41 protein-coding genes (1 of these 41 running past the window's edge) are annotated in these 57671 nt (G+C 63.3%); 15 read left to right on the top strand and 26 right to left on the bottom strand.

Features of this window, described 5'->3' with window-relative positions; genetic code table 11:
- Window positions 1-110, top strand: partial view of a hypothetical protein gene (locus JSS27_10715; GenBank protein MBS0209418.1) — the end only. Its footprint begins 544 nt before the window's first position; only the last 110 of its 654 coding nucleotides appear in the window; the start codon falls outside the window, past its left edge; its stop codon occupies window positions 108-110.
- Between the two features lie 104 nt (window positions 111-214).
- On the opposite strand, the gene JSS27_10710 is transcribed toward JSS27_10715, so the two are convergent.
- Window positions 215-808, bottom strand: coding sequence for a hypothetical protein (locus JSS27_10710; protein ID MBS0209417.1), 594 nt, complete (start codon window positions 806-808; stop codon window positions 215-217).
- A gap of 422 nt (window positions 809-1230) precedes the next feature.
- Here JSS27_10710 and JSS27_10705 point away from each other — a divergent pair, with 422 nt between their 5' ends.
- The gene (locus tag JSS27_10705; GenBank protein MBS0209416.1) at window positions 1231-1632 is read left to right on the top strand and encodes a VOC family protein; all 402 of its coding nucleotides are present in this window, start codon (window positions 1231-1233) and stop codon (window positions 1630-1632) included.
- Between the two features lie 153 nt (window positions 1633-1785).
- On the opposite strand, the gene JSS27_10700 is transcribed toward JSS27_10705, so the two are convergent.
- The 3 genes from JSS27_10700 to JSS27_10690 form a co-directional block, all read right to left on the bottom strand.
- Window positions 1786-4863, bottom strand: a complete 3078-nt coding sequence (locus JSS27_10700; GenBank protein MBS0209415.1) for a hypothetical protein — start codon at window positions 4861-4863, stop codon at window positions 1786-1788.
- Between the two features lie 49 nt (window positions 4864-4912).
- A complete protein-coding gene (locus JSS27_10695; GenBank protein ID MBS0209414.1) occupies window positions 4913-7819 on the bottom strand; it encodes a PPC domain-containing protein in 2907 nt (968 codons plus the stop codon).
- A gap of 73 nt (window positions 7820-7892) precedes the next feature.
- Window positions 7893-10385: a DUF1549 domain-containing protein gene (locus JSS27_10690; GenBank protein MBS0209413.1), complete on the bottom strand. Its 2493-nt coding sequence runs from the start codon at window positions 10383-10385 to the stop codon at window positions 7893-7895.
- A gap of 910 nt (window positions 10386-11295) precedes the next feature.
- On the opposite strand from JSS27_10690, the gene JSS27_10685 reads away from it, so the two are divergent.
- Complete coding sequence (locus JSS27_10685) at window positions 11296-11664, top strand: hypothetical protein (GenBank protein MBS0209412.1); 369 nt, start codon at window positions 11296-11298, stop codon at window positions 11662-11664.
- Between the two features lie 202 nt (window positions 11665-11866).
- Window positions 11867-14530, top strand: a complete 2664-nt coding sequence (glnD, locus tag JSS27_10680) for a [protein-PII] uridylyltransferase (protein ID MBS0209411.1) — start codon at window positions 11867-11869, stop codon at window positions 14528-14530.
- 228 nt (window positions 14531-14758) lie between these two features.
- Here glnD and JSS27_10675 read toward each other — a convergent pair whose 3' ends face one another.
- From JSS27_10675 to hpt, 4 genes are all read right to left on the bottom strand, one after another.
- Window positions 14759-16105: a Gfo/Idh/MocA family oxidoreductase gene (locus JSS27_10675; GenBank protein MBS0209410.1), complete on the bottom strand. Its 1347-nt coding sequence runs from the start codon at window positions 16103-16105 to the stop codon at window positions 14759-14761.
- Between the two features lie 156 nt (window positions 16106-16261).
- A complete protein-coding gene (gene glgC / locus JSS27_10670; GenBank protein ID MBS0209409.1) occupies window positions 16262-17518 on the bottom strand; it encodes a glucose-1-phosphate adenylyltransferase in 1257 nt (418 codons plus the stop codon).
- A gap of 168 nt (window positions 17519-17686) precedes the next feature.
- Entirely contained in the window at window positions 17687-18754 is a 1068-nt protein-coding gene (locus JSS27_10665; protein ID MBS0209408.1) for a glycosyltransferase family 4 protein, read from the bottom strand.
- Window positions 18755-18756: 2 nt separating this feature from the next.
- Entirely contained in the window at window positions 18757-19266 is a 510-nt protein-coding gene (hpt, locus tag JSS27_10660) for a hypoxanthine phosphoribosyltransferase (protein ID MBS0209407.1), read from the bottom strand.
- A 185-nt stretch (window positions 19267-19451) separates the two neighbouring features.
- Here hpt and JSS27_10655 point away from each other — a divergent pair, with 185 nt between their 5' ends.
- Window positions 19452-20105, top strand: a complete 654-nt coding sequence (locus JSS27_10655; protein MBS0209406.1) for an alpha/beta hydrolase — start codon at window positions 19452-19454, stop codon at window positions 20103-20105.
- A 304-nt stretch (window positions 20106-20409) separates the two neighbouring features.
- Complete coding sequence (locus JSS27_10650) at window positions 20410-22008, top strand: alkaline phosphatase D family protein (GenBank protein ID MBS0209405.1); 1599 nt, start codon at window positions 20410-20412, stop codon at window positions 22006-22008.
- A gap of 175 nt (window positions 22009-22183) precedes the next feature.
- On the opposite strand, the gene JSS27_10645 is transcribed toward JSS27_10650, so the two are convergent.
- From JSS27_10645 to JSS27_10635, 3 genes are read right to left on the bottom strand one after another with little or no spacing between them, the layout of a single operon-like run.
- Complete coding sequence (locus JSS27_10645) at window positions 22184-25279, bottom strand: hypothetical protein (GenBank protein ID MBS0209404.1); 3096 nt, start codon at window positions 25277-25279, stop codon at window positions 22184-22186.
- 53 nt (window positions 25280-25332) lie between these two features.
- Window positions 25333-25851, bottom strand: a complete 519-nt coding sequence (locus JSS27_10640) for an HAD hydrolase family protein (GenBank protein MBS0209403.1) — start codon at window positions 25849-25851, stop codon at window positions 25333-25335.
- A gap of 47 nt (window positions 25852-25898) precedes the next feature.
- On the bottom strand, window positions 25899-26918 hold the full coding sequence (locus tag JSS27_10635; GenBank protein ID MBS0209402.1) for a KpsF/GutQ family sugar-phosphate isomerase: 1020 nt from the start codon (window positions 26916-26918) through the stop codon (window positions 25899-25901).
- A gap of 303 nt (window positions 26919-27221) precedes the next feature.
- Between JSS27_10635 and JSS27_10630 the strand changes: the two genes are divergently transcribed.
- A complete protein-coding gene (locus JSS27_10630; protein MBS0209401.1) occupies window positions 27222-28217 on the top strand; it encodes a ketose-bisphosphate aldolase in 996 nt (331 codons plus the stop codon).
- A 97-nt stretch (window positions 28218-28314) separates the two neighbouring features.
- The gene (locus JSS27_10625) at window positions 28315-29097 is read left to right on the top strand and encodes an MOSC N-terminal beta barrel domain-containing protein (GenBank protein MBS0209400.1); all 783 of its coding nucleotides are present in this window, start codon (window positions 28315-28317) and stop codon (window positions 29095-29097) included.
- 138 nt (window positions 29098-29235) lie between these two features.
- Here the strand turns inward: JSS27_10625 and JSS27_10620 are convergent, their stop codons facing one another.
- Window positions 29236-30786 carry a HAMP domain-containing protein gene (locus tag JSS27_10620; GenBank protein MBS0209399.1) on the bottom strand — a complete coding sequence of 517 codons (1551 nt, stop codon included), beginning with the start codon at window positions 30784-30786 and terminating at the stop codon, window positions 29236-29238.
- On the bottom strand, window positions 30767-31438 hold the full coding sequence (locus JSS27_10615; protein ID MBS0209398.1) for a response regulator transcription factor: 672 nt from the start codon (window positions 31436-31438) through the stop codon (window positions 30767-30769). The genes JSS27_10620 and JSS27_10615 overlap by 20 nt, the downstream gene beginning before the upstream one ends.
- A gap of 855 nt (window positions 31439-32293) precedes the next feature.
- Between JSS27_10615 and JSS27_10610 the strand changes: the two genes are divergently transcribed.
- Window positions 32294-33649 carry a sodium-dependent bicarbonate transport family permease gene (locus JSS27_10610; GenBank protein MBS0209397.1) on the top strand — a complete coding sequence of 452 codons (1356 nt, stop codon included), beginning with the start codon at window positions 32294-32296 and terminating at the stop codon, window positions 33647-33649.
- A 69-nt stretch (window positions 33650-33718) separates the two neighbouring features.
- Window positions 33719-34018: a hypothetical protein gene (locus JSS27_10605; GenBank protein ID MBS0209396.1), complete on the top strand. Its 300-nt coding sequence runs from the start codon at window positions 33719-33721 to the stop codon at window positions 34016-34018.
- 175 nt (window positions 34019-34193) lie between these two features.
- Here the strand turns inward: JSS27_10605 and JSS27_10600 are convergent, their stop codons facing one another.
- Window positions 34194-34472: a hypothetical protein gene (locus JSS27_10600; GenBank protein ID MBS0209395.1), complete on the bottom strand. Its 279-nt coding sequence runs from the start codon at window positions 34470-34472 to the stop codon at window positions 34194-34196.
- Between the two features lie 429 nt (window positions 34473-34901).
- Between JSS27_10600 and JSS27_10595 the strand changes: the two genes are divergently transcribed.
- Complete coding sequence (locus tag JSS27_10595) at window positions 34902-36671, top strand: VWA domain-containing protein (protein MBS0209394.1); 1770 nt, start codon at window positions 34902-34904, stop codon at window positions 36669-36671.
- A 133-nt stretch (window positions 36672-36804) separates the two neighbouring features.
- Window positions 36805-37437, top strand: a complete 633-nt coding sequence (locus JSS27_10590) for a histidine phosphatase family protein (protein ID MBS0209393.1) — start codon at window positions 36805-36807, stop codon at window positions 37435-37437.
- A gap of 15 nt (window positions 37438-37452) precedes the next feature.
- On the opposite strand, the gene JSS27_10585 is transcribed toward JSS27_10590, so the two are convergent.
- From JSS27_10585 to ffh, 9 genes are all read right to left on the bottom strand, one after another.
- A complete protein-coding gene (locus JSS27_10585) occupies window positions 37453-39720 on the bottom strand; it encodes a hypothetical protein (GenBank protein MBS0209392.1) in 2268 nt (755 codons plus the stop codon).
- Window positions 39721-40566: 846 nt separating this feature from the next.
- The gene (locus tag JSS27_10580; protein MBS0209391.1) at window positions 40567-41250 is read right to left on the bottom strand and encodes a transposase; all 684 of its coding nucleotides are present in this window, start codon (window positions 41248-41250) and stop codon (window positions 40567-40569) included.
- A gap of 295 nt (window positions 41251-41545) precedes the next feature.
- Window positions 41546-41875: a thioredoxin gene (gene trxA / locus JSS27_10575; protein ID MBS0209390.1), complete on the bottom strand. Its 330-nt coding sequence runs from the start codon at window positions 41873-41875 to the stop codon at window positions 41546-41548.
- Window positions 41876-42113: 238 nt separating this feature from the next.
- The gene (locus JSS27_10570) at window positions 42114-44057 is read right to left on the bottom strand and encodes a hypothetical protein (protein MBS0209389.1); all 1944 of its coding nucleotides are present in this window, start codon (window positions 44055-44057) and stop codon (window positions 42114-42116) included.
- 163 nt (window positions 44058-44220) lie between these two features.
- Window positions 44221-45363 carry a 50S ribosome-binding GTPase gene (locus JSS27_10565; protein ID MBS0209388.1) on the bottom strand — a complete coding sequence of 381 codons (1143 nt, stop codon included), beginning with the start codon at window positions 45361-45363 and terminating at the stop codon, window positions 44221-44223.
- 184 nt (window positions 45364-45547) lie between these two features.
- Window positions 45548-45916, bottom strand: coding sequence for a 50S ribosomal protein L19 (gene rplS / locus JSS27_10560; protein MBS0209387.1), 369 nt, complete (start codon window positions 45914-45916; stop codon window positions 45548-45550).
- The gene (gene trmD / locus JSS27_10555; protein MBS0209386.1) at window positions 45913-46611 is read right to left on the bottom strand and encodes a tRNA (guanosine(37)-N1)-methyltransferase TrmD; all 699 of its coding nucleotides are present in this window, start codon (window positions 46609-46611) and stop codon (window positions 45913-45915) included. Before trmD ends, rplS begins: the two co-directional genes overlap by 4 nt.
- Window positions 46612-46641: 30 nt before the next feature.
- Window positions 46642-47064 (bottom strand): 30S ribosomal protein S16, encoded by a 423-nt coding sequence (rpsP, locus tag JSS27_10550; protein MBS0209385.1) that lies wholly within the window; start codon window positions 47062-47064, stop codon window positions 46642-46644.
- Window positions 47065-47162: 98 nt separating this feature from the next.
- Window positions 47163-48647 carry a signal recognition particle protein gene (gene ffh / locus JSS27_10545; GenBank protein ID MBS0209384.1) on the bottom strand — a complete coding sequence of 495 codons (1485 nt, stop codon included), beginning with the start codon at window positions 48645-48647 and terminating at the stop codon, window positions 47163-47165.
- Window positions 48648-49171: 524 nt separating this feature from the next.
- On the opposite strand from ffh, the gene JSS27_10540 reads away from it, so the two are divergent.
- Together JSS27_10540 and JSS27_10535 are read left to right on the top strand one after the other, a co-directional pair.
- Window positions 49172-50170, top strand: a complete 999-nt coding sequence (locus JSS27_10540) for a DUF1573 domain-containing protein (protein ID MBS0209383.1) — start codon at window positions 49172-49174, stop codon at window positions 50168-50170.
- Between the two features lie 322 nt (window positions 50171-50492).
- Complete coding sequence (locus tag JSS27_10535) at window positions 50493-51998, top strand: sulfatase (protein ID MBS0209382.1); 1506 nt, start codon at window positions 50493-50495, stop codon at window positions 51996-51998.
- A 43-nt stretch (window positions 51999-52041) separates the two neighbouring features.
- Here the strand turns inward: JSS27_10535 and JSS27_10530 are convergent, their stop codons facing one another.
- The 3 genes from JSS27_10530 to JSS27_10520 all read right to left on the bottom strand — a co-directional run bounded on the left by JSS27_10530 (window position 52042) and on the right by JSS27_10520 (window position 56215).
- Entirely contained in the window at window positions 52042-52404 is a 363-nt protein-coding gene (locus JSS27_10530; GenBank protein MBS0209381.1) for a response regulator, read from the bottom strand.
- 428 nt (window positions 52405-52832) lie between these two features.
- Window positions 52833-54653: a malto-oligosyltrehalose trehalohydrolase gene (gene treZ / locus JSS27_10525; GenBank protein MBS0209380.1), complete on the bottom strand. Its 1821-nt coding sequence runs from the start codon at window positions 54651-54653 to the stop codon at window positions 52833-52835.
- A gap of 20 nt (window positions 54654-54673) precedes the next feature.
- Window positions 54674-56215: a sulfatase-like hydrolase/transferase gene (locus JSS27_10520; GenBank protein ID MBS0209379.1), complete on the bottom strand. Its 1542-nt coding sequence runs from the start codon at window positions 56213-56215 to the stop codon at window positions 54674-54676.
- Between the two features lie 327 nt (window positions 56216-56542).
- On the opposite strand from JSS27_10520, the gene JSS27_10515 reads away from it, so the two are divergent.
- Complete coding sequence (locus tag JSS27_10515) at window positions 56543-57652, top strand: DUF1559 domain-containing protein (protein MBS0209378.1); 1110 nt, start codon at window positions 56543-56545, stop codon at window positions 57650-57652.
- The last annotated feature ends 19 nt before the right edge of the window (window positions 57653-57671 follow it).

The following is a 57671-nucleotide window of genomic DNA, read 5'->3' as shown; positions in this document are numbered from 1 at the left end:
CTCCCACAGCCGCTCCGGCCAAGGCCGGTGGCAAGTTCAATCGCGACGCGCTGCCCAAGGCCGTGCCCGACATCCTCGCCTGGTGCCGTGAGCACGACAGCAAGGGCTGATCGTTCGCGACGCAACGAAACATTGAACCTAGCGCAAAGAAAACAGCCCCCGGTTAAACGACCGGGGGCTGTTTGTTTTTCAATACGTCGAACAGTCCGTTGCGTTACGGCGCGTAGCGGCGCGGCGGCTGGCGAGAGTCGTCGTCATGGTCGGCATAGCGATCGTCGCGCGGGCGGAACTGGCGAGACTGATAACTCGCCGGCCGGTTCATGCTTGGGGCGCGATATCGCGTGTCGACGTCTTGCTCGTCGTCATACTCGCGACGCTGCGGCGCGGCGTGCGTTTGCTGATGGCCGCTCACTGGACGAGTCCGCATGTTGCGGCGAGTCTGAGTGCTGGTCGGCGTGGGCGGTTCGGCCGGAGTCGGCTGTTGCGGCTTGACATCTTCGGCCGCCCCGGGCGTCGACTCGATAACCTGGCCATCGCTCCATTGCTCGCCCCCTTGGACATAACCGCCGCGACCACCGTGGTAACCTGGGGCAAATCCGGGGGGCCGACCAGTCCAATTGCCGCCGCAGTCGCAGCAATCCTGACAATACGGGCGCCCTTCGGCCCAATCGCCGTAATAACGCTCACCACAGCCGCCACCGCATGGGTCGCAGCCAAAGAACCTGGCCCACGGACGTGGACCGCAACAGCAGCCCGAGTTGCCCAGCGACAAACCGGCCAGGGCCAGAAGAGTGAAGAGGTGTTTCATCGTGTCGCTTCCCTTGATCGAAGACGAGGGGAAAGATGTGTTCGGTAGTCGCGACGGGCGCCGCCTTTGGGGGCCGCTGGCCCGCGACAACGCCGATTCGCTGTCTGGTTTATCGGCGTGAATCTTTCCGCAGACGATAAAATCAGCATAATCGGCACAATTTGTCATAAACCTGCCGCTAGCTGCTGGCGTGTTGGCGCGTAGCTTCATGATTTGGTCGAGTTCGATTGGCGTTTTGACCGTGGGCTTAGAACAGTTCTCAGAAGCATGTATCGCTTGCTTACCCAAGCCGGCGGCTCTGCCGCCCCATATCGGTGGCAAAGCCACCGGCTTGGTAGACACGCTCGCTACAGTGCTTTGAGAAGCGCTCTAGGCCCCTGGCTCTGGCCCTTTGTTACTGCAATCGAGAAAGCAGAACCCTCATGCCGCCACTCAAGATCAAAGCGATTCATCACGTGGCGCTCGTCACGCGTGATTTGCCCAAGGCGATCGCGTTCTATCGCGATCTGCTGGGCTTCGCCGAGATACCGCGCGTGAAGTTCGACTTCGGCGGCGCCTGGCTATTCAATTACGGCCTGCAGATTCACCTGATCGAGAACAAAGATTGGGTCGCGCCCGAGGTGATCCGCTCGCGTCACAACCATTTCGCCTTTGAAGTGCCCGACATCGAAGCGACCGAGGCCCAGTTGCGCGCGGCCGGACTTACCTTGCGAATCAACATCCAACCGTCGAGCAACGTGAAACAGGTCTTCTGCCAGGATCCCGACGGCCACACGATCGAATTCGGCGCCTACGGGCCGACCAAGACCGCCGGCGAGTGGTGAGTAGCTGGCCGCCCATTGAAAAACAATATCGGGTGAAGCTCAAGTCAGCAGGCTTGAGCATGCGAAGCGTGTACCGATATGCTCAAGGCTTAAAGCCTTGAGCATGGCACCCGATGCGCATGGTGAGTCGATACCTGCGTCGGCGATCTGGCCCTACTTGCTTGCCTGGGCTTGGGCCGGGGCGGGCGGAGCGAGGGTGCGAATCGACTGGCCGTTGTCGGCGTTCCAGACGCGGATCGTGCTGTCCTGGCCGCCGGCGATGATTGTCTTGCCGTCGCCGGTCGCCAGCACCGCGTACATGAAATCGCTCGCGCCGGCGAAAGCCCGCACGTCACCGCCGTCGTTCACGCGCTTGATCTTGACCGAGGCGTCCCCCGAGCAAGCCAGCACCTGGTTCCCGTCGGGCAGGAACGTCACGCCGGTCACTTCCTTGGTAAAGCCGGCGATCGTCCGCTTCTGTTCGCCGCTGGCCACGTCCCACAGCTTGATCACGCTGTCGGCGCCGCTGCTGGCCAAGAGCTTGCTGTCCGGCGACCAACTGACTCCCAGCACGTGATGGGTGTGCCCTTCGTAGCTGCGAACGTGTTTGCCGTCGGCCACGTTATGCACCTTCAGGAACTTGTCGGCCGCGCCGCTGGCAATGCGCGAGCCGTCCGGCGAGAAGCGAATGCTCAGCACCGTGTCGCTGTGCGCGTCGTTCAGTGTGCGGACCAGCTTGCCATCGGCCGGATTCCAAAGCTTCAACTCCCCGCCGCGCGAAGGGACGCCGCTGCCGGTCGCCAGCAGCTTGCCGTCCGGCGCGAAATCGAGTGCCGTCACCCGATCGGCCAATTGACCCGCGCCAATCGTCCGGACGAACGACCATTGGGGCAACGTATTCCAGACAATCGCGGCCGGCCCGTCGGCAGCCGAGACCAATTGCCGCGCACCGGTGTACGCCAGTGCCACGCCGGCCGCTTTGTGGCCGGTGTAGGTCTCGAGCGGCACGCCGGTCTCGGCGCTCCAAGTGGTAATCAGCCCGTTGGCGTCAACCAGGGCCAACTCGGTCGAGTCGGGTGAAAACGCGGCGGCCTTCAACGGCTTTTCCGCCTCGGTCGCGGCCTTCTTGGCGGCCGCCAGTTCGCCGTCGCGCTTTTTGACCAGTTCCTCAGCCACGGCGATCGCCTTCTTGGCCGCTTCGACTTCTCTCTCGGCTTGCTTTTTGCCTTCTTGCGCCAAGGTCACGGCCCGATCGGCCGCCCGCTTGCTGGTCTCGGCGGCGGTCTTGGCGTCGGTGGCTTTCTTCGTCGCCTCAGTGGCTTTCTTTACTACGTCGGGCGCGGACTTGGCTTTCTGTTGAGCGGTGGCCAGCGTCTTGTCCGCCGCGGTCTTCGCTTCTTTCGACTTCTTCAAGGCCGCTTCAGCGTCGGTCAATTCGGCTTTGGCCTTGGTGGCCGCTTCAGCCAGTTCCTTGTTCTCGGCCTCTTTCTTAGCGGTCGCCGCGGCATCGTCCGACTTCTTCTTGGCGGCGGGAACCTTGGCCTCCCCTTGCTTGATCTGCTCGTTCACCTTGGCCAGTTCCGCCTCGGCGGCCTTCTGGGCCTTGTCGGCTTCGGCGGCGGCGGCTTCGGCAGCCTTCAAATCGTCGGCCGTTTTCTTGGCGGCGGCGGTTTTGTCGGCCAGTTCCTTCTCGGCCTTCTTCACATTCTCGGCAACCTTCTTGATCGCTTCGTTCTCGGCGGTCAGGCCCTTTTCGGCTTCGGCCAGGCCGTTCTTCTCGGTGGTCACCAGATTGCGGGCCACGTTCAGCGCACGCTCGCGCTGGGCCACGTCGACCAGCCGCCGCGGATCGCCGCGAACCTCGAACAACATCTTGCCATCGGCCGCGTTCCAGAGCTTGGCCGATTGGGCCGAAACGCTGGCCCAGCGCTGGCCGTCGCCGCGCACGGCGATGGCGACGATCGCCTGGCCGTGTTCCACCTGCCGGAGCGACTTGGCCGGCTTGACGTCCCAGAAGATCACCTGCCCTTTTTCGTTCCCCGACCAAAGTTTGCCGGCATGCGCGCCCGAGACAGCGAGCGCCGTGACCGGCGCGTTGTGCCCCTTGAGCTGCGCGACCTTTTGCTTGTCGGCCGGCGCGGTGGGGTTCCAGATTTGCACTTCGTTCGACCCGCCGGCGGAGGCAACCTCGCCGGTGGGCAACAGGGCGACGGCCACGACCGGCGCGTCGGCTTCGAGCTTCCAGGTCTCTTTGCCTTCGGCGATGTTCCATCTGCGGAGGGTTTTGTCGGCCGAACCGGTGACCAGCGTCGCGCCGTCGGCCGAGAATTGCAGCGCCGTGATCGGGCCGGCGTGACCCTTGAGCGTGGCCTTGGGAGCGGCGGCCCCGCGCTCGTAGACCAGTGCCGTCCCGTCGACGGTCCCCGCGGCCCAGCGTGCGCCGTCGGCCGTAGTGGCGAGCGCGCGGAGGTTGGCGCTGGCGGTGACCGTGGCGTCGCGCACGTTGGCCGGCCGCTTCCAGAGCTTCACGTTCTGAAAGCCACCCGTCGCCAGCAGCGTGCCATCGGGGCTGAAAGCCAGCGACTGGACCAGGTCCAAATCAGCGACCCCCGGTTGCTTGTAGATGCCTGATTTGACCAGGTCCGGATCGGTGAGTCGGCCGACTTCACGACCGGTCGCGAGTTGATAGACGAACACCTGGTTCGCGCGGTTACAGGCCACGAACTCGCCATCGGGCGAAAGGGCCAGCGCGTAAATCGGATTGACACTCGCCGGCAGTGGCTGCCATTGAATCTTCTCACCGGCGCTCGACACGGTCCCCTTGGCGCCCCCGTCGATCCAGAGCTTGAGCAGACCCAGCTCCTCGGGCGTGAGCGCTTTGGCGCCGGCTTTGTTCTCGGCCGGTGGCATGATCCCGTCGCCGCCGCCACGGGCGCGAACCAACAACAAGCTGGCGTCCCCCTTGCCGGCCACGGCCGACGGCCCGCCGTCGCCACCCTTCAAAATCGCTTGCGGCGTCTCGAGCGACAGCGAGTTCTCAGCCGTCGTGGCGTTGTGACAAGCCAGACAGTTCCGCTTCAGAATGGGCAGCACTTCGCGCTCGAAGTCCACCGGCCCGTCGTGCTTGACGGCGGCCACCGGCAGCAGCTTGGGCTCGTCAGCGGCGTGCGCCAGTTGGCTTGTCAAAGCCAGCGCGGTGACCGACAGGACCAACGCGCGAATCAGGCCCGATAGGACAAAGCGAGCGGACATCATCAGTTTCTCGGCGGGATGAAAATGGCGGGATGCACGGACAGGCGGACTATTCGACGCGCACGGTCAGCGCCGCGTCGACATTCACAGTTTGATTGCTCCACTTGGGCTTCGCACGCAAGATCACGCGGAATTCCCCCGGCTTGGCGTCGGCCGCGGCGGCAATCTTCACATTGGCTTTCGGGGCTTTTTCCAGGGCCGGGGCCGTCACGGTCAGCCCTTTATGATCGGCGGGCAAGACGACCTCGACCGGCAGCTTGTCGCCAAAGTTCGACAGCCGCGTGACAATCAGTGTCGCCTCGACGCTCTCGCCGCGCTTGACGGTCACCGTCGCCGCGGCCAGCGACAACTCGACCGGCGTGGGACGAACCTGCAGGACCAACGGGCTCGAGGGCATGATCGCGCTGACTTCTTTCGGCGCGCTGGCCTTCGTGGCATCGGCCACTTGCTTGGCCAGTGCATCGCGCGCCTCGGTCGCGCGCTTGGCGTGGGCCGCGGCATCAATGGCCGCTTTCTCGGCGGCGGCGCGAGCCTTTTCCAGATCGGCCGCTTTGGCCTTCAGCTCAGCCGCTTTCTCGGCCGGCGCTTTGTCAGCTTCGGCCTTGGCTTTCGCCGCTGCTTGCGTGGCGGCCTGCTTGGCTTGTTCCCCTTTTTTGGCCGCGTCGCTGGCGTCGGTCACGAGCTTGTCCGCCTGCTTGCGCGCGGTTTCGAGCTGCGCCGCTCCCAGGTCGCGCTTGTATTGGTACTTGGCCTGGCCGACGAGATAAATCGCCAACTCCTCGGTCGGCGCGGTCGGCAATAGCTCGATCGACAGCTTGCCATCGGTCGCCCCGGCCGCGATCGTCGCCGGTTGTGACTTGAACGAAGCCGTTGGCCCGATGCCCGCGACGGTGATCGCTTCTTTGTAGCCTTCGCGGCGGGTGACCTTGATCGGCAGTTCGACCTTCATGCCGCGCGCTTGCCGAGCGGCGGCCGACACATCCCCCCATTGCACGGTGAATGGAGATGTTTCTTCGATCACCGACAAGGGCAGATCGCTGGTCAGCCGCGCGGTCGAATTACGCCGGGCGCCGATCTTGTTGCGGATCGGCTCGTTGGGCCACGTGACGGTGCCATAGCGGGCCGTGTGAATGAACTTGGCGTCGTTCGCCGCCGTACCGATCACTTGGATGTTCGCCGTCGCGACTTCCGCCGAGTCGTCGGCCAACAGGACGACGGGTGCGATCGACTGGCTGGGACCGACGGTCACGCTGGGCGCGCGAACCCCTTTGGGCAAGCCGGTGAACGACAGGACGAGCGGCTTGTCGAAGCCGTCGGCCCGCAGCACCAGGACGTCAAGCCGCGCCGACCCGCCGCGTCGCAGCACCAGGCCCAGCGGCTCGGACGGATTGCCCAACTGATTGGGCACCTTGTTGCCAGCTTGGGCCGCAGGCAAGCGAGTGGAGACGGCGACCAGGCGAAAATCAGGCTTCGCTTCGCGAATCTGCAACTGGTAAATGCGCGGCACGTCGACCAGTCCTTCGACCAGGTCGCGCACCAGCACACGGTACGTCCCGTCATCGGGCGCGGTGAAGCGGTATTCGCAATCGCTCGACCCGGTGGTGAACTCGTTGGTCCCCACGCCGGCGTCGTCGTCAACCTCGGCCAGGTCGGAAACCTGTTCGACCCCCTTGGCGTCTTTGGTCACGCGTTGCACGACCAGTTGCGGATCGGTCGACTGCCCCAGTCGCTGTGAAAAGACGGCGACCGTCAGGGCTTGCCCTTTCTTGGCGGTGAACTGGTACCAGTCCCCTGTCCCGCGGGCGTCGAAGCGGCCGACGACTTCGCACGGCGCGGTGACGGTCTGGGCCTGGACGCTCGTCGAGTTCGGCTCGCTTTCGACGATCACCGGCGCGTTGCTGGCGCCAAGAAGTGGATGATTCAATGTCGTTAGTGGGGCGGCGGCGTGAAACGGAAACACGTCGATGGTCGCCTGGTTCGCGCCGAGCAGCGGGGCGACATTGGCCGAAATCGTTTCATTCAGCGTCGGGAACGCCACTTGGGTCGTCGTGCGATCAAGCGGTCGACGCGCCAATCGCCAGGCCTCGTCGGGCTTCGACCCAGGCAGGTTCCGACCCACCAGTGCCACTTCGCTGGTAGCGCCACTTTTGCCCACCGGCGGCCAGACCTGGACGACCACTGGTCCGGTACGAGCCGTGAGCCGGTAGAAAAACTCGGGCCCGCCCCGATAGGTCAGGTCATGTACGCCGACGGTGTAGCGTCCTTTGGCCGGCGCTTCAAAGTCGACCACGGCGTCGCTGCGTCCGGTGGCGCGAGGATTGTGGGCGATTTCGAGTCCGCTGGGGTCGAACACGGCGACGCTGGCGTCGATTTTCGAGTCGATTTGTGCGCCCGAAACTTCGACGATCGCACGCGCACCGGCGTCGAGATCGAAGCTGAAGAAATCAATCGCCGCCGCCTCGGCCGTGGCGTTGACCGTGGTGTTGACGGCAATGTTTAGGGCCGTGGTCAGGGTGCGATGCTCGCCCGACTCGGCAATCTCGAGCAAGCCGTCGACAACGAACGCGCGAGGATTGCTCGCCCCCAAGGGGCCGACCGTGCGGACCTCGTACACGCCCGGCGGCACCTTGGCGCCGACGGCGACGCGGAAGCGACCGGTGGGACGCGGCGCGAGGCCCTCGACTGCCGGCGGGTCCATGATTTGCGTGGCTTTGATGTCGGCGTGCGAGAACAACAGCCGATCGACGCGTTCCAGGTTTTCGCCCGCCGTCGTGCGCAGTTCGACCTCGGCCCCTTGTCGCGCGCCGACCGGTGTTACCGCATAGAGCTTCGATTGCGGCAGCGTGGCTTGCTGCGATTGCGCAGTTGTCGTGGTGGTCAGCATGGCCAACACCGCGAGCCATGACCAGCGCGACGGGTGCGCATGCCGACGAACGTAGCTGGGCTGTGGAGTCATAGCTCAAAGTGGGGTGCGTGAAGCGCCGGCGCGACGACGGCAAACCGCGTCGCGCAAGCGATCGAGGGCGGGATCAGTGGTTGAACAAGAACTCTTTGGTGTTCACCAACGCCCAGAGGATATCCTCGTAGGCTTGCTGCTGGTTCGAGTGCTTGCCCAGGTAGGCGGCGGCCACGTCCAACTCTTGTTGCGACGGAGCACGCGAGTAAACGGTCATGTAGATTTCGTTGACCTTCTGCGGCACGGGGCGACCGGTGTCCTTGGCCAGCAGGGCCGCGCGACCCGAGCCGGCGGTCAGCTTGCCCTGCACGTCGGCCGAGTTTAGCAGGTGCAAGCTCTGGGCCAGGTTGGCGTCGCCAGTCCGTTCGCACTCGCAGGCGCTGGTCATTTCGGGCCGGCCGAACACCGTGAGGAAGTACGAGTTCACGCCCGAGTCGGGCAACTGCACCGCGCGCGTCCCGGCGGGCAGGCCATTGAACCCGGTCGTCGCCGCGGCCGTGGTGTCGAGCGCGTCGAGCAACACTTCGGCCGCCAGGCGCTTCGGATAATAGCGAGAAAAGTTCTGCTTGTCGTCGGCGTTATACTGGTTGGGCTCGGCGCTCAACTGGTACGTCGTCGACGTGCAAATCGTGCGGATCAATTGCTTCAGATTGAAGCCGCTGTCGACAAAACCGCGGCTCAGCGCAGCCATCAACTCGGGGTTGGACGGCGGATTGGTGACTCGCATGTCATCTTCCGGCTCGACGAGGCCGCGCCCCAGGAAGTGCTTCCAGTAGCGGTTCACCAGCGCCGGCGCGAAGAACTCGTTGCTGGGGTCGGCCATCCAGTCGACCAGCGCCTGGCGCGGGTCGCGCTCGTTGGGCAGTTCCAGCGGCTTGGCGCCAAGGCCGGTCGGCTTCAGTTGCTCGCCGGTCTTGGGATTGGCCATCGACGGCGCGCCGCGACGATGGAAAATAATCTGATCGTCGAGTTCCACGCCTGGCTTCTTGCCCACGCGCGAGAAGAACGCGCCGTAGCTGTAGTAATCGCGCTGGCTCCATTTCTCGAACGGGTGATGGTGGCAGCGGGCGCACTGAATGCGCAGGCCCAAGAACAACTGGGCGCTGTCTTCGATCTGTTGCTCGACTTCGTTGACTTCGCGGAACCAGGCGACCGGCGGGTTGGCCCCCATTTCGCCCGACGCGGCCAGCACGCCGCGCACGAATTGATCGTACGGCACGTTGTCGGCCAGCGCGTCGCGGATCCATTCATGGAAGCCATAGGTGCCGCGGATATAGCCGGGCTGCCGACGGCGATTGCGGAGGATGGCGTTCCATTTGTTGGCGAAATAGTCCGCGTAGTCGCTGCTGGCTAACAACCGATCGACCAGTTGATCGCGTTTGTTCGCGTCTTTGCTGGCAATGAACTGCTCGGTTTCTTGCACCGAGGGCAAGCGGCCGGCGATGTCGACCGTGGCTCGGCGGATGAACGTGCCGTCGTCACAGACGGGCGACGGGGGCATGCCCAGGGTCTTTAACTGCTTAAACACCAACTCGTCGACCACATTCTTAGTCGGCGGCAGTTTGTCGACCTTCACGCCCAACGGCACGGTGGCGCGGAACACGGCCACGGCCCCCTGGTAGCGAGCCATTACCGAGGCGTTGCCGGCCAGCTTGCCGATCTGCACCAATCCGGTGGCCGATGCTTCGGCCAGGTCGTTGTCATTTGACTCGTACTTGACCAGCCGGGTTACGTCTTCGATCGAGCCGTCGCTGTAATGGGCCAGCGCGACAAGTTGCTGGCGACTGCGCCGTGGCAGGGAAAGCTGTTCGGGAAAGACGGAGATTCGCGTGACCGTGGGAGGATTGGCGGGGCCAAACGCGGCACCTTGCGCGATCCAGCGGCGCATCAAGCGATATTCGGGCGAGTCCAGGTCCATCCGCTGACCGCCGCCGTGGGGCGCGGCGTTCACTGCCTTCAACAGCAGCAAGCTCCGATCGGCCGCGGCGGGGAACAGCCGGCGGCCGCGCCCTTCTTTGACCAAGTGCTCAAAGTCCTCGGCGGGTTCGAAACCCAACAGCGACAAGCGAAAGCCGTTTTGCCCGCCGCTCTTGCCGTGGCAGCCGCCCCCGTTGCAACCGAGCTTGGTGAACATGGGGACGATCTGATTCGGAAAGCTGATCGCCGAGTCGGCGGCGAAGTTTTCGACCACCAACTCGGTTTTGGCTGAAAGGTTGCCCAACGTGGTGGTCACCGTCACGGCTCCCTGGGCCGTGGGAGTGGCCAAACCGGTGGCATCGATGGCGACAACAGCAGGCGCCGAGGTGATGAACTTAACCGTGGCCGTCACGTCGTGTTTCTGTCCGGCGGCGTCGGTGGCGGTGGCCAGCAATTGCTGGCGCGCGTCTCGGCCATTGAGCCGAGTTGGCCCTTTGGGCCAGCCGGTCTCCAAGCTCAGCGCGACCATTGCCGGCTTGGCCGCTGAGTCACTCGGAGTGTTGGCGGCATCGGCCGCGCGAACCAGCGACGGAAGAATCGCGACTCCCACCAGCAACCAAGCGACGTTCGATCGCGACAGGCGAGACATCAAACAGAACCGATCCATGGATTCAACGCTCCCAGGAGAAGGGATGCTCAATGCAAAGGCGGGCAGTGACTTAGGTGGGATCACAGGCAGCCTCATAATTATCAATGGACCGCCCGCGAAATGCAATCAGATTGGCGTTCCAACATTCAGTGCGCGAACGGAGAAACGTCGCAGAAGTGCGACAAACTGTCGTGAAAAATTAACATTTGAAGGCGAACAAAAAAAATTGAAAAAACACGCGAAGGCACGTCGAAGCAAGAACCACTGACGCGCCACGAACTTCCACCAGTTGAGTGCCCACGGTCAGCGTTACGATTGCAATGGGTTGCCTTGCCGCTGATTGGAACACGGGCAATACTTACCCTGGAGAGGGGATTGGTCATCACACGATAACCTTCCCAGGGCCGCGACAGAACGGCGCAAGCCGGTTGTGGTTTGTTGAAGCTCTCGTAATCGCATCACGGCCATTGGAGTTGGCGCACTACACTTGTCATGCGTCTGGCGCGCATGCAAACGTCCGGGAATCGATTTCCATGCGATGCTTGAATTGTTTAGCTGTTGACGAGGCTTCCCCCCGCCGTCCTCGTGGTGGCGAGTGGGTGTGGCTCCCCTTGGCCATGCCGTGCAAATGCCGGCGTTGCTTGCGGGATTTCTATTATCCCACGCTGCTTTATTTGATCGTGCGTGGCATTCGCAAGCTGATTCCGCCAATGAGCGGACTCTGGTAGTCAGCCTGCCCGTGGTGACTGGCGCTTGTCGCGATTCTGCGGGTTGCAAGGACTTGAACTTCGCGCGGGCGCGTGATCTTGATGATCGCTGGCCGCCCGCGGACCATCGCCCAGGTCGCGTGTGAGATAGGCTTTCATCAGTCGCGCTGTGCGACTTAATGAACCACGCGAGTGAGAACGCCATGTCCGAATCCAAGCTACCGCGCCGCCGCGATTCCGATCGAACCTGGCTCGGCAAGCTGCTGGGGCGTCGTCAATCGAACCCCATCGAGCGCGTCCGCCGCGCGTTGCACGAGCTAACTGCGAGTAACGCCAGCCAGCCGTTGCGGTTTCGCGCTGGTGACGATTGCACTGGCGTTGATGTCGAGTTCAACGCGCTGGCCGAGCATGTCGAACGACTGGGGTGCGAGCGCGATCGAGCGCTGGAACAAGCGGCACGGCAAGCGGGCAAGTCGTGGACCTATGCCCAACCAGCGTCGCGCATTCCCGAGAACAACGACGCTTCAGCAGCCAGTGCCCAGTTTGTAGCGGGGGGGCCGTCGACCTTCTAGGTGGCCGACGCGCGGCGCGCCAGCAGCGCGCAAAAGGGTGGATTTCCGCGAGATAAACCGCGTTTCCCGCCGACTCGGGTTTTCAATTTGGCCCGGTCAACGCATAATTCTTGGGCTGCTGCAGCGCTAGGCCAAAGATCAAAGGTCGAGCGTTTCCCATGCAGCCGAGATCAAACTCACCGCACGTTAAGACTGCCAACGAATGTCCGCGTCCGGGCTCAATCAACACGTCATCGCCGCCAAGCAGCAACTGGCCGAAGGCCGGGCCAAATTGCTCGCCCGGCATCAGCGCGGTTCGCCGGGCATTCAAGTCTGTCGCGCGTTGACCGAATTGTTCGATCGCATTGTGCTCGGGCTGTTCGAGGCGGCGTTGGTCGAAATCGGCGATGCCGAACCCGACGGGCTGCGCAAGCACGTCGTCCTGGTGCCGCACGGCGGGTATGGACGCGGCGACGTGGCACCGTTTTCGGACGTCGACTTAATGATCCTGCACGATCGCGAAGTGAGCAATCGCGTCGCGCCCTTGGCCGAGCGGATGGTCCGCAACGTGTTCGACATGGGGCTGACGCTGGGACAAAGTGTGCGAACCGTTGACCAGGCATGCAAGCTGGCCAGCGCCGACGCCACGATCTGCACCTCGCTGGTCGAGTCGCGGTTTCTGACTGGCAGCGAGGAATTGTTCCAGCGGTTCACGCGCAGCTTTGGCAAGCGCATTCATCGTCGCGCCGGCCCGATCATGGCGGCGGTCGAAAAAGCCCGGGCCGAGGAGCGACACCAATACGGCGAGACGGTTTACCTGTTGGAGCCGAACCTGAAGCGTTCGCCGGGGGGCCTGCGCGACATTCAACTGATCCGCTGGATCGGCTTTGCCCGTCATGGCGTGGCCGACCTGGATGGTTTGCGGTTGTCCGGCGCGCTGTCGAGCGAGGACTTCACGGCGCTGGTGCGCGCGCATGAATTCTTGTTGCATGTCCGGAACGAGATGCACTTTCACGCGGGCCGCTCGAACGACGTGATGGACCGCGCCGAGCAAATGCGATTGGCCGAAGTGTTTGGCCATCAAGGCACCGTGGGGATGCTGCCGGTCGAGCATTTCATGCGCGAATACTTTCGCATGACGAACCAGGTCAGCAACATCGCCGGACGGTTCGTGATTGGCGCGCGGCGGAAGGCCTGGTGGGGGCCGCTGTTCAGCGCGCTGTTGGGGCATCAGTTCGAGCGCGATTTCCGCGTCGAGCCACACCAGATCGCCGCCAACCGCCACGGTCTGGTCAAGATCAAGAGCGATCTGGTCGAAATCCTGCGCTTGGCTGATCTGTCGAACTTGTACAACAAGCCGATCGCGCACGACACCGGCGAAGCCATTCGCGCCGCCGTACCCACGTTGTCGCGCGATGTATCGCCCCAGGCGGCCGAGCGATTCCTGTCGCTGTTGAACCAGCCTGCGCGGTTGGGGAACATTCTCCGCGAGTTGCACGAGTGGGGCGTGCTCGAGATTCTGATTCCGGCCTTCAATCACGCCCGTAGCCTGCTGCAATTCAACGTCTACCACAAGTTTACGGTCGATGAACACTGCTTGCGCGCGGTGGCTTTGTGTACTAGTTTTCGTGCCGATTCAGGACCGCTCGGCGCGGTCTATCGGCACATCAAGCGGAAGTGGATCCTGCACTTGGCACTGCTGATTCATGACCTGGGGAAAGGCTATCCGGAAGATCACAGCGAGGTCGGCTTGCGAATCGCCGAAGAAGTCGCCCAACGGCTGGGCATTGCCGCGGCCGACGGCGACTTGCTGAAGTTTCTGGTACACAAGCACCTGGTGATGTCCCACCTGGCGTTTCGCCGCGACACGAGTGACAACGATCTGGTGGTCAAGTTCGCCGTCGATGTCGGCTCGCCCGAGTTGATGGAGATGTTGTACGTGCTGACGGCGGCCGACACGGGCGCGGTCGGGCCGGGGGTGTTGAATGCCTGGAAGATCGAAGTTCTGACCGATTTGTTCCACCGGACAATGCAGCACCTGGGGGGCGAGGATCCCACGCGCGAGGTCGAGTTCCGCCTCGAGCGCGGACGTTCTGAGGTGCTGACTCTGTTGGAAAGCGATGAAGACGCCCCTTGGTATCGAGCCCAGGTCGACGCCTTGCCGAGCGCCTATTTGAACGTCACGCCCGCGAAGCAAATCGCGGCCGATCTCCGCTCGTTGCGTCACCTGGGGCCGCAAGACGCCATCGTTCGCGGCGTTTATCAGCCCGAGACCGGCACGATCGAGTTTTCGGTCGGCACGAACGAGGGCATTACGCCCGGCTTGTTTCATAAGATCACCGGCGCGCTGACCAGCCAGGGAATGCGGATTCTCTCGGCGGAAATCAACACGCTGGCCGATGGTCTGGTGCTCGACCGCTTTCACGTCCAGGATCCCGACTTTGCCGGTCCGCCTCCGCAAGATCGACTCGACGAAGTGAGCCGGGCGATGATCGCGGCGCTGCGCAACAACGACGGGCGCACGCCGGTTTTCCGGCGAATGTGGCAGCCAGCCGAGAAGCCTGGACGCGACGGGTTGTCGCCGCTCCCCACTCAGGTCATGATCGACAACGCCACCAGCGACCGGTACACGATTCTCGATATCTTCGCCGCCGACCGGATGGGCTTGCTCTATACGATCACTCGCACGCTGTTCGAGTTGGGGCTAAGCGTGTCGGTGGCCAAGATCGGTACGTACCTCGACCAGGTCGTCGACGTGTTCTACGTGACCGAACACGGCGGGCGCCAAGTCAGCGACCAGCGTCGCATCGACGATGTGCGCCAGACGCTCCTCTCGGCGATCAACGAGTTCGAGTTGCAGGAAGCGTCCCGCGACCGCGCGTGGTGAGCGACGCTCCAGTGGAGTCCGACTCGCGACTGCGCCGCAAAACGCCACGAAGTGGGTAGCCCAGGTTGCTTGCAACCTGGGCGGGCGATAGCCCGCAAGAAACCTCGGGCGACACGTGGTCAGCCAAGCTGGCTTGCCAAATAGGGAAAGCGGCGCTCGTGGTTTCTTGTTGCTGCGCAACCCCGGTTGCAGGGCAACCGGGGCTACCCAATTGACACTCTCTGCGAGTTACTTAACCCAGGCGGGTTCCCAGCCGCGGCGATAGGGCTTGCTCAACAGGGCGTTGGCCTCGGCCGAGTTGGCGAACTTCATCTCCTCGCTGTTCCAGCGCAGGTCACTGCCCGCCAGTCGCACGGCAATCGTGCCGAGCAGCACCGTTTCGGTTAGCGGACCCGAGTAGCCAAAGTTCGAGCCGGTCGAGCCCTCGCCACGGCAGGCGTCAGCCCAGCCGACATAGTGATCGATCGCGGGCACTTTTTCCGGGGGCTGGCTGGCGAACTTTTCTTCCGGGAACAATTTCGGTTCCTTGACGTGCGGAATCACCAAACTTCCCTCGGTGCCGACCACCACCGAGCCGGCGCCAGGCAGTTTGTAGTCGCTGGGAATGCCCAGTCCGCTGGGCTCGGGCATGTGCCCTTCGCCGTCGTACCAGGTGACGCGAACCGAATCGCCGGCGGTGTATTTGGTGCGTGGGAACTCGAACCAAACCGTCGAGCGGTTGTTCCAGACTTCCTGATTCATGGTCGGCGCCTCGGCGCGAATCATCGTCGGTCCCGTCAGCCCGACGGCCATGAAGACCGGATCCAAAATGTGACAGCCGAAGTCACCGAGTTGCCCGGTGCCAAACGCCTGCCAGGCGCGCCAATTGAACGGATGATAGATTTCCGCCTTGTAGGGCCGCTCAGCCGTTACGCCCAGCCACTCGTCCCAATGAACCGTTTCGGGAATCGGGTCGCTGCCGGCCGGGCGATTGTCGGTCAATATCCAGCGCATCTTGCCGCTTTGCCAGGAGTGGACTTCGCGGACCTTGCCAATCAGACCGTCATGCACCCACTTGACCGCGGTGCGATAGGCTTCGTGCGATTGAATCTGGTTCCCCATTTGCGTCACCACGCGATTGCGCTCGGCGGCGCGGCGCATTTGTCGGGCTTCGAACACCGTGTGGGTCAGCGGTTTTTGGCAGTAGACATGCTTGCCGAGGGCCATGGCCGCCAATGAAATCGGCGCGTGCATGTGATCGGGGGTCGAAACGATCACGGCGTCAAAGTCGTTGGCCTTGTCCAGCAGCTTGCGCCAATCGACAAAGCGGGCCGCGTCGGGGTATTTCTCGGCCGCGCGCCCCATGAAGTTCTTCGAGTCGTCAATGTCGCACAGCGCGACCACGCGAACCGCCTTGCTGGCCGCCACGCTGGTCAGGTCCGACCAACCCTTGCCGCCGACGCCGACCGACGCCACACGCAACGAATCGCTAGCCCCCAACGCCCGCGACCAGGCGGGCCGCGCCACGGTCAAGGCGGCGGCGCTGGCCGCGGCGGTCGAAAGAAAGTGACGGCGCGAGACTTGAGTGCGTGACATGGGCGGGAACTCCGATCGAGCGAGTGGCGGGAGTAGCGGTGGGGTGAACTTGAAGGCAGGAGGCGAACGCCTAAGTGCATGCACCTTGCCTAAGTCTTGATCGATCGGCGCGGACTTGTCAAGCAATTCGTCGTCACTGCCTCGACAAATCGACGCTCACGCCATGCTGTCCGCTTCGACGAAGTGCTCGACCCCGTCCGCTTTGGCGATCACCACCACGCCACTTTCGGTGACGGTGAAACCGCGGGCGCGATCGTGCTCGTGGTCGTAGCCGATCTCGACGCCGGGAGGAATATGCACCCCTTTGTCGATGATGGCGCGGCGGACCTTGGCGTGGCGGCCGATGTCGACGTTCTCGAACAGGATCGAGCCCTCGATGTGGGCAAAACTGTTCACCCGCACGTCGGCGCCGATGACTGATCGCTCGACATGCCCCCCCGAGATGATGCTTCCCAGGCAGACTATACTGTCGTGCGCCTGGCCGCAACGCGTCGATGAGCCGTGTTCGGCAAAAACGAACTTCGGCGGCGGCAGCGAAGCCGGCAAGTAGGTCCGAATCGGCCAGTGACCGTCGTACATGTTCAACAGCGGGTCGACCGACACCAGGTCCATGTTGGCTTCGTAGTATGCGTCCAACGTGCCGACGTCGCGCCAGTAGGCCGCGCTCTTGCGGTTTTCGTCCAAGAACGGAAACGCGAACACGCGATGGCTGTTGATGATCGACGGAATGATGTTCTTGCCAAAGTCGTGGGCGCTGTGCGGGCGAGTGGCATCGATGCACAACTGCTCGAACATGAACCGCGCGCTAAAGACATAAATGCCCATCGACGCCAGGGCGTGACCCGGATCGCCGGGAATCGCCTTGGGTTGGGCTGGCTTTTCCTCGAATCCCACAATTCGGCTGTCGGTGTCGACTTGCATGACGCCGAACTCGGTCGCGTCGCGGCACGGCACCCGCAGCGCAGCGATCGTCAGGTCGGCGCGGTTTTGCTTGTGGCTTTCGACCAGCCGCATGTAATCCATCTTATAGATGTGATCACCGGCCAGGATCACCACGTAGTCGGGGCGCTCGCGCTCGATGGTGTAGATGTTCTGGTAGACCGCGTCGGCGGTTCCCTGGTACCAGTGCTCGTCGATCCGCTGTTGCGGCGGCACGACATCGATGAACTCGTCGAGCTCGCGGCACAAGTAACGCCGCCAGCCCAGGTTGATGTGCCGGTCCAGGCTCATCGCCTTATATTGCGTAAGCATCAGCATCTTGCGCAACCCGCTGTTCAAGCAGTTGGACAGCGCGAAGTCGATAATCCGGTAGGCGCCGCCGAAGGGGACGGCTGGCTTGGCGCGGTCGCGCGTCAGAGGTTCGAGTCGCGAACCTTTTCCTCCGGCCAAGATCACGGCCAGAATGTTATCCATCGACAAACTCCCGCGGCTCTGGCTCGGCTTTACCCGAGCTTGATGTTGCCCGCTCCTTGGTGCAATGGCCGCCGAATCAGACGCGACGCGGCCGCCCTAGTTTAGCGATTGTTCGGCAGCGATAGAAGATCGAGCGTGCAGCGGCGATCGACCGAAGATAAGCGTCGCTTAATGTTGCGCGATCCCGGCATAAAGCTGTTCGTAAGCTTGTCGCATCTGAGCGGGCGCGTGATCTGCCGGAAAGCGCTGTTTGGCTGTCGCCGCCAGTTGACGGGCCAGCTCGGGCTGATCCAACAGCCGGTTGATCTCGCGCGCCAAGGCCGCCCGATCTCCCCAAGGGATCAGTCGCGCCGAGGTTTCATTCTCGACGACTTGTCGAATGCCCGGACTGTCGGCGGCAATCACGGGGCGGCCGGTCGCAATGGCTTCGAGCATTGCCAGCGGCGGGGTGAAACAGTAGCCGGGCTGAGCATAGATGTCGGCCTGTGCCAGCCAGGGGGCCAGTGAATCTCGCCGGCCCAGAAAGTGGACGTTTCGACCAGTGCCGATCGTCTGGCTAAAATGCCGCAAACGCGAGTCCCAAGGGCCGTGGCCGACCAGGGCCAGGTGAACGTCGTCTCGAATCACGCGCAGCAGGTCGATCGACCAGATCAGATCGCGCAACGCAGACGTGACGTCGAACGGCGCGGCACAAAACACGAGCCGGGCGCTTTCGGGCAGGCCGAGTTGCTGGCGAAGGTTCGCCAACGCTGGCGTCGAGGTTTCGTCAGCCAAGACGTCCGGGACCACGGTCACCGCGCTGCCGGGGAACTGAGAGCTCAGGACATCTGCGAACGGCTCGGCCGGCACGACCACGCGGTCGATCCTTACGCCCCACCGGCGCGCCAGAGTTGGCCCGAGCAACGCCTGATCGGCGGCGATGCGCCGGCAACTGACGATTAGCCGGCCACGGTGCCCCGCCACGCGAGTCCAAAAGGCGGCGGCACTGGGCGCAATGTCCCAAGCGTGAACCACGGCCGGCTGGAACTCGCGCACCAGAGCGCGCAACCGGCGAACAAACGGCCAGTCGAACAGCCGTCTACTTGCGCGGGCGAGATCGGGCTTGATGGTCAACTGGCCGCAGGGCGCGCTAATCGCCACGACGCGCGACTCGACCAGACCGGTCGACGTCAGCCAGCGCAATTGCTTGCTGGCGGCCGAGGGCCCGCCGTCGGCCACAAGATGCAAGACGCGCATCGTCACGGCTCGACCACGGCCAAGTAAGGCAAGTTGCGATGCTCGTCGTGATAGTCGAGCCCGTAGCCCACGACGAACTCATCGGGAATCGTGAAGCCGACGTAATCGGGAAGCATTGCCACCTGCTGCCGGCCCTCTTTGCACAGCAGGACAGCGCTGCGCAGGTCATTCGGGCCGAGAGTTTTCAATTCGGCCAATAATCCGTGCAAAGTCTGGCCGGTGTCGAAGATGTCGTCCACCACCAACACGTTTCGCCCTTTCAAGTCGGGGAGCATGTCGGCCCTGATTCGCAATTCACCGGGCGTGGTGGCCGCGCCGCGGTAGCTGCTGGCCTGCACCACGCCCACGCGGAGCGGCATCCGTAACTGGCGAATCAGGTCGGCCACGAGTACGATGCTGCCAGTCAGCACGCCGATGATCGTCAGCGGCTTGCCGCCGTAATGGTCGTTGATCTGGTCGGCCAGGCGCGCCACGCCGTCGCGCAATTGCTGTTCAGAGAGTAATACTTTCACAACTCGCAAACTCCGGCCCGATGTCCCGCGACGCGTCGGTATTGTAATCGTCGGCCGCCGTTTTCGCGATTGATCCCAGGAGTTTTTACGTGCCTGCTTCCGGCCAGTGGTCGCAAGTCAAAGTCGCCGGGCACCCCTGCGATCTGTTCGAGCCCGCGCAGCCCAGTCCGCACGGTTACGTGGTGATGTACCTGCACGGCGTCCACTTGGCGCGGCTGCACGAGAACCCGACGTTCACCGGGCTGTTTGGCCAGCACGGACTGCGGGTGATCGCGCCCCAGACCAAGCGCAGTTGGTGGGCCGACAAGATTTGTGACGAGTTCGACCCCCAGCTCACGGCCGAGCAGCACGTGCTGCGAAACATTGTTCCACAGATCAAGGAACGCTGGGGGGCCGAGCCGCCGCGGATTGCGCTGCTGGGAACGAGCATGGGGGGGCAAGGCGCGCTAAGGTTCGCGTTCAAGCACCCGAATACATTTCCCATCGCCGTGGCCATGGCGCCGGCGATCGATTACCAGATTCGCTATGACGATCCCGAGGAAGAGACGATCATCCAGATGTACCCCGATGCCGAAGCGGCGCGGCAGGACACGGCCACATTGCACGTTCATCCGCTGAACTGGCCGCGGAACGTCTGGTTCTCGTCCGACCCGAACGATCTGCGCTGGCACGAAAGCGCGCAGCGATTGCACATGAAAATGTCGGCGCTCGGCATTCCGCACGAGACCGACCTCGAGACCGAAGCTGGCGGACATAGCTGGGACTATTACAATCACATGGCCCCGCGAGCGCTGCAGTTCATTGTCGATCGCCTGGAACAAGAGCGCCGCCGCGTGTGATGTGCGATGGGGCACACTGACTCGCGCGATAAAACCCTTCTCCCCCGGGGAGAANNCGAACCGGATGAGGGTCACGCCTCAGGCTAGATCGCGCTCGCTACAGAGTGGCCCCTCATCCGGCCTATCGGCCACCTTCTCCCGGCGGGAGAAGGGTTTGCGCGGGCCGCGTGATGATGGATGCGTGAAGGGTGCCCAGACTTGTTACTCTCCTGCTTCTCCACCCAGCAAGCAAGGGGTGTTTGCCGCGCGCAATGCTTTGTTTAATCTGACATTATCTATCCCACGCCAAACAGGAACTCCCGCCATGCAACTCGACCCCACCGAACTCGCTCGTCTTGGTCGCGCCCTGAAGTCGGGGCTTGTTTTGAGCCGACGACACTTCGCCCTGCTCGGAGCCGCGGCTGCCGCGCTGCCGCTGTTGCCGCGACCGGCGCTGGGCATCACGCTCAAATCGCCAAAGCTCTCGGACTATCCGTTCAAGCTTGGCGTGGCGTCGGGCGACCCGCTGCCAACGGGCGTCGTGTTGTGGACCAGGCTCGCTCCCGAGCCGACCACCGGTGGCGGTATGCCCAACGAGAATGTCGAAGTCCGCTGGCAAGTCGCCCGCGACGAGGGGATGACCCAGATCGTCAAGCAAGGCGCCGTGGTCGCCACGCCCGAGGCGGCCCATTCGGTCCACATTGAAGTCGACGGGCTCGAGCCCGACCGCTGGTACTGGTATCAATTCGCGGCCGCCGGCGAGACGAGCCGCAAGGGACGCACGCGCACCGCGCCGGCCTTCGACGCGACACCCAGCCGGCTGAACCTGGCCTTTGCCTCGTGCCAGCACTACGAGCAGGGCTTCTTCACCGCCTACGAGCACATGGTGCGCGATGAACTCGACCTGATTCTGCACTTGGGGGATTACATCTATGAATACGGAGGGAAGGAGAAACTCGCCCGCAAGCACGTTGGCCCCGAGCTGACGACGCTCGACGACTATCGCAACCGGTACGCCCAGTATCACGCCGACGAACAATTGCAGACGGCTCACGCTTATTGCCCGTGGTTGGTGACGTGGGACGATCACGAGTTCGACAACAACTACGCGAACCACGTTTCGGAAGAACCCAACGTCGCTACCGAAGGTTTCTTGAAGCGCCGCGCCGCCGCGTATCGCGCCTATTACGAGCATATGCCACTGCGCGCGGCGCAAATGCCCCACGGGCCGGATCTGGAGTTGTACCGTCAGGTCCACTTCGGGCGACTGGCTCAGTTTTCGATTCTGGACACGCGACAGTATCGCACCGATCAGCCGTGTGGCGACGGGAACAAGCCGCCGTGCGCCGACGCGCTCGATCCGCAGGCGTCGTTGATGGGACCGGCGCAGCGGGCCTGGCTATTCGATCGGTTGCAGTCGTCACCGGCCACGTGGAACGTGCTGGCCCAGCAGGTGATGATGGCCCGCGTCGATCGCGTGCCCGGCGAGGTGATCGCGCACAGCATGGACCAATGGCCCGGCTACGAAGCCGAGCGGCGAAGCGTGCTGCAATTCCTGGCTGACAAGCGGATCAAGAACCCGGTGGTCCTGACCGGCGACATCCACAGCAATTGGGCCAATGAGTTGCAGGTGCATCGAGACGATCTGCAAGGCCCCGTCGTGGCCAGCGAGTTCGTCGGCACGTCGATCACCTCGGGAGGCGACGGCTCGCCAACCGGCAAGGATACCCCAGGAGTGCTGGCCGAGAATCCGTTCGTTAAGTTCTACAATCGACAGCGCGGCTATGTGCGCGTGAGCATCACGCCGCAGCGCTGGCAAAGCGATTACCGCGTGCTCGACTACGTGACCAAGCGTGGCTCGCCGATCGGCACGGCCAAATCGTTCGTCGTCGAGTCAGGCTCGCCGAAGTTGCACGAAGCGTAGAGGTTGGATGGCCCAACCGCTTGCGGCTGGGTGACGAAGTCACAAGAAGAACTTGGTGGCTTAGCTCGGGATGCGATGAGCGAGAAGCTATTCCGGGGCCTCGTCGCGCGTTCTTCTTGTCGCTGACGCGACCCGGCCGCAAGCGGCCGGGCTACCCGACTCAAAGGCCCGGCAATTACTTCCGCGGGCCCATGCCGGGGATTTCGGTCAGGTCCAAAATCTGCACGTCCGACACGTCCGAGCGTCCCGTGCCCGGCCAGTATTGAATCTTCCGCGCGGCCGCTTCGACCGGCGGCGCGCCGACGCGCATCTGGCGATAGAGCCGAGCCGGCGTCCGCCCGTCCCCTTCCAGCACCAGCATGTCCTTGCCTTGCGAATAGGTCAGCCGGTTGGCCCGGGCCGTGAAGCCGGTCCCTTCGACCAGCGTGTTTCCGATCGCTTCAAGTTCCAGGTTGCTTTTGCCGCGGACGAGCGACGGCGCCTCGACCAGGTTCAACTTGTCGCTCGACAAGCCGACGCCGCGCGGGCCCCAGGTCTCGGGGCGATCGATGTCCAGTCGTGTTTCCCACGTCGGTATCGGCCCGTAAACGGCGCGGACCTGGTTGTCGAATTGGATCTGGTGGCGTTGCAGGTTGCCCGACAGCCCGCGCTGAAAGCGAACATGCAGGAAGACGATGCCGGGCGCCCCGCCGTTCTGGCCCGGCGCCGCTAGTGCGGGCGCGGCGGGAATTGCACCCTGCTGAGCGCCGGGCAGCGCGTCGCCGGCCTGGCCCAGCCGGATCGATGTGACCGCGCCGGGGCCAGCGCCGCTGACGTCGCCGGTTGCTTGCCAAAGATCGAGTTCTTCCATCTGCATGGTGTCGATCGATTGCAGCGTATTCTCAACAATCGTGCGGTTTTCGAGCCACACCCCTTGCCGGCAACTCAACTGCGAGATGTCTGGCCGCGTCGGATCGCCACCTGGATCAAGTTGTCCACTGCCGCCGTCGGGCGAGGCCTGAAACGAGACGGGCTTGCTGAACTTGGCTTCGAGCAATTGCGTCTTGAGGGCTTGCGTGGCGTGACGCGCTTCGACGTTGCGCTCGAACCGGGCGACCAGGCCGTCGAACTGCATCTGTCCTTGCCACGAGACATCGAGCGGAATCGGTGGACCTGGCTTCGTCGTGCCATCGGCGGCTTTCGGTTGGACCGGGACCGACATGGAACCTGCGCCGTCGGTCCACATCAGGTTTTGGCCGCGGTTCAAGCGGACCACGTCCGACACCATCGTCAAGCTGCGGGCTTCGATGTAGGCCGGCTTGCCGCTGACGCTGACGATTTCGGCGCCAGGCTGCGGCTGTTGCAGGTGAAGCTGCTGGCCGACGATCTTCAGCGGTTTGTCGTCGGGCTTGGCGGTGCGCGTTTCGGTGAGCTTGACGTTCTGCTCGATGAACAGATCGGCCAATTCCATCGAGGTGTCGGTCAAGCGCGCGCGGATGCGCATCTGCTTCCCTTCGACGTGAAACTGCTGGGCCGGAGGGCCCTTGGGCTGGCGCGGCGTGTTGTCGACTCGCACTCCTCGCGGCGGATGGGCCATGCCCGCCGGCGCGAACACGGGGGCCGGCACACCGGGGGCAATGGCTTCCTCGCGGACACCTGGCGGAGCGCCGACCGGCTCGCGACGCACGACATGCGGCGCGGGGCTGGCGGGCTCGAACCAGGCTTGCAGCTCCTCGACTTCGCCGGTGACACTAGGCGATTTGATTTTCACGCTGCCTTGGGCCAACATCCGATCGGGGCGCATCTCGTTGCGGCGCGGGCCTTCGGCCGGGCCGACATGCACGACCGGCTTGGGCGGCGACTCGACAAGCCAGAGATAAATCTTGCTGGCGTCGAGCGAACCTTGATCGCCGGCCTCGACGTGAGCGTCCCCTTCCAGGCTGAGCAACTGCTGTCCTTCGCTGGGGCGGAAGTGAGCGATCGTGGTCCAGCGCGCCAGGATCGGCTGGCTGGGATCGTCGGGCAGCGACCCGCGCAACCAGCCCGGCCCCAGCGCGCGGAACTCGCCGAGCGAGCCTTCGACGCCCGGCTTGGCGAAGACTTCGCGAGCCTGAATCTGGCGACCTTCGTGGACCAGTTGCACCTGGTTCGCGCCGCGCAGGGTGACGCCGCCGCTGGCGACATCGTATTCGAGTTGCTGCCCCATCGCTTCGAGCGCTGACGACGGCGCGCGAACCATCACCGGACTGCCGAGCATTTCGACACGCTTGGGCTCGAGGTGAAGCTGATCGCGTTTGGGTTCGGCGGCGCCAGGTTTCGTTGGCGTGGGCTCCGTGGCTGACGCTTTCTGGGCGGCTTCGATGAATGTCAGCGATAACAGATCGCCCGTCATGCTGTCAGGATTCGGCGTGCCGGTCAGGCGGCGGACGTCGACCCGATCGCGGAACGTCGCCACGCGCTGTTCAAAGTCGAACCGGAACGGGCCCTTGCAGCGGATTTCGACCGGCGGCTGCGGCTTGCTGGGACCAATCGCTGGCTTGGGATCGTTGCTCTTGCCGGGGAACATGTCGGACTGCCCCGGCTCGAGACGCATCTCGACGTCTTGCGCGATCTCCAACGAGGTCATGCCGCGAAAGCCGACGTTCTGTTTGCCGGCGGCCATCTGGATTTGCAACCGCCGCCCGCGGCCGCGATTGGGGCCCATCTGAAAATCGAGCGGCTGGGTCGAATAGATCCGCTGTTGTGACAGCTCGAGATTGCTGGCGTGGATCAGCAGGTCGTCCTGCGGACCAGGCTCGGAATTGTCGCTGCGAATGGTGACCGCGCCGATCAACTGGCCGCTGCGAAGCTGGCTCCCTTGGGACCGTTTCAGGTCGAGCGGACCGTCGAACTGCAGGATCGCCCCCTCGGGGGCTCGCATGATGATCGCCTGGCGCTGGCGCTCGCGAAGAGTGGACTCGTCCCCTTCGGGAATCGAGATCACCGTGCAGGGCTTGATCTCCATCGCACCGTCGGGACGGTTCTTGTACTCGCCGGCTAGCAAAATGCCGTAGGACGTTTCCAGGATTTTCAGCGTGGTCAGCTCCCAGTCGCCGGGCAGAAACCACTGCTTAAGCATCTCGCGCTGCTGCTCGACGTAGGTCTTCGAGACGTCCGGCACGATGACGGGCACATCGTCGCTGGCCACCAACTCGGGCTCGACCCAGGGGACCACCAAGAGCGCATAGACCACATAGGCAACGAAGACCGCTGCCAAGCTGCTGGCCACGCGCTTGTAGTACTCCTTGGGCATGGCGCTTAAGCGTACATCCTTCCGTGGGGCGTAAACGGCTCGTCCGTGAGCGGTTATTGATAGGTGCGGATCAGGTCGTCCCAACGACGCTGGGCCTTGAGAATCATCTCGATCGTTTCGCGCACCGCGCCGCGGCCGCCGGGCAACTTGGTCACATAGTCGGCCGCCTCGCGCACCTCGGGCGAAGCGTCGGCCACGGCCACCGCCAGTCCGACGGACTTCATTGGCGGCAGGTCGGGAAGATCGTCCCCGATATAGCAAACCTGCTCGGGGCGCAAGCCCAACTGGGCGATGATCTCGCGCGCCGCGGGGCTCTTTTGCTCGGTCCCTTGTCGGACCAGGTCGATGCCTAGCTCGGCCGCGCGGACGTTGACAATGTGCGAATTGCGCCCGGTCAGAATGCCGAACTTGCCGCCGGCGCGCCGCCAGAGCTTAATGCCCAGCCCGTCGCGGATGTGGAACCGCTTCAGCTCGACACCTTCATTGTCAAAGATGATGCTCCCTTCGGTCAGCACGCCGTCGACATCCGAAAGGATGAGCTCGATCGGTTCACATTGTCGAGTAATGCTCATAAAGCTCACGTAGTCTTGGACGGTCCCAGTCGGCGTGTGGTTCCCTGTTAGCGCGGTGTGTCGGGGATCATCCCCACCATGTCGGTAATGTCGATCAGGCCGGCCGGCGCGCCGCGGCCGTCGACGACCGGCAACTCGCTGATCTTGCGCTCGGCCATCATCGCCACGGCGTCGGTCAGCATCGCGCCGACCGGCACCGTCGTCGGCCGCGCGGTCATCACGTCGCAAATCGGTCCGTCAAAGGCGTCGTCGCGGCGGGCCTCGAACAGCCGAGCCAGGTCGCTATCGGTGAACAAGCCGCTTAGCCGCCCTTCGGCGTCGGTCAGCATGACCGCGCCGCTGCGCCGACCGGGTCGGCGCAGCGCGGCGAACACGTCACGCACCGTCGCATTGTCGCGCGCCAGACGGCATTCGGCCAAGGGGCGCATGTAATCTTCGACATGACTCAGCTCGCGCCCCAACGCACCGGCCGGGTGCAAGCGGGCAAAGTCGGCGCGGCCGAACCGGTTGGCACGGCTGGCAACCAGGGCCAACGCGTCGCCCAGCGCCAGCATGGCCGTCGTGCTGGTGCTGGGGGCCAGCCCCAGCGAGCAAGCTTCACGCATTGCACCCAACGCCAAGGTCACCGTCGCGGCCCGAGCCAGCGTGTTGGTCTCGCGGCCGGTGACGGCGATGATCGGCGTTTGCATTTTGGTTAGTAATGGCAGCAAACGGATTACTTCTTCGGTCTCGCCACTTTGCGACAGAGCCAAAATCACGTCGTCGCTGCTGACCCGGCCCAGGTCGCCGTGGACCGCTTCGGCCGGGTGCAGGTAGATGCTGCGCGTGCCTGTCGACGCCAACGTGGCCGAGATCTTTTGGCCGACCAGGCCGGCCTTTCCCATGCCGGTGACCACCACGTTGCCGCGACAGGCGCAGACCAGTTCCACCGCGCGGCAGAAGTCGAGGCTCAGCCGCGCCGACAGCTTAGTCAGCGATTCGGCTTCTAGCTGCAGAATCTCGCGGGCGTAAGCGAGTTGCTCGAAGGGACTTAACGGTTCGAGGCGCAGAGCGGCTTCGGAACTCATCGTCGGGGTCATCCTTGACCGGCGGTCGTTTGTAAGTCGTTGCGGCGCAGGGACTCGATTGTACCGCGAGGGGACCAGGCGCGGAACAGCAGCTCAATGTTCGGCGCTTTGCTAGCGTTCACTCGGGCGACGCCCCCTACCAAGGCCTAGCCGGCGGCTATCCAATGTGTAACACACGGCCTCTACAAACTTAGGGGGCAACGTGTTACGATCAGAGCGCGTCGCCCGCCGACACCCCGACTTTTCTACATTTCGTTGCCCTGGTTGCCAGCCGTCCCACGGGACGAGGAGATTGAGTTACCGATGATCGTCACGACGAAAGCCCTGTTCGAGCTAGCATACGGCAAATATGCCGTCGGCGCGTACAACATCAACAATCTGGAACAGACCATTGGCCTGTTCCGCGGCAACTTGGGCAAGCGGAACTCGAACGAAGAAGCGTCCAGCACCAAGGACAGCGCTCCGTTCATCATCCAGCTTTCGCGCGGCGCGCGGGGCTACACCGACAAGCGGTATCTAGAAGCGATGATTCGCACGTCGGAAGAGGTGTTTCCCGACGCGATCTTTGCCGTCCACTTGGACCACGGCACCGAAGAGGTCTGCTACGAGTGCATCGACAGCGGCTTCTATTCTTCGGTGATGATCGACGCCTCGCACGAGACGTTCGACCAGAACATCGCCATCACCAAGCGCGTGGTCGAACGGGCTCACGAGCGCGGATTGTCGGTCGAAGCCGAGTTGGGCATGCTGGGTGGTGTCGAGGAAGACATCTCGGTCGAAGCCGAACACGCCTGCTTGACCGATCCGGACCAGGCGGTCGAGTTCGTCGAGCGCTCGGGCTGTGACTCGCTGGCCGTGGCCATCGGCACCTCGCACGGCGCCTACAAGTTCAAGGGCTCGCAAGCCCTGCACTTCGACCGGATCGAGCAGATTCAAAAGCGTCTGCCTGGCTATCCCCTGGTGATGCACGGCAGCAGCAGCGTGCCCAAGGAATGGGTCGACCGGATCAACAACGCCGGCGGCAAGATGCCCGACACCAGCGGCGTGCGTGAAGGCGATTACCTGCCGGCCGCCAAGCTGGGGGTGACCAAGGTGAACATCGACACCGATGGCCGCCTGGTCTGGTGCGCGATCTACCGCGAGACTTTCCGCGACAAGCCGGCTGACTTTGACCCGCGCACGCCGGGCAAGCCGTTTATGGCTGCGTACGCGGACTTCATCATTCACAAGAACCACAAGCTGGGCTCGGCGGGCCAGTTGGAAGCGGTGCGCAAGGAACTGGCCGCGGTTCGCGCCTAGTTGCGTCGTCGCTCCCCGGTATCGAATCGAAGCAGGCCCTGCGACGCACGTTGCGGGGCCTGCTTTCGTTTCGGGCGCTCTGCAAAGGGTGGATGCTATGCCTCGGTTGGCGTCGATCACGGTCTATCCGATCAAGTCGTTGCCCGGCGTACAGGTCGAATCAATTGACGTGCTGGCCAGCGGGGCGCTGGCCTGGGATCGGCGCTGGGAAATCGTTGACGCCGCCGGCGATGTGATCAACGCCAAGCGAACGCCCCAGGTGCATCACCTGCGCGCCGCGTTCGATTTGTCGGCCGAATCGGTGGCGCTGGCCGTTGATGATCATACGGCCACGACGTTCTCGCTGGCCCACGATGGCGAGGCGATCGAGGCCTGGCTCAGCCGCTCCTTTGCCGAGCCGGTGCGATTGATCGAGAACGTCGCGGCGGGCTTTCCGGACGATACCGACTCGCCCGGGCCGACGCTGGTTAGCCGGGCGTCGCTCGCTTCGGTCGCGAGTTGGTTTCCGCAGTTTCCGGCCGATCAGATCGAACGCCGCTTCCGCGCCAACCTGGTGATCGAAGACGCCGAACCGTTCTGGGAAGATCGGCTTTGTGGTGAGCCGGGTGAGTCGGTGCCGTTTCGATTGGGCGAGGTTCGTTTCGAGGGGACCAACCCTTGCCAGCGGTGCGTCGTGCCGACGCGAAATCCCGAGACCGGCGACACCTGGCAGGGGTTCGCCAAGACATTCGCGCGGCATCGCGAGGACACCTTGCCCGCGTGGGCGCCCCGCGCGCGATTCGATCATTTCTACCGGCTGACATTGAACACCCGTCCCGCCCTGGGCCACGTCGGCGGCACATTGCGCGTGGGGGACGAATTGGTCGTGGACGGCAACTAGATCACGATTTAGCTTCTGGGTGGCACGCCCGCCCTTCGGGCATGGGGAGGCATGTACTGAATCCGGTATTTGATTGGCGATTCCCCACGCCCTGCGCTTGGGACGTGCCACCCCCGCTACAATCTCTTGAGAGTTGCCCTAACCTGTTAACGACGCGACGGGGTTTTCGGCCTGGCCGTTTTGTGATGTTTGGGCCAACGGCAACGTGACAAAGATCGTGGTGCCGCGACCCGGGTAGCTGTCGGCGCGGATCGTGCCGTGGTAGGCCGAGACGATCGATTCGCAGATACTCAGTCCCAGCCCGCTGCCCGTGCTCTTGTCGCCGCGCTGCCGGGCTTTGTCGGCCCGATAGAACCGCTCGAAGATGTGGGGCAAATCGGTCGCCACGATGCCCACCCCAGTGTCACAGACGCGCAGTTGGGCTTCGCCGCGGTGTGGATCGGCCGTCAGTTCCACCGTGACCGTGCCCGCTTGCGGCGTGAACTTAATCGCGTTGTCGATCAGGTTCGTGATCACCTGCCGCAACCGGGCCGCGTCGCCATAGACGTTGGCCGGTTCCAGCTTGGCGAGGTTCAACCTGACGTCACGCGTCTCGGCCACGGCTGCGAACATTTCGCAGGAGCGCGACACGATCTTGTCGAGTTCGGTCGGCTGGGCCGGCTTGGTGATGCGGCCGGCATCGGTCTCAGCCAACGTCAGCAGTTTGTTCACCAGATCGCGCAGCGAGGCGCATTCTTCCAGGGTTTGGGCCAGGATTTCTTTGTACTCTTCCGGCGTGCGATCAATGGTCAGCGCCACGTCGAGCGAGCTTTGCATGGCCGCCATCGGCGAGCGCAGTTCGTGCGCGGCGTCGGCGGTGAACTGGCGCATCTGGGTGATGTAGGCCGCAATGCGGTCGAGCAAGCCGTTGATCGTCTGGCTCAAGCGGTCCAGCTCGTCGCGCGTGCCGCGGAGGTGCAACCGCTCGTCCAGATTCGTCGGGTGCAGCCGCGCGGTAATGTCGATGATCCGCGCCAAGGGGCGCGTGGCGCGGCCAGCCAGCCAATAGCCGCCGATGGGCGTGATCAATAGCACCGCCACGCCAATCGTGGCCAAAATACGCTCGATCTCGGCCACGTCGCGCGCGACGTACGTGGTCGAGACTCCGACTTGGATCGAGTGGCGCGGCACGTCGGCCTTCTTGGTGTCGTGGCGGATCAGTCGATAGTTGCTGATTGTTTGCGGCCGGTCGGGCTGCAAGGCTAGCGGCGGGCGCCCCGAGATGGCGCTGGGCATGGTGCTGGTCTGGAACACGACGGCGTCGGTTCGGTCGACCAGTCGGATAAACATGTCGGAATGTTCGTGGGTCTGGGCCTTGCGGTTCAGTTCGTGGCCGATTCGCTCGAAGTCGGGATAGAACTCCTCGACCGTGGTGGCGACTTCCAACGCCTCTTCGCGAAGCGTGTCGTCGATCTCGCCCAAGAGGGTCAGCCGAACCGACTCGCGCACGGCCCCCAGCGACGCTACCACCACCAACAGCGTCACCACCGAGTACCAGAGGGTGAGCCGGAAGTGAAGCGAGCCGATGATTTCCCAAAAGCTCAGCGGACGGCGCGAGTTGGCGCTGCTGATCGAGCGCGCAGCCGAAGCTGGCGATAGATAATTCGGCGATCCGCCCGCGGCGTTCGAATTATGGTTCGCGGATGGCATACCCTCGGCCTCGCACCGTCTCGATAAGCGATTCGTCGTACCCCTTATCGAGTTTACTGCGAAGTCGATTAATATGCACGTCGATGACGTTCGTCGTGCCGTCCCAGGTCATATCCCACAAGTGTTCGCACAACATCTTGCGAGTAACCACTTTGCCGGCAAACCGCATCAGGTATTCCAACAGGCTGAATTCGGTCGGCGTGAGATCGATTTCGCGATCGCCGCGGGCCACGCGCCGCGTGGTCAGGTCGAGCGTCAAGTCACCGACTTCGAGCGTCGGCGAAGGACGCGTCACCGTTCGGCGGCAGACGGCCTCGATACGGGCCATGAGTTCCACAAAAGCGAACGGCTTGACCAGATAATCGTCGGCACCCGCGGCCAGACCGGCCACGCGCTCTTCCACGCTGCCGCGCGCCGTCACCAGCAACACGGGCGTGACGATCTTCTCGGCCCGCAGTCGGCGCAACACGTCCAGGCCGCTGACGCCGGGCAACATCAAGTCGAGCGTGATCGCGTCGAGACTCTTGTTGCGACCTAACTCCAGGGCGCGGACGCCGTCGCGAACCCAAGTGCATTGGTGGCCGGCTTCGACGAAGCCTTGTTGCAATGCTTTGCCAATCACCGGGTCGTCTTCGACGATCAGTACATTCATCGAGGCTAACTCCCTGCATTGGGCCTGGCGGCCTTCGAGAACCGGCGTGGGGGCCAAACCGGCCTGCGCCATTGTCAGCGCACTCACTGCCTGTGATCTGACCATAATATCGACCTCGGGTTAAAGGTTCCCTGGATCATTAGGGCCTTGTCACAAATGCTGCCCGCCGAGTGGCCCATCTTTGGCCTGGCCGGAGACCGCATTCGCGAACTGTTCTACGCGCGCAAGTCGCGAAATGACTAGGCAATTACGGAAATGTAATATTGGGTCTGCTTGGCCATCGGATTGCTTATACCAAAAATCGGCCCCCGTCTGAACGGAGCGGCAAGGGGTAGACTTCGGTTAGGCGTTCTTTTCGATCATCATGCGCCACATTGATGATTGTCTGACGCGATGATTGTCGGTTAGGTTCCTCGGCAGCCGATGACCGGCCCAGCGGGCGGCACTCGCATTGATGTCTGCGCGGGAGGCGAGGAACTTTTCTCGGAATCGCTGGTTTTTTGCCGACGGAAGGTCGTGTAAAAAAGATCAAGCAAGTCGCGCAAAGATCGCACGCCTGGGCGTATGCCCGGTCCAGTAATCACCAAGTATATTTGACGACGTCGCCTAGGTGACGCCGCCGCTTCAGCGTCTGTTTTTCCGCTTGGTAATCATTTAAGCTTGCCGAAACTCGACCGAATGCGTTCTGATAGCCGAAAGACCGTGTCGGAATACAGTGGGCGTGGCGCGCCCGCCGAAGATTGGTGTGCCGATGACTTTCCAGGGGAGTCCATGGTGCCTGTGGGCAAACCCTTGGCCGAGGGCTGGCGGGTCCAGCGGTCACCTTTGCATCTCGCCGCCTAGGAAACATCACTAATGGACCTTCATGAGTTTTTGCACAAGGTTGTCCACAATCTATTCCAGCCCTTGCTGCTGTTCTTTTACATGGGGGTGCTGATTCCCATCCTGCGCGTGGGATTTGAGTTTCCCCATCAAGTTTATCAGGGCCTGGTCGTGTTCCTGCTGCTTTCCATCGGCTGGCACGGTGGCGAGGAACTTGCCAAGCTCCAAGCGCACGAGTTGTATCAGGCGCTCGGCTTCATGGTCGTTGGTTTCGTGCTGAACTTCATCATCGGCATTATCGCCTATGCGATTCTGCGCGTGGTCACGCGTTTGCGCCGAGTCGACGCGGCCACCGTGGCGGCGTATTACGGCTCGGATTCGGCCGGTACGTTTGCCACCTGCATTGGCACCTTGGGTGGGTTGCAAGTGGCGACCTTGGCGGCCGCGTTGATGGCTTCGCAGGTGCCCATGGAACGGCTTGGTTTGGGTAAGGACGTCGATTTCAAGAAGGTAAAGGCCGCCGCGGCCGATCCCGTGATTGTTGAACGATGGAAGCAAGAGGGAGTGGACGTGGCGTCCGTTCAGGCCGCCGTGGCCAAGGGCAACGACTATGTCGAAGCCCCCTACATGCCTGTGATGCTTGCTATCATGGAAATCCCGGGCTGTCTGGTCGGCTTGTATTTGGTTGCCCGCTGCCGCCGCACGGGAATGGACAAACTGGGCAACATGCCCGACGAACCAGGTTACAATCCGACGGCGCTAGCCCATGCTTCCGGGGTTTTGCATGGTCAAGAACACGGCCATGGCGAACACGTGTCGGTCGAATCGAGCGACCCAACACCGAAGAAAAGCGAGAGCATCTTCAGCGCTTCGCTGCTGCACGAAGTTTTCTTGAATACGGGCATTTACTTGTTATTTGGCGCCATTGCCATCGGTTTTATCGGTCAAATGCAGGGCTCGTCGGTGGTCGCCAAGGACGACCCCTTTTTCTTGAATATGTTTCACGGCGTGTTGTGCATGTACTTGCTCGAAATGGGCATCACCGCCGCCAAGCGTTTCGCCGACCTGCGCGTGGCGGGGATCAAGTTCATCCTGTTCGGTATGTTGGCCCCGAACTTGTTCGCCACGATAGGCATCCTGGTCGCGCACGGCTACAGCCACCTCAGTGGGGCCGAATTCTCGACGGGTACCTACATGGTCTTTGCCGTGTTGTGCGGCGCGTCGTCGTACATTGCCGTGCCGGCGATTCAGCGTTTGGCCATTCCCGAAGCCAGTCCCACGTTGCCTTTGGCGGCATCGTTGGGGCTCACCTTCTCGTATAACGTGACCATCGGGATCACGGTCTACGAGTACATCGCGCTGGCGCTCAAGGCCGCCTTGCCGGTCTAGAGCCCAGGATAATCGCACGGGTGTCGCATCCTTGGAACGCAAACGCATCGCTGGTGAGGAAACTGCATCATGGTTACCGTCAGTCGAGTGACGATTATTGCTGATTCAGCGCTCGAACAGCGCATCTTGGACGAGTGCCTGCGACTTGGCGCCAAAGGCTATAACGTGGTGCCTTGCCGAGGCAAAGGCACTCATGCCATCATTGGGGATCAATTCCACAATCTGCCGGAAGAGGTGCGGATCGAACTGCTCGTGCAGGCCGACATCGGCAAAAAGATCTTCGCGTGGCTCAAGGACGAGATACTCGACAACCACGCCGTGATGGCATATCTCGACGAGGTGCAAATCTCGCCGAGTGATAATATCTGACCCCCGCCAGGAACGCTCTGCGAAAGCTCGGGACCGACGAGCAAACGACGCAGTTGCCGTTTATAAAAGCCCCAGACGTAAGTCCGGGGCCTTTTGTTGCGCAAACGAGTGGCCTCAATCGGGGACTTACGTTCCCGGCTCCTGCCCACCGTGAGCGCGTCGCCGCGGCTCCGTCCTACATGATCAGCCCGGACTTCGACAAATCTTGCTGGTCCTGCCAGCCGGCGATATAGCGAGTGTCGAACATCAGAACGTGGCCGCAGTTCTTGCAGATCAACTGCAGCATGGCCGACTGCTCCTTGTCGATCTGGTCATCGATGGCGTCGATGGTGTGCGTGCCGACCAAGCCGCCGATCTTCCAACGGTTGGCCTGGCATAAGGTACATGACGCATGTTCGATCTTTTGACGCAGCCACGCCTCGAACGAGCTTTGCTGCTCGGGAGTCAGTTTCACGATAGACCATCCTTTTGCGCCCTTGGGTGCGGTGATGCTGGCAGTCCAGAGGCGTCTCCAGCCGAGCCAGCCGCCAGGTCGAAGGCGACACCGCGCCACGCCCCCCAGATCGTCGAAAACGTCGACAATCGTCGGCAGGCGAGTCGGCCACGAAGGGCATGCGCTGGTCGAACGCCCGCTTCGCTCTGTCTTAATTCTACGCATCGCACGGGGAAAGGCGCTCGCATGTCTAACACAATTGCCATCCAGAGGTCGCAAAGCGCAATGCTCACCGCGGCTCCTGGAACGATGCCCGCCAAAGACCGCCGATTTGCAGCTTTACCCACTCCGGATAGAATGAGACGATACCCCAACCGAGGGAGAGCCCGGTCAAGGGCGTCATTCACTCACTACCCAGGCGGATAGCCGCCCATTTATCGGAACCGTCCCATGAGCACCAGCTATCCGCGTCGCCCGGTTCGCAAGCGCACCGACTTGATGACCATCTTGTTGATGCTGGTCTCGGTCGTCGCCTTGCCGGTCGTGGGCCTGGTCGGTTGGAAGATGTACAAGTCCGGCGGCGTCTTGGCGATCGGCAAGAAACCGCCGGTCGAGTCGGTCGCTCATCAACCGGCGCACGGTTCGGGCACGCGCACCGGCGGCAAAGGGAGCAAGCCGGGCGGCAATGAAATGGCCATGAACGATCTGCCCGAACAGGAACAGAAGACCTTCCAGCTTGGCGGTAGTGACGAAGTCCCGTCAGGCGCCGACGACTATACCGGTCAGGGAAACGGCACTGGGAGGCGAAGCCGTCGCCAGCGCGGCTTTGCGGAGGGGGCTGACTTCAGGGCCGGTGGCAATGGCGGTGGCGGCGGGCGAATGTCGATGGGGCACAGCATGTCCGACGTTCCCAAGGCGCTGCAAGGCGTCGAAAGCGTCCTGGGCGACGCCCTCGCCATCCCCAAGAAAGTGCTGGTCGTTTGGTTGTTCGACCGCACGGCCAGTTGCCAGTCGCTGCGTCAGGAAGTGGCCAACCAATTGCCGGCCATGTACAAGCGTCTGAACCCGACCGGCGAAGGGGGCGACGCCACATTGTTGACGATGGTGGGCCAGTTCGGCGCTGATTTCAACTTCATCACCGAGTCCCCCGAAGCCAACGCCGACAATGTCCAAAAAGCGGTCGGCAACATCTCGACCGATGATGGCTTTGTCGAGAACACGTTCGGGGCCATCAAAGCCGCCACTGACAAGATCATCGACTATCGTAAAAAGAAAGGCCGCTTCGTCACGCTGGTGGTAGTAACCGACGAGGTCGGCAATGACCGGCTGACGATTGACGAAGTGCTGCCCAAGCTCACTCCGTACGGCATTCCCGTGCAGGTCGTGGGGCCATCGGCTCTGTTCGGCACCGTCGAAGGGTTCAACCGGTTGGCCGAGGGGGAACCCAAGCCGGGCGAAGTGCGCGTGATGCAAGGCCCCGACTCGCACGATGTCGACTGGATTCACCTCGATTCCCCCGGCGGAATGTTCGACCCGTCGAGTATCGAAACCGGCATCGGGCCGTATCATCTGGCTCGCCTGTGCCGCGAAACCGACGGCAATTACTTCGTGCTCACGCACGGTGGCTCGCCGCTCAAGGGTTTTGAACCGCAATATGTCTCGGAAGCCGAGTACCAGAAGCAGGTCGAATCGAACAAGGCTCGCAGCTCGCTGATCAAGGCGGCCCAGTTGTCGCGAGCCGAGGTGTTGCACAACTTTTCCACCAGTTTTGACAATTCCGACGAAGTGCGGCGCAATCGTGCGTTGGACGCGGCCCAGAAGCCGGTCGCCAAGGTGATGATGGGCGTCGACTCATACATCGACGCGCTGAAGCCGGGCGAGCCGGACCTGGCCAAGCTGACTGCCCCGGGCGATAAACGCTGGCGCGTGGCGTTCGAGCTGGCCTATGCCCGCGCCGCGGCGGCCAAATCGCGCCACCAGGGTTTTCTGGAAATGACCGGTCAAATGAAAGGCGGCCGCAAGTTCCAGGATCCGAATCACCATTTTTGGGTGCTCAAGCAAGTGGACGATCCGATGAACGTCAGCGTGTTGGACAAAATGGCGTCCAAGTCGCGCGACTATTTGAACCACATCGTCAAGGATTATGCCGGCACGCCGTGGGCTCAATCGGCCGAGCGCGAAATGTCGGCCAAGATGAGCTGGAAGTGGTTTGAAGAGTAAGCGTGGCGTCGTCGCTAAGTCGTTAAGCCGTTTAGCGGCAGGGCCAAGGGCTCGCGCGTCACATGTAGCCCTGTTCTTTCATCGCGCGACGCCTTCGACCGAGCCGATCGTGGTTCCTGAGTAAGCCTGCGGCATGATTCTCTATTTGATTCGCCACGGTGAAAGCGCCTTCAATGCCGAAGGTCGCATCCAAGGGCAGCTTGACGTTCCTCTTTCCGAGTTGGGGCATCAACAAGCCCGGGCCGTGGCCGCCGAGTTCCAAGGACGCGAGATTCAGGCCCTCTACGCGAGCCCGCTGCGCCGCGCCTACGACACGGCCCGGCCCGTCGCCGCGGCGCTCGGCCTGCCGATTGTGGCCGACGAACGGTTGCGCGAGCTCAACGCTGGTGTCTTCCAGGGCCTGCTCTGGTCCGAGATCGCCGAGCGCTTTCCGGCCGCGGGGCAAGCCTGGCGGTCACAGCAGCCCGATTATCGCATTCCCCAGGGGGAGTCACGCCGCGATTTGATGCAACGCGGCAGCGCGGCTTTGGAGGCGATCCGCGAGACGGGCTACGAAGCGGTCGTGGTCGTGGCCCACGGCGGCATCCTGACCGCGGCCATCAAAGCTTGCCTCGAAGTGCCCGCCGAGCGCAACCCGTTCATGCTCTACAACGGCTCGATCAGCATGGTCGAATGGGGCGTGCAGTTCCGGCTGATGACGTTGAACCAGATGGACCATCTGCAACGGGCCGGCGCCGATTTGCGCAGCCGCACCGGCGATTTGTAGAGGCCGCTGGTATCGTTACGACGCCGCCACCCGCGTCGCGCTCTCCACCCCGGCCAGACGTCGCACCAGGTGCGGCCCCGCCGGCATGGTCGTCGCCGTGTCGAGCGCCCAGCGCCGCAGCTCTTGCTGCCAGCGGAACCGCTGCTCGGCCAGTTGCTCTTGCTGTCGCAGTTGCTCCTGGCTCCGCTCGGCCAGCGCCGTCTCGCGAGCCGATAGCTCGCCCGAGATGTTGTCGAGCTCCTGCCGGCGCTGCGTCACCCAGGTTTCCATCTCGGCCGCCTGGCGACGCAGACGATCGTGTTGCGCTCCTAGCTCGGCACGCAGCCGCTGCAGTTCCGCCTGGCGCGTGTCGAGTTCGGCCGTTGCCGCGCGATAATGATCGGCCAGCCGCCGCCGCGTCTCGCCGAGGGTTTGCCCGAGCACGTCCGGCGGGACCGCGCCGGTAAGCTGAGCCCACATCTCCTCGGTCGATAGCCGTAGTTCCAGTGTTTCGCGGTGCAAGGTGGCCACGTCCGATTGGGCCTGCGCCACGGCGGCCTGGCGGTGATCGAGTTGTTCGGCGCGGCGCTCCAACTCGCTTTGACGTTCGCCCAGCAAGGCCAGTTGCGTCCGCTGTTCATCGGCCAATTGGCGACGCCAGTTGCGCAGTTCCGCCTCGCCCCGGCGGCGTTGCTCTTCCAGGGCATTGGCCTGCTGCCGCCATTGCGTCTGAGCTTCGGCCAACAGCCGTTCCGACTCGGCCAGTTGTTCCTCGCGCGCTTCCAAGGCCTCGTCGCGGTGGCGCAGGTCGGCTTCGGTCTGTTCGATTTGCGCCAGCCGCTGGTCCAGTTCCAGGCCGCGTGCTTGCTCTTCGAGTGATGGCACGTGCTGCCGCTCGGCTAGCGCGACCCGCTCGGCGGCCAGCGTGCCTTCGCGATCGGCAAGCTGTTCGTAGTCCTGCTGGATCGCTGCCCGCGAGTCGTGCAGGTGTTCTTCCTGGGCCGACAATCGGCGGGCCGTTTCGGTCAGTTCGGCTTCGCGCGCTTGGATCGTCTCGCTCAGAGATTGCAGCCGTCCCTGCTCGGCGTCGAGTGTCTGCATCAACTGGGTCATGGCGACGGCTTGTTGCTGGCGTTCGGCTTCGAAAGCCGCCTGCCGCTCGAGCCATTCGTTTTCGAGCGTCGCCCGCTGCGCGGCCAGGGCGTCCGCGATTTGCTCGTGCTGTTCGTCGCGCGTGGTCGCGAGTCCTTGCTCGCGTTCGATCAGTCGTTGCTCGCGCTGCATTTGCTGCAAGGCAAACGCCGCTTCCAGTCGTTGTTGCAACTCGGCCAATCCAATGCCGCTGACTTCGGACGAGTCGGCAAACTCGGCCAAGCCGGCGTCGGCTTCGACCTGGGCGACGTACTGAGCCATCCGCTGCGACAGCCGTTCAAGCTGATCGGTCAAGTCGTCGTTGCGCGCGGCCAGATCGTCCTGCCAGCGGGCCAGTGTTTGCTCGCGGCTGGCCAGCTCTTCTTCGCGCGCGACCAGGACAGCTTCCCGTTCGGCCACGGCGGCGAGTGTCGCGCTGTCGACCTGGGGCTCTTCGGCAGGCATTTTCCGCTGGACCAGGTTATTCTCGCGCTGGCAAAGCGCCTCGTCGCGTTCGACAAGCGAATGGGTCAGGGCCGCGAGCGCCTGTTCGCGATCGGCAAAGGCATTCTCGCGGGCCTTCAATTCGGTTTCGCGGACGTACATCTGGGCGGCTTGCTCGGCGGTGTCGTGAGCGTGACCCTTGATGCGACGTTCGCGTTCGTCGTGTTGCTCGCTACGGGCAGCCAGGGCTTGCTCGCGCTCGGCCAGCGCGGCTTCGCGCGCGGGAAGCTGGGCCTCTTGCTCGGCTAACTGTTGCAGTCGGTCGTTCAGCTCTTGTTGCCGGCTGTCGAACCAGAGCTGCGCCGCGCGCATCTGGTTGTCGTACGAGGCCGACTGGCTGTTGAGCTGGGACTGGCGATGATCGATTTCGTCTTGGCGCGCTCGGAGCAGCTCGGCGATCTGCCGGGCATGCAGTCGCAATTGGGCCATCTCGTTGCAGGTCGGCGTGTCGGCTTCGACGGCGGCCAGCTCGCTCGCTGCGCCGTCGGCAGCGTCGGCCCCTTCGGCATAGTGAATGGCCAGCGCGCGGTGGCTGGCCCGTTCGACCGCTTCGGCCAGCGGCAGCGCGCTGGACAGGGCGTGCGGCGCGTCGATTCGTACGGCCGAGCCCGACGCCTCGGCGGACGTGGCGTCGGCTGGTTCGCGAGGCGCATCGTGGGAGGTATTCATACAGGCACAACCCGTTTGGGACAGGTCGCCAACTGTTACCCCCCGGAAACAGTCTGGCGCGCAACGTGTCGTGCCTGTTTATCGGAGCCCGCGCCGGAAAAGTTTACGCCGTTTTCCCGGAATGAAGTTTCGCGTGCCAGCAAGCTGTCGTGGTCGCGCGCATGCGAGCATCGATAGCAAGCGTTTTGGCTTGCGTCGAGAAACCGATTGGGTGCCACGCTCAAGCCCCTAAGGCGTGAGCGTGCGAAGCGTGTACCGCGAAGGGGGAAGATGTTAGAAGAGGAAGATGCCAGGAGCTTTTTATCGTTTCGTCACCGAAACGGTTCCTGACACGAATGGCATCAAGATAGCCGCAGTTTCTTGAGTGGCAACGGCTAAGCGTTGCTGTCGCGTCAAAGCCATCGCGAGGTTTTGTGTTGGCTGCGTAGAACGAACGGGTCGTCATCACGGTTCGTTCGGAGGCGCGAGCATGTTCGGTGTCATCAGCGGCGCGGTCGAGCGGTTGAAACAAAGTTGGCAAGCGGAATTGGACGACGCGGCGATTCGTCGCGCGTGCGTCGCGGCGGGGCACACGTGGCGGGATCGCAAGCTCGATCCAGTCGTCACGGTGAAGTTATTTCTGTTGCAAGTGCTGTGGGGCAACGTGGCCTGCAACGCCGTGCCGCGTCTGGCCCAGCGTGACGTGACCGGCTCGGCCTATTGCGAGGCCCGCGGTCGACTGCGGTGCGAGGCGTTGCAAACGCTGTTGACACAATCGACCGCGCGGATGGCCGAATGCGTCCGCGAGACGGGCCGCTGGCTGGGGCATCGGCTGTTCATCGTCGACGGTTCGAGGGAAAAAAGGTGTCAGGAACCGAATTCCATTTTCTTGGGCCTGCCCTGGGCACGCAGGGTCGATTCCAAGCCCAGTCGCCGGACGGCACGATCGCTCCATGACTCGTCACCCAGCGGATTGCCGCGGCTCACGCTGCGACGAATCGCCAGCAGTTCGGCCTCGGTCTGAGGAGCGTTCACATACTCGGTCCAACTCGCCTTGCGAGGCACTGGCCAGGATGCCAGTAGCGCCTTGTCCTCCGCCGATCCACGCAGCCAGCGAAACAAGCTGCACCAACGCCAATCCTCGGCGCGACGGACCAATCGCGCTCGCAGCGCGTTGCGCTCGACGTAGCGACCGGCCGTGTAAAGATGGTCGTCCTCCTGGATCGGAAACGACTTGAATCGCCCCTGGTACAAATGGCCCGAGCCGGTCGAGCGGCGGTGAGCGTGCCAACGCTGGGTGTGGGTCAGCGTCAGCCAGCCAACGAACCGCGACAGTTCTCCGTCCTGGCGCGGCCAGACGACCAGGTGCCAGTGGTTCGGCATCACGCAATAGGAAAGCAGCCGCGTCTTCGTGCGTTCGACCGCCTCCCAGAGCGCCTTTTCGAAGGCTTCGTAATCGGCCTCGTCGTCGAAGATCGTCATCCGCGCATTGGCGCGATTGAGCACGTGATAAACGTATCCGCCTTCGGCTGCTCGTAAGGGACGTCCCATGCCGTCAGGCTAGCGAGAAGCAACGTGTCCGTCAAGAAAACGGTTCCTGACACCTTTTTCGATTCTGCTCGTAAGGGACGTCCCATGCCGTCAGGCTAGCGAGAAGCAACGTGTCCGTCAAGAAAACGGTTCCTGACACCTTTTTCGATTCGCCAGCCTCGGAAGGCTTGAGCGTGCGAAGCGTGTACCGGCATGCTCAAGGCTTAAGGCCTTGAGCATGGCACCCGAAGATGAAGATGTAGGAGCCGGCGCGCCAGATTCGATTGGGTGGCCGTGTTGGCCCAAGCCGAAGCGCTTAGACCTTGGCTTCGTCCAGCGCGGCTTGGATGCGGGCCTTGGGCTGCACGCCCACGAACCGCTCGACCACGTCGCCGCCCTTGAACACCATCAGCGTGGGAATGCTCTGCACGCCGTAGCTGTTGGCGGCCGACGGATTGTCGTCGACGTTCACCTTGCCGACCTTGACCGAGCCCTGGTATTGGGTGGCCAGCTCTTCGATCAACGGAGCGATCATGCGGCAAGGTCCGCACCACGGCGCCCAGAAATCGACCAGCACCGGCTCTGACGACTGCAGCACCTCGGTTTGAAAGTTCTGGTCGGTCAGCTCGATAACATTGGCAGCCATGATCGCCGATCTCCTCGCGGGTTAATTCCTCGCCGATAACTACGCTGGCGCGTGGGCAATGGTTCAGTAGTCACCATCGGCCAATCCGCCGCGCAATGCCGACCAGTTACTTGAAATGCGTAAACTCTGGTGGCGCGATGTCGGAATTATAGGGACGCCGGCCCGACCGTCAACGAACCCCAGCGGAAGAGGGGCGAATAGCCGAACGCACGTTCGCAAAGCGTGCGGCAGACGCCGGTTAGCGCACCGACTCGGCCTTGATCTTGGCCGCCATTTCGGTGTAGTTGCGGGCCGACTCGTCGCGGCCCAAATGGCGGTGAATCGCCGCCAGATTCGCGTAGGGGACGCTCAGCGCTTGGCGGCTGGCATGGCCATCGGCGACGACCCCCTCGATCATTTGCACGCCCCGCTGGGTCAGTTCCTCGGCGCGCTGTTGCTGGCCGACCGCCCAGTAGGAGACGCCCATGCTGATCAGCGACTCGCCCTGGGCGAGCGCCGCCTCGGGCGCGCTGGCCTCGTCCAAGCGCGCGAAGACCTCGCCTGCTTTGTCGTACCAGGCGACCGCCTGGGTGTGATCGTTCGTGGACAAGGCGTGGATCGAGCCCAGCCGGAAGTAAACCCGGGCCATCGCGCTCAACTCGTCATGCGCCGCGGCGACAGGTTGCAACAGGCTGACCGCCGTGCCACCCGCGCGAAGCGCCGCTTCACGATCGCCTCGGTACTGAAAGGCTTGCATCGCGTCGCACATGGCCACGCCCAGTTCGCACGCTTGCCGGTGGGCCAGCAACGGGTCGTGGACCTGCGCCTGGCGTTTGCGCCCTTCGACCAGCAGTCCATCGACCCACGGCTGGGGATTGAGCTGCCCTTGCAGCGCCGCGCACGCCGCCAGCGAGCGGCAGCAATAAATGATCCGATCGGCGGTCAACTCGGCCGGCGCGGTCGACTGGTTGGCCAGTTGATACGCCCGTTCGAGCCAGCGATTGACCGTCTCGGCTTTGTTTTTCCAAGAGCCGCGGGCGATGTCGTTGGCCGCCCCCAGGAAGGCGTTGAGCGTGGCCTGGTGCGCGACGCGGCGTACGGCCACGCGCTGATCGGCCAGGAACGGCTCGGCCCGAGCGATCGCTTGCATTCGATAGTCAAGCGCCAGCGGATAATCGTGCTTCGGCCCATCGGCGATGATGTCGGCCAGCGTGACCAGCGCCGCGGCATGTTGCTCGGGTTGTTCGGCGACTTTGGCGAGCGCTTGTTGCACGGTGTTCAGCGCCGGCTGGTAGTGATTCAAGCGGGCTTGCGCGCGGGCCAACTGCAAATAGATCGGCACCGCGTCGGGCGAAACCGCCAGCGCCTTGGGGGCCGTTTCAGCAAGTTCCTGATAGCGCCCCGCCCGATCGAGCGCCAGGCATTGCAGCACGAGCCCCTGGGCATGATTTGGTTCCAGCCGAAGCGCCGTGGTCAAATCCTCGAAGCAGCCGGTCAGATTGGTCGCTAGTCGTGACTCGGCCCGCAGCACGAACGGATCGGCGTCAATGCAATCGAGCACAATACGTCCCACCTGTCGGCCCGCCACTTCGGTGGCCAGCGCCAGGGCGACGCCTCGCTCGGGGTACGCGATGCCGACGGGCTTGCCATGCTCGTCGCTGACCTCGACCGGTTCGAGCTTCAACAGCTCGAACTGCTGGGCGAGGACTTCGGGAGCGAAAACTTGCTTTAGGTAGATCGCGATCGACAACGCCTTGCCGCCGACGAAGGTGACTTCGATGCGCTCGAACGGCGCGACGTTGTAGGTGTTCAGCGTTGCGGTGCCGCTGCGCGTGGTCCGCACCGGTGCGCCCCACAGTCGGCTCACCACGTCCGTTGTGGCGGTGCCCAGCACCACGCCATGAAACGTGACCGGCATCAACTCAACCGGCGTTTCGGTTGCGGTGAGGTTTGTCGAAGTCGGTGCGCTGACGGTCGCCGGTGCTGTGACCGTTACAGGGGCTGGCGGAGCGAGCGGCGCGGGAGCAACTGGAGGTAGTGCCGTCGGCGGAGATAACGTGGCGACGGGCGCGGCAGGAGGCGCGCTCGGCGAAAATGGAGGCAGCGGCTCGACCTGCGGCGGTTGCGCGCTTGTGCCGGCGACCAGGCAGGCCCAGACCAGCGCGGTGACGAGCGTGATTGCGCTTGCGCCAGAGCGCGGCATCGGTGCAGTCCCTTGCTCTACGAGTCGCTACCTGCCGAGCGATCCATCGCCCAACGGTTCGCAAGCCGGCTCGTGCCAGACACCGGCCGCGACGGAAAGGAAATATGCCGTAAAGGGTTCGGCGCGTAAATACGAATCGCTTGCCGCGCGGGGGGCTGGCGGATCAACTGTCCGCTAGCAACTGCTCGATCACGGTAACGGCCTGCTGAAAATCGTCACGTTCGAGCGCGGTAGCGACAGCGCCAATCGCGGCGAACTGCTCGGCCGTGAACGGCACGGCAGCGCCAACCGCAGGAGGCGCTAGGACGAGCCTCGCTGCTAGCGTCGCGATCAGTGTGTCGAGCTCCGCGCCCGTTCGGGCGCTGACGTCGATTCCCCGCAGGCGCGGTTGCGGGTCGGCCGGCAGGTCGGACTTGTTCATCACCACCACTGCGTCGGGCCAGGCCGTTGCCAGGACTGCGTCGTCCGAGGTCCAGGGCCGCGAGCGGTCGAAGACCAGCACGCGCAGGTCGGCCGTATCCAGATTGCTTTGGCTCAGCGACATGCCGGCTTGTTCGAGCGTGTCGTCGCTGGTGCGCAGGCCGGCCGTGTCGACCAGTTCGACCGGCCAACCGTCGATGGCCGTCAGCGAGGTTACCGCGTCGCGCGTGGTGCCGGGCGTGGGCGAAACGATCGCCCGCTGGTGGCCGACCAAGGCGTTCAGCAGACTACTCTTGCCTGCATTGGGCGGCCCAGCCAGCACCACGCGAAACGGCTCGACCAGATGAAGGCCCAATTGTTGAAAAGCCAACAGCACCGCGATCTGTTGCGCGGCCGCGGTCGTTTGACGCGCGCCAATCAGCGCCACGATTTGCCGCAGCGCTTGGCTTAGGGCACCTTGTTGCTGATCGAGCAAGATACCGGCGGCGCGGCGCGTCGGAGCGCGCGAAAGGGCCAGCGTCGCGGCGCGCTCGATCGGCACCAATGGTTGCCGGGCGAGCCATTCGACGGCGCTGATCGAGCGACAGCCGGCCGCGACAAGCGAATTGATAATCGTCGCCGAAGCGAGCGCCCCGCCGTGGCCGTGAATCTCGACCAGGTCGCAGGCCCGGCGACAGACGACGAGTTCTTCCCCCTCGCGGCTCCCCCAGTGGCCGACCGAGACGCGGCCGACCGGTTCGCCGAGCCAAGGCCGACGGGCCAGCGGCAGGAAACGCGAGGCGACAACCTCGGCGGCTTGTGGCCCTTGGACGGCGACCGTGGCGATGGCCCCGCGACCCGAGCCGGTGAGCAACGCGCAGACAGTGTCGGGGGACGGCGGGCTCATGGGGTGCGCGCCGAATATAGCGCGCTAGCGCTTTGTGCCGATGGCTGAGCGCGCGGTTGCGCGAGATTGACGCTCGTCACCCTCCCCCCTGCCCCTCCCTGGAAGGGCGGGGTGTTTATCGCTTGGCCGGCGGGCTCGATCGTTGCGCGGCGCTAACGCGCCAAGCAACGATCCATGCGGGCGATTACTTCTCAGTCGTGGCTTCGTTGCGGCGCTCGCGCAGACGGACTGCCTTGCCGACGCGATCGCGGAGGAAGTACAGCTTGGCGCGGCGGACAATGCCCGAGCGCTTGACTTCCACCTTGGCGATGCGGGGCGAGTGAATCGGGAACTTGCGCTCGACCCCTTCGCCTTGGACGATGCGGCGGACGACGAACATTTCGCGCGAGCCCGAGCCGCTCTTGGCGATGACGGTGCCGCCGAAAATCTGGATGCGTTCCTTCTCGCCTTCGAGAATGCGGAAGTGAACGTCCACGGTGTCGCCGACGTTAAACGACGGGACGTCCGCGCGGAGGCTGCTTTGTTCGACGAGTTCGAGAATTTTCTGGCTCATGATCGTGAATCCTTTTCGTGCTCATTGCGCCGGCGGCGCGTTCGTTCCAAGCGTTGTTCTTGCCGCCAGCGTGCGATGGCTTCGTGGTCGCCACTCAGTAGTACGGCAGGCACTTCGTGACCTCGGTACACGCGAGGCCGGGTGTATTGGGCAAATTCCAGCAGCCGGTCGTCCCCCGTGAACGAGTCTTCGCGGCTGCTTTGTTCGTCTCCTAAGGCGCCGGGGACCAGTCGGGCCACGGCATCTATCAAAACCATCGCGGCGACTTCCCCACCGCCCAGCACATAGTCGCCGATCGAAATCTCTTCAGGCTGCAAAACCAGTTTGACGCGTTCGTCGAACCCCTCATAGCGACCACACATCAGCACCAATCGCCGCCGCGCGGCCAACTCCTCGACCAACCGCTGATCGAGCCGCCGCCCCTGGGGGGACAGCATGATCAGGCCGCCGGGCTCGGGCCCTTCGGATCGCACCGCCTCGACCGCGTCGACCACCGGCTCGACTTGCAGCACCATGCCGGGGCCGCCGCCGTACGGGCGGTCGTCCACCTTGTGGTGCTTTTCGTCGCGCGACCAGCGTCGCAGGTCGTGCAGTCGCACGTCGACCAAGCCGCGGTCAATCGCCCGCTTCAAAATGCTTTGGCCCACATAGCCCGAGAACATTTCGGGAAACAGGGTCAGCACATCGAATCGCATGGCGGTTGCGGTCCGGCGACAAGAACGGGACTAGGCGTTCTCGGCGCTGGCTTCGGCTTCCTGGGCAGGTGCTTCGGGCGCAGCTTCGGCGGCCGGAGCTGCTTCGGACTTTTTGCTTGGCACGAACACCGGAGCCGGCGCGGGGCCCACGACCTTGGGCAGCGACAGCTTCTGGCGAGCGGCCTCTTGCTCCTTGAGGTGCGTTCCTTGCTGGCCGTACTTCTTGATGAACGTCTTGATATTCACGCTGGGCTGCGCGCCAACGCTCAACCAATACGCCACCCGTTCGGCGTTCCAATTCACGCGGGCATCGACCTCGGGAATCTCCGGGTCATAGGTGCCCAATTCCTCGATCACGCGGCCGTCGCGCGGGCTGCGCGAGTTGGCGGCGCAAATGCGGAAAAACTGACGGTGCTTCCGTCCCATCTGCTTCATACGAATGACTACTGGCACACGATTCTCCTGAACTACTCGGGTCTCTGGCTGGGGTTTTCAGGGTCAGCACGTCGTTCGCGGCGTACTGATAATCTCAAGGGTTACTGGTTGCAGCGCTAGGGTTTATTGCCTCGCTGGTCGCGCTTCCACTTGCGCAGTTCTTTCTCACGTTGTTTTTGCATCTTCTTGCGTTCGTCGGTGGTCAGCCGCTTGCCGGTGCCGACCTTTTGCTTGGCCAGTCCGCCGGTGGGCGAGGCCATCATCTGCGATTGCATCTCGCGCATGGCTTTCATCTTGCCGCCCATGCCCATCGACATCATGGCCTTCATCTGTCCGGCCATCACGTCGTACTGCTTGACCAGATCGTTGACCTCGGCGGGCTCGACCCCGGCGCCCGAGGCGATGCGGCGACGGCGGCTCTGGTCGATCGACTTGGTCGGGTTGCGGCGCTCTTCGGGGGTCATCGAGTCGATGATCCCGCGCAGGCGGCGGAATTGCTTGTCGGTGTCGACGTCTCCCAGCATGTTCTTCATCGCGCCCATGCCGGGAATCATGCCAATAATCTTGTTCAGCGGGCCCAGCTTGCTGGTCTGGTCCATCATCTGGCGGAAATGTTCGAGCGTGAACTGCCCCTTGGCCATCGCTTCTTGCTGGCGGGCCATTTCGTCCTGATCAAACTTCTGCTGGGCCTGCTCGACCAGGGTCAGGATGTCCCCCTGGCCCAGAATGCGCCCCGCCATCCGATCGGGATGGAACTCCTCGAGCGAGTCCAGGTGCTCACCGGTGCCGACAAACTTGATCGGCACGCCAGTCACCGCCTTGACGCTCAACGCCGCGCCGCCGCGCGTGTCGCCGTCAAGCTTGGTCATGATGACGCCGTCCAACTCGAGCGCTTCGTTGAACGCCTTGGCGCTGTTCACCGCGTCCTGGCCGGTCATGGCGTCGACCACCAGGTAGACCTGCCCGGGTTCGACCCGGCGGTCAATCTTCTTGAGTTGCTCCATCAACTCGTCGTCGATGTGCAACCGGCCGGCGGTATCGAGAATAACCACTTGCACGCCGTCGGCCGTCGCTTGCTTGACGGCGTTCTGGCAGACGGCCACGGGATCGGTCGCGCCGGTCTCGCTATAGACGGGAATGCCCAGCTGCGCGCCCAGGTTCTTCAACTGTTCGATAGCGGCGGGGCGCTGCAAGTCGGCGGCGACCAGCATCGGCTTGCGGCCGCGGTCGCGAATCATCCGCGCCAGCTTGCCGCACGTGGTCGTCTTGCCGGCACCCTGCAAGCCGCACATCATCAACACCGTGGTGGTCGGCTTGAGGTGCAGCGAGTGATCGACCGGACCCATCAGATCGACCAGCTCGCGATAGACCGACTGGACCACCTGGTGGCCAGGGTTCAGCGACTTGAGGACTTTCTCGCCCACCGCGTCTTGCGACACTCGGGCCATGAAGTCCTTGACGACCTGGTAGCTGACGTCGGCTTCGAGCAACGAGCGCTCGACGAGCGCCAGCCCTTCGCGCATGTTCGCTTCGGTGAGGACCGCCTTGCCACTGAGGCGGCGGATCGCATCACTCAGGTTTTCCTGCAACGACTCGAACATGGACCGACCCCGCGAGGGGCCTGTTGGGGGGAAGAACGATACCCAGCCTGCCACGGGGGCAGGCATGCGCCGGTATGCTGATCCAGACTGCTGATAGCTGGCCGGCGCGAAACCACGATTTTAGCCCATTAGCCCCAAAGCTGGCAAGATGCGGCGGAGCATGATTTTACGACGCATTCCAGGTCGCGATCTGCTAGCATTGACGGCGGTTCGCGATCGGCGGCTCTCGAACAGCGCCAAGGCGAGTCATTGAGGCCCGCTGTCGACACCCGGCCAGCCCTAACAAGTGGGGGCGGAGGCTTCGCTAGATTACGCAACCGAACCGACCGGGCGTACGCTCGAATTAAGCCGTAACTTCGGTCGAAATTAAGCTATGACAACATTCGTCGACGCCGGAAACCCAACCTGGGGCAGCTGCGCCGGGTGGCGATGCGTTGACACCTTTGCAGATCAGCCGCTATATCGATCAGACTCGCGCCGGCCAGATTGCCGCGCCGCGGACGATTGCCGACAGAAGGTAAAGCGTGAACCGGTTTTGGATTGTCAGCTTGATGTTGCTGCTCGCTCCGGCCACCAGTCGGGCCGAGGACTGGGCGCGCAAGATGTTCACGTCCACCAGCCATGACTTTGGCTCGGTGGCCCGCGGCGCGACGGTTCATTTCGAGTTCAAGCTCAAGAACGTCTATCAAGAGACGCTGCACATCGCGGGCGTCCGTTCGAGCTGTGGCTGTACCACCCCCAAGGTCGTGAGCGACACGCTCAAGACCTATGAAGAAGGGGGTATTATCGCCGAGTTGAACACGCAGGCATACTCGGGGCAGAAGAACGCCACGATTACCGTGATCTTCGACCGGCCGTTCTACGCCGAGGTGCAGCTCAACGTGTCGGGCTACATTCGCACCGATGTGGTTCTGACTCCCGGCGGCGCCGAGTTTGGCACCGTCGACGTCGGCACCGGCGCCGACAAGAAGGTGACGCTCACCTATTCGGGACGCAGCGATTGGAAAATCACCGAGTTGAAGTCGAGCAGCAACCACGTCTCCGCCACGCTCAGCGAAACTAGCCGATCGCCCGGGCAAGTGACGTATCAGTTACAGGTGAATCTGCTGCCGACCGCGCCGGCTGGCTCGCTGAAAGAGCAGATCATCCTGACGAGCAATGACACCTCGGCCAGCGAGGTGCCGGTCGATGTCGAAGCCCGGATCATGGCCCCCGTGACCGTCAGCCCGGCGGCGTTGTTCCTGGGCGTGCTCGAGCCGGGCCAGAAAGTCACCAAGCAACTCGTCGTGCAAGCCAAGAAGCCTTTCAAGATCACTCGCGTGACTTGCGAGGACGCGGGTTTTCAATTCCAGACGAGCGACGCGACCAAGACGGTCCATCTGGTGCCGGTCACATTTACCGCCGGTGATAACCCCGGCAAGATCACGCGCAAGATTCATATCGCCACCGATCTGGGCCCCGACGCCACGCAAGACCTGGCGGCCTACGCCCAGATTCTCGCCGCCGACGCGGTGAAGAAGTGAAAAGGGGCTAGAGACTAGCGGCTAGAAAAGCGGCGGCTTTCTCCTAACCCTCGCCCCTTGCGGGAGAGGGTGGCTCGCGCAGCGAGCCGGGTGAGGGGGCGCTTCAATCTCGCGCGGCTACGCATGATTCTCTCAGCGCGTGATTGTCGCCTCTCGCGACGATATTCTGAGACTGTTCCGCGTCGGTATCCTGGATAGGACAAGTACGCTCACGTGACGCGGGCCAACTCAGCCGGGAACGTCTTAACCCTCCCCCTTGCCCCTCCCTGCAAGGGAGGGGTGTGTGCTTGTGCTTGTGCGAAACTTTTTGAAAGGCGCGGTGATGAACCTAGGTCAAAGTACAGTTAGTCTCGCGTCTAATCTGGTCGTCATCGCCGCTTGCCTTTGGCCGGGGCCAAGCGCCCAAGCCGCCGAGCGTGCCAAGCCCAACGTGTTGTTCATCGCCATCGACGATCAAAACGACTGGATCGGCTGCCTGGGCGGGCATCCGGCGGCCAAGACGCCGAACATCGATCGACTGGCCGCGCGCGGCACCTTGTTCACCAACGCCCATTGCCAAGCGCCGTTGTGCAATCCTTCGCGCACCAGCGTGTTGCTCGGCTTGCGGCCAACGACGTCCGGCGTCTATGGCTTGGCCCCCTATTGTCGCACGGTTGACGCCTTGAAAGATCGCGTCTCGCTTCCCCAGCACTTCCAACGGCACGGCTATCGGACGCTGACGGTCGGGAAGATATTTCACCAGGTCCCCCCCAAGGATCGCCCGCGCGAGTTCGACGAATGGGGCCCCACGCCCGGCGTCGGCGCGCCGATGAAAGAGAAGTTGATCCCGCCGACCCCGATGGGGAATGTCAAGCTGATGGACTGGGGCGTCTACCCGGGGCGGGACGAAGACATGGGCGACTACCGCGTCGCGTCGTGGGCCATTGAACAATTACAGACCGCGCCGAAGGACAAGCCGTTCTTCCTGGCCTGCGGCTTTGCCTTGCCGCACGTGCCGTGCTACGCCACGCAGCGCTGGTTCGATCTGTATCCCGACGACGACTCGTTGTTGCCGCGGATTCGCGAAGACGATCGAAACGATACGCCGCGATTCTCGTGGTATTTGCATTGGTATTTGCCGGAGCCGCGCTTGAAATGGGTCCGCGAGAATCACCAGTGGCGCAATCTGGCGCGGTCATACCTGGCCAGCGTCAGCTTCATGGATAGCCAGATTGGTCGCGTGCTCGACGCCCTGGAACAGGCCGGCCAGCGCGACAACACGGTGGTGGTCCTCTGGTCCGATCATGGCTGGCACGTGGGCGAGAAGTTGATCACCGGCAAGAACACGCTTTGGGAGCGGTCGACGCATGTGCCGCTGGTGTTCGCGGGGCCGGGCGTGAGCGGCGGCGCGCGTTGCGCGGGGCCGGTCGAGTTGCTGGACATGTACCCGACGCTGGTGGAACTGTGCGGACTGACGCGGCGCGACGACCTGGAAGGCCATTCGCTCGCGCCCCAGTTGAAAGACGCCCAGGCGTCGCGCCCCTGGCCAGCCATCACGTCGCACAATCAAGGGAACCATGCGGTGCGCACCGACCGCTGGCGTTACATCCGCTATGCCGACGGCTCGCAAGAGTTGTACGACATGCAGGCCGATCCGCGCGAGTGGACCAACCTGGCGGCCCGCCCGGAGCACGCCAAGGTGATCAGCGAATTGAGCCGCTGGTTGCCGAAGGTCGATGTCGGTCCCGTGCCAGGGAGCGCGCAGCGCATCTTGACGTACGACCCGCGGACAAAAGCCGTCACCTGGGAGGGGAAACCCGTCGGGCCCAATGACCCGATTCCGGAATGATGCGGCCACGTTGAAAACACGCATGGCGCTTCGCTGGCCAAGCCTACCCTGACACTTCGGCCAGGATACTCATCAGCATGCTCAGTTCGATCGGCTTAACCAGATAGTCCTGGAAGTCGGCCTGCGAGGCCAGATCCATGTGTCGCTGGTCGGCATAGGCCGTCAGCGCGATGAACACTTTGTCGGCGAACTTGGGCATCCCTTTCAAATGGGATGCCACCTGATAGCCGTCGAGCACCGGCATGGCCAGTTCCAACAGAAAGATGTCCGGCTCGAATGTCACCGCCTGCTCGATGGCGTGGCCGCCGTCATAAGCCGTCGCCACGTCAAACCCGGCGGTCCTGAGCAACTTGGCCAACGAATCGGCGTTCGCACGATTGGCGTCGGCAACTAACAGGCGACACATAGGTGTCTCCTCCGCGCGATGGTCGGCTTGTTGCCTGGCCGCGCTGCGTTCATGCACGCGACGTTCAACATTCAGGTCGCGACGTTCCCAAGTTCACCGTGAACCGTATGGTCGCGTCGAGCAGATCGGCCACGCACTATCGCGGTTGCCACAATGAAACGGTTTCACCGCGACGCGAGCCGGGGCCGAAAAGACAAGCCGTACACCTCGACATTATCGCCGACCAACCGCCCGAGTCGACAGCCGAGTTGGCGAATGTGGCGCTATTGTCAGAGATCGTTCGTAATGTCACAAACTGGCTGGCGCGGACAATCGTCACGATCGTCGTAATGATCATTGCGCCAATGCCGCGCAATGACGCAAATATAGCCGCCTTGTATGTCAAAGTGTCAGCCTGCGCGTCACCACGCCACAGGGCGACCGATCGTCTATTTGTCGACAAGCCAAATCAAAAGCTCATACGCCCCGAGCGTGTCGATTGTTGATAGATCGTCACGTTCGCCACCGAAGCGTCGCTCGGCGGTCGACAGTTGCAATCGATGCCGCGTCGGCGGGGCAGGCAGCTTCGTCAGCGCGCAATCGGTGAGATTCACCCAGATAATTGCACCGTTCGCGCCGCCGCGAGTAATGACGAGCAGTTCGTTGCCATCGTTGGCAAATGTTGCGTGTGTGTTTTGTCGATCGCCGAGCGCCGGCCAATCGCGCCGAGCATGCAACAGCGTTCGATACAGCGCGCGCAGCCCGGCGGCGCTCGATCCGGTCGGCCAACTCCAACCGAGCTGTGCCGCCCGAAAGGTCGACTCGGCCACCGGGTCGGGCACCTCAGCTTCCCAGCGGAAGTCGAGCTCTTGATACTCGCGTTGCCGGCCGGCTCGCACGGCGTCGTTCAGCCCAGCGTCGAGAAACGAACAGAAGAACGCGAACGGCGCACGCTCGCCATATTCCTCACCCATGAACAACAGCGGTGTTCCTGGCGAAAGCAGCACCAACGCCGCCGCCAGGCGCACTGCCTCGGGCGCGACCAGCGTGGCAAACCGATCACCCGCCGCCCGGTTGCCGACCTGGTCATGGTTTTGCAGGCACACGACCAGCCGTTCGCGCGGCACATCTCCCAGCGGTGCGCCGTGACGCCGGTGGTAGTACCGCGCGTAGCCCCCATCGCTGACAAAGCCGTCGTTGAACGCCTTGGCAATCGTCGCCGGCCGCTCGAAGTCGACGTAATATCCGTCGCGCTCGCCGGTCAGGTGGGCATGAATCGCATGGTGCAAATCGTCGCTCCACACGCCGTCGAGCGCGTAGCCCCCTTGCTCGACCCGATCGACCAGCCGGCGGTCGTTCTGATTGGTCTCGCCGATCACGACGACCGAGCGCTCGGCCGCGCGCGCTTCGCGCTGCACGGCGTCTTGCAACTCGGCCAGCAAGTGCCAGGCGCTTTCGTCCATGATCGTCTGCACCGCGTCGAGCCGCAGGCCGTCAAGGTGGAAATCGCGAATCCACTGACAGGCGTTCTGGATCATCAAGGCGCGAACTGGGTCGCTGTGCGGGCCGTCGTAGTTCAGCGCCGCTCCCCACGGTGTGTGATAATGCGTCGTGAAGTAGTGGCCGAATCGCGCGAAGTAATTTCCCTCGGGCCCCAGGTGGTTGTAAACCACGTCGAGCAGCACGCCCAAGCCGGCCGCGTGCGCGGCATCGACCAATTGTTGCAAGCCCCGCGGGCCGCCGTAGGTGTTCTGGGCTGCGAAGGGGTGAACCCCGTCATAGCCCCAATTGCGCGCGCCGGGGAACTGCGCGATCGGCATCAGCTCGATCGCCGTGATCCCCAGGTCGGCCAACTCGGCCAAGCGCGGAATGATGGCCTCGAAGGTTCCCTCGGGCGTGAACGTGCCAACGTGCAACTCGTAAATCGCCAGGTCAGCTTGTCGGACACCGCGCCAATGCCGATCGGTCCAAGTGAATCGTTCGGGCGAGAAGACAGCCGACGGCTGGTGAACTCCGTCGGGCTGCCACCGCGAAGCCGGATCGGGAAGTTCCAACGGATCGTCATCCAGCCGATAAGCGTAGCACAAGCCGTCGGCGACGTTAGCCGCCGTGTGGACGTAATAGCCGTCGGCCTCGGCTTGCATCGTGACCGCCGACTCCTTGCCGCCGTCCCAAATAAGCAGCGTCACCTGCGTGGCCTTCGGCGCCCAGATGCGCCACAACACCGAGTCGTCGGCCTGACGCAGCGCTCCTTGAGGCCGTGCTCGCAATGAGTGCGGACTTTCCATCACTAGCGTTTCAACTCGCGCACGGGCGGCATCGCGTCGACGAACGGGCAATCGGTTCGGCGGAGTTCCGCGATCAACTTTGCGCGCATCGTTTCGAGTTGCGACGCCTGCTCGGCGCGGCCAGCCAGATTGGTCAATTCCTCGGGGTCGGCGTCCAGGTCGTAAAGTTCCTCCGGCTCGCCGGCCACCAAGGTGCGGATGTATTTGAACCGGCCGTCGCGCACCATCACCCACCAGGGGACGTTCCCCTGCCCCGTGCTGCGCACCGTGGTCGACGCGTCGCGGGTGTTGCTGCCGTAGGTGTCGCCGGTGTGGCTCATCAGCATGGGTTGCTCGAGCGTCGCGCGCTCCGGATCGCGCAACAACGGCGCGATGTCGCGCCCGTGCGTCTTCCACGGCACGTTGATCTGTCCCACGCGCAGAAACGTCGCCACCAGATCGGGCGAGTTTACCGGCTGGGCACAAACCTTACCCGCTGGAATCGTCCCGGGCTGGCTAATGATCAACGGCGAGGCCACGCCTCCATCATACGGCACTTGCTTCTGGCTGAGTCCGTGTTCCCCCAGGCCATAACCCTGGTCGGCAGTGTAGACGACCAGCGTGTTTTCGAGTTGCCCCGAATCACGCAGCGCGGCCATCACGCGCCCCACCCCTTCGTCGAGCGCCATCGTGCACTCATTTACCTGTTGGATCCAGGCGCTGTAGTCGAGCCCCGGCTCGTCCTTGTCAAAGTTATTTGCCTGTTTCGGCTTCTTTTTCATGGCCGCGCCGCCACTGCCGTTCGGGATCCAGGCTTGCGTGCGGTCGAGGTACGATGGCTTGTTCGGGCGCGGGCCGAAAATATCTGCTGGAATCTTGGCCGTGTTGCCAGCCAGCTTCCCCTTGTGCCGATCGGCCGGTGTCGTGGGGCCGTGGATTGCGCCATAGCAGAGCCACAAGAACCAGGGTTTGTCCGCCACCCGGTTCTGGCCGCGAATGTAATCGACCGCCCAATCGGTGTAGTTGTCGGTCGAGTAGCCGTCGGTCTTTCGCTCTTGGCCGTTGAAGGCCAGGATTTGTTTCTTGTAGTACGCGCCGGCATTCTCGGGATGCTTGGGCCGGTTCCAGACGATCTGATAGTCCCAGTCGCGCTCCCAGCCCGAGTCGACGCCGGTGTGCCACTTGCCAATCTGCGCGGTCTGGTAACCTTGTCGCCGCGCTTCGGCCGGCCAGAACGGACACAAGGCCGGGTCGCAACTGCTGCCGGGATAGCTGCCGCTCATGCGCATCGACTCGACGCCAAACGGCAACCGCCCCGTCAAGATCGACGCCCGCGACGGCATGCACCACGAGCCCATGTACGCGCGCGTGAAGCGAATACCGCTGGCGGCCAGCCGATCGATCTCGGGGGTCTTCACCCAAGCGGGAGATTCGGGATAACAGCTCAGCGTCTTGTACGACTGATCGTCGGCATAGATCAACAAGATGTTCGGCCGTCGCGCTTCGGCGGCCGCTGCGCCGCGCGCCACGAGCAACCCAGCCACTAAGCTGACCAACAACGTCATCCACCAGCCGCGCGATGTCATGGTTTGGTTTTCCTTGGGACGCTAACGCCGGCGCGAGGGCCGGCGGCTTCTCGCAGCGCTTCGGTATTGATAACCCCGACGAATCTCATCATCTTATAGCAAGAACCGCAGGGGTTCGCAGCATTCGACTTTGGCTCTTCTCGCAGGACGCCGTTGGGGGGCGACACGATGATTCCCGCGCATAAACACGCCAGACTCGCCGCCGAGCGCACAATTGGCCCGCGACCAGTCTCGCCGCCTCGCTTTGCCCGCCGGCGCGGCTCGCGCCGAGGGGTCAGTGCCTTCGAGGCGATGGTGGGCGGGATCGTGATCCTGGTGCTACTGATTCTCGCGATCCCGACGATCTTTTTTATGTACCGCCGCGCGCAGCGGGGCGCGTGCCAGGAAAACCTGCGGCAAATCTCCTCGGCGATTCTCGATTACCACACGAATCATGCCGAGTTGCTCCCCTGCGGCGCCCGCTATGAAGGGGGCAGCGACACGCCGTTCGGCACCAGTTGGTGGGTCGAGATTCTGCCGCACCTGGGCTTGGGCGAGGAAGGGAACGTCCGTTGGCAACGAACGGCCAGTAGCGGCAAGTTCGACCTGCGCACGTCAAACCAGAACGTCAAGTTCGTCGATGGCCTGCAGCCGCCGATGATGCAATGTCCCGCGTCGTATCTGCCGCCGCTGAACGATCCGCTCAAACACCTTTCGGTAGAAACCCGCGGCGAACTCAAAGATCACCGCGCCATCGGGCTGGCGGTGCCAACCTACGTGGCCATCGCCGGCTCGGCCCCCGACATGCTCGGACTCAAGCCCAACCAGCCGGTTTCGGGGCCGCACGGGCGCAACACGCGCGACGGCAAGTATGGCATCCTCTCCGGCTCGGGCGTTTTCCCGCCCAATCAACCCATCCGGCTGGCGTTGGTTCGCGACGGTCAGGCCCACGTGATCATGATTGGCGAGCAGTCGGGCCAGACCTTCGACGAGGCGTTCACCGAGCCGGTCGAGTTCGATCTGCGCAGCGCCTGGCCCGACGGCGCCTACACCGGTAGCGGCGGAAAATATGTCCTGCTCCGTCCCGACGCCGAAGGAGTCAGCGGTTCGGGGGACGAGCCGTGCTACAACATCACCACGATTCGCTACGGCGTGAACAGCCAGGCCGCCTTCGACGTCACCAAGCCGGCGCGGGGCATTTCGGTGCGCCACGACGGGCCTTATCCGCCGCCGCCGAAGGACACGCCGCCGCGCGTGCCGGCCAAGTTCCCGCCCGGCCCCGGGCACAATCACGGGTTGTTCTCGGCCCACAGCGGCGGGGCGTACGTCTTGTACGTTGACGGCCACACCGATTTTCTCAGCGACGAGGTCGAGCCCTACGTGCTGCAAATGCTGGCCACCCGCGACGACGGCAACATCACGAAGCTCGATCACTAGTCCTCTGTCAGTCTTAATA

The organism is Planctomycetota bacterium (assembly GCA_018242585.1).
In the GTDB taxonomy this organism is placed as follows: Bacteria; Planctomycetota; Planctomycetia; order Pirellulales; family PNKZ01; genus JAFEBQ01.
This window is presented reverse-complemented; position numbering and strand designations above follow the sequence as displayed.

What these genes read in the sequence shown, in the direction of transcription:
- JSS27_10695 (MBS0209414.1), bottom strand. Translation starts at nt 7,819, where the DNA reads ATGACTCCACAGCCCAGCTACGTTCGTCGGCATGCGCACCCGTCGCGC.
- JSS27_10700 (MBS0209415.1), bottom strand. Translation starts at nt 4,863, where the DNA reads ATGTCCGCTCGCTTTGTCCTATCGGGCCTGATTCGCGCGTTGGTCCTG.
- JSS27_10690 (MBS0209413.1), bottom strand. Translation starts at nt 10,385, where the DNA reads ATGTCTCGCCTGTCGCGATCGAACGTCGCTTGGTTGCTGGTGGGAGTC.
- glgC (MBS0209409.1), bottom strand. Translation starts at nt 17,518, where the DNA reads ATGGATAACATTCTGGCCGTGATCTTGGCCGGAGGAAAAGGTTCGCGA.
- JSS27_10710 (MBS0209417.1), bottom strand. Translation starts at nt 808, where the DNA reads ATGAAACACCTCTTCACTCTTCTGGCCCTGGCCGGTTTGTCGCTGGGC.
- JSS27_10625 (MBS0209400.1), top strand. Translation starts at nt 28,315, where the DNA reads ATGCCTCGGTTGGCGTCGATCACGGTCTATCCGATCAAGTCGTTGCCC.
- JSS27_10570 (MBS0209389.1), bottom strand. Translation starts at nt 44,057, where the DNA reads ATGCCGCGCTCTGGCGCAAGCGCAATCACGCTCGTCACCGCGCTGGTC.
- JSS27_10580 (MBS0209391.1), bottom strand. Translation starts at nt 41,250, where the DNA reads ATGGGACGTCCCTTACGAGCAGCCGAAGGCGGATACGTTTATCACGTG.
- JSS27_10595 (MBS0209394.1), top strand. Translation starts at nt 34,902, where the DNA reads ATGAGCACCAGCTATCCGCGTCGCCCGGTTCGCAAGCGCACCGACTTG.
- JSS27_10645 (MBS0209404.1), bottom strand. Translation starts at nt 25,279, where the DNA reads ATGCCCAAGGAGTACTACAAGCGCGTGGCCAGCAGCTTGGCAGCGGTC.
- JSS27_10590 (MBS0209393.1), top strand. Translation starts at nt 36,805, where the DNA reads ATGATTCTCTATTTGATTCGCCACGGTGAAAGCGCCTTCAATGCCGAA.
- JSS27_10535 (MBS0209382.1), top strand. Translation starts at nt 50,493, where the DNA reads ATGAACCTAGGTCAAAGTACAGTTAGTCTCGCGTCTAATCTGGTCGTC.
- JSS27_10565 (MBS0209388.1), bottom strand. Translation starts at nt 45,363, where the DNA reads ATGAGCCCGCCGTCCCCCGACACTGTCTGCGCGTTGCTCACCGGCTCG.
- JSS27_10665 (MBS0209408.1), bottom strand. Translation starts at nt 18,754, where the DNA reads ATGCGCGTCTTGCATCTTGTGGCCGACGGCGGGCCCTCGGCCGCCAGC.
- trmD (MBS0209386.1), bottom strand. Translation starts at nt 46,611, where the DNA reads ATGCGATTCGATGTGCTGACCCTGTTTCCCGAAATGTTCTCGGGCTAT.
- rplS (MBS0209387.1), bottom strand. Translation starts at nt 45,916, where the DNA reads ATGAGCCAGAAAATTCTCGAACTCGTCGAACAAAGCAGCCTCCGCGCG.
- JSS27_10630 (MBS0209401.1), top strand. Translation starts at nt 27,222, where the DNA reads ATGATCGTCACGACGAAAGCCCTGTTCGAGCTAGCATACGGCAAATAT.
- JSS27_10705 (MBS0209416.1), top strand. Translation starts at nt 1,231, where the DNA reads ATGCCGCCACTCAAGATCAAAGCGATTCATCACGTGGCGCTCGTCACG.
- JSS27_10650 (MBS0209405.1), top strand. Translation starts at nt 20,410, where the DNA reads ATGCAACTCGACCCCACCGAACTCGCTCGTCTTGGTCGCGCCCTGAAG.
- JSS27_10585 (MBS0209392.1), bottom strand. Translation starts at nt 39,720, where the DNA reads ATGAATACCTCCCACGATGCGCCTCGCGAACCAGCCGACGCCACGTCC.
- JSS27_10655 (MBS0209406.1), top strand. Translation starts at nt 19,452, where the DNA reads ATGTACCTGCACGGCGTCCACTTGGCGCGGCTGCACGAGAACCCGACG.
- JSS27_10610 (MBS0209397.1), top strand. Translation starts at nt 32,294, where the DNA reads ATGGACCTTCATGAGTTTTTGCACAAGGTTGTCCACAATCTATTCCAG.
- ffh (MBS0209384.1), bottom strand. Translation starts at nt 48,647, where the DNA reads ATGTTCGAGTCGTTGCAGGAAAACCTGAGTGATGCGATCCGCCGCCTC.
- trxA (MBS0209390.1), bottom strand. Translation starts at nt 41,875, where the DNA reads ATGGCTGCCAATGTTATCGAGCTGACCGACCAGAACTTTCAAACCGAG.
- JSS27_10605 (MBS0209396.1), top strand. Translation starts at nt 33,719, where the DNA reads ATGGTTACCGTCAGTCGAGTGACGATTATTGCTGATTCAGCGCTCGAA.
- JSS27_10685 (MBS0209412.1), top strand. Translation starts at nt 11,296, where the DNA reads ATGTCCGAATCCAAGCTACCGCGCCGCCGCGATTCCGATCGAACCTGG.
- JSS27_10530 (MBS0209381.1), bottom strand. Translation starts at nt 52,404, where the DNA reads ATGTGTCGCCTGTTAGTTGCCGACGCCAATCGTGCGAACGCCGATTCG.
- JSS27_10620 (MBS0209399.1), bottom strand. Translation starts at nt 30,786, where the DNA reads ATGCCATCCGCGAACCATAATTCGAACGCCGCGGGCGGATCGCCGAAT.
- JSS27_10675 (MBS0209410.1), bottom strand. Translation starts at nt 16,105, where the DNA reads ATGTCACGCACTCAAGTCTCGCGCCGTCACTTTCTTTCGACCGCCGCG.
- JSS27_10615 (MBS0209398.1), bottom strand. Translation starts at nt 31,438, where the DNA reads ATGAATGTACTGATCGTCGAAGACGACCCGGTGATTGGCAAAGCATTG.
- JSS27_10640 (MBS0209403.1), bottom strand. Translation starts at nt 25,851, where the DNA reads ATGAGCATTACTCGACAATGTGAACCGATCGAGCTCATCCTTTCGGAT.
- glnD (MBS0209411.1), top strand. Translation starts at nt 11,867, where the DNA reads ATGTCCGCGTCCGGGCTCAATCAACACGTCATCGCCGCCAAGCAGCAA.
- JSS27_10635 (MBS0209402.1), bottom strand. Translation starts at nt 26,918, where the DNA reads ATGAGTTCCGAAGCCGCTCTGCGCCTCGAACCGTTAAGTCCCTTCGAG.
- JSS27_10520 (MBS0209379.1), bottom strand. Translation starts at nt 56,215, where the DNA reads ATGACGTTGTTGGTCAGCTTAGTGGCTGGGTTGCTCGTGGCGCGCGGC.